Origin of the sequence: Streptomyces sp. OR43 (assembly GCF_008042275.1) — a bacterium.
In the GTDB taxonomy this organism is placed as follows: Bacteria; Actinomycetota; Actinomycetes; order Streptomycetales; family Streptomycetaceae; genus Streptomyces.
Window position 1 is genome coordinate 2,401,587 of sequence record NZ_RDBK01000043.1, and the last position, 54,730, is coordinate 2,456,316.

Consider the following 54,730-nt stretch of genomic DNA (forward strand, 5'->3'; position numbering starts at 1 on the left):
GTGTGGGGCCGTGTGGCGGCCTGGGCGTGGCCGGGGCATACCAGGGGTGGGCCCCGATGTCCTGTGCCGGACAGCATTTGTTTTGACCGGAGTCGATGAGGTAGGTACGCTCAGACCTTGTGCCTGGGGTGTGCCTGGGCTCGCGTGCGTGTCCTCAACCGCACGGCGAGTCCGTCTTTGGCCACCGCGATCTGTGCTTCCACTGCTCCAGGGGAGTGGCCCGCAGCATTCGACACACCCGACCGCGTGGGTCGGTGAGTGTTCCAGGTTAGTTTCACCGACGGCACACAGAAACCGGAGAAGTAGTGCCTACGATTCAGCAGCTGGTCCGGAAGGGCCGGCAGGACAAGGTCGAGAAGAACAAGACGCCCGCGCTCGAGGGTTCGCCCCAGCGCCGCGGCGTCTGCACGCGTGTGTTCACGACCACCCCGAAGAAGCCGAACTCCGCGCTCCGGAAGGTCGCACGTGTGCGTCTGACCTCCGGCATCGAGGTCACGGCCTACATCCCGGGTGAGGGACACAACCTGCAGGAGCACTCCATCGTGCTCGTGCGTGGTGGCCGTGTGAAGGACCTGCCGGGTGTTCGCTACAAGATCATCCGCGGCTCCCTTGACACCCAGGGTGTCAAGAACCGCAAGCAGGCCCGCAGCCGCTACGGCGCCAAGAAGGAGAAGTAAGAATGCCTCGTAAGGGCCCCGCCCCGAAGCGCCCGGTCATCATTGACCCGGTCTATGGTTCTCCTCTTGTCACCTCGCTGATCAACAAGATCCTGCTCAACGGCAAGCGCTCCACCGCCGAGCGGATCGTGTACGGCGCCATGGAAGGCCTCCGCGAGAAGACCGGCGCTGACCCGGTCATCACGCTGAAGCGCGCGCTTGAGAACGTCAAGCCCTCGCTCGAGGTCAAGTCCCGCCGTGTCGGTGGCGCCACCTACCAGGTGCCGATCGAGGTCAAGCCCGGTCGCGCTGCCACCCTCGCGCTGCGCTGGGTCGTCGGTTACTCCCGCGCCCGTCGCGAGAAGACGATGACCGAGCGGCTCATGAACGAGCTGCTCGACGCCTCCAACGGTCTTGGCGCTGCCGTCAAGAAGCGCGAGGACACCCACAAGATGGCCGAGTCGAACAAGGCCTTCGCGCACTACCGCTGGTAGTCGCTTACCCCATCGAGACCGAGAGAAGATTGAGCCTTATGGCCACCACTTCGCTTGACCTGGCCAAGGTCCGCAACATTGGGATCATGGCCCACATCGACGCGGGCAAGACGACCACCACTGAGCGGATCCTGTTCTACACCGGCGTCTCGTACAAGATCGGTGAAGTCCACGACGGCGCTGCCACGATGGACTGGATGGAGCAGGAGCAGGAGCGCGGCATCACGATCACGTCCGCCGCGACGACCTGTCACTGGCCGCTCAATGATGTTGACCACACCATCAACATCATCGACACCCCGGGTCACGTCGACTTCACCGTCGAGGTGGAGCGTTCGCTCCGCGTCCTCGACGGCGCCGTCACCGTGTTCGACGGTGTGGCCGGCGTCGAGCCGCAGTCCGAGACCGTGTGGCGTCAGGCGGACCGCTACGGCGTGCCGCGTATCTGCTTCGTCAACAAGCTCGACCGCACCGGTGCCGACTTCTTCCGTTGTGTCGACATGATCGTCGAGCGCCTCGGCGCTGTCCCGATCGTCATGCAGCTCCCCATTGGCGCCGAGGCGGACTTCACCGGCGTCGTCGACCTCGTGTCGATGAAGGCCTTCGTGTACCCCGAAGAGGCCGCCAAGGGCGAGATGTACAACGTCGTCGAGATCCCGGACAACCTGAAGGAGGCCGCCGAGGAATGGCGCGGCAAGCTCCTTGAGGCCGTCTCGGAGAACGACGACGCCATGATGGAGCTGTACCTGGAGGGCGAGGAGCCCACCCAGGAGCAGCTGCACGAGGCGATCCGTCGGATCACCCTCGCGTCGAAGGGCACCGCGGACTCCGTCACGGTCACCCCGGTGTTCTGTGGCACCGCGTTCAAGAACAAGGGCGTCCAGCCCCTGCTCGACGCGGTCGTCCGCTACCTGCCTTCGCCCCTGGACGTCGAGGCCATCGAGGGCCACGACGTCAAGGACCCGGAGAAGGTCATCTCGCGCAAGCCTTCGGACGACGAGCCGTTCTCCGGCCTGGCGTTCAAGATCGCGAGCGACCCGCACCTCGGCAAGCTCACCTTCGTCCGGATCTACTCCGGTCGCCTGGAGGCCGGCACCGCGGTGCTGAACTCCGTCAAGGGCAAGAAGGAGCGCATCGGCAAGATCTACCGCATGCACGCGAACAAGCGTGAGGAGATCGCGTCGGTGGGCGCCGGTGACATCATCGCCGTCATGGGCCTGAAGCAGACCACCACCGGTGAGACGCTGTGTGACGACAAGAACCCGGTCATCCTGGAGTCCATGGACTTCCCGGCGCCGGTCATTCAGGTCGCCATCGAGCCCAAGTCCAAGGGTGACCAGGAGAAGCTGGGTGTCGCCATCCAGCGCCTCTCCGAGGAGGACCCGTCCTTCCAGGTGCACTCCGACGAGGAGACCGGCCAGACCATCATCGGTGGTATGGGCGAGCTTCACCTCGAGGTGCTCGTCGACCGCATGAAGCGCGAGTTCCGCGTCGAGGCGAACGTCGGCAAGCCGCAGGTCGCGTACCGCGAGACGATCCGCAAGGCCGTCGAGCGCATCGACTACACGCACAAGAAGCAGACTGGTGGTACCGGCCAGTTCGCGAAGGTGCAGATCGCCATCGAGCCCATCGAGGGTGGCGACGCGTCCTACGAGTTCGTCAACAAGGTCACCGGTGGCCGCATCCCCCGTGAGTACATTCCCTCGGTGGACGCGGGTGCTCAGGAAGCCATGCAGTTCGGCATCCTGGCCGGTTACGAGATGGTCGGCGTCCGCGTCACCCTTCTCGACGGTGGTTACCACGAGGTCGACTCCTCGGAGCTCGCCTTCAAGATCGCCGGTTCGCAGGCGTTCAAGGAGGGTGCCCGCAAGGCGTCCCCCGTGCTCCTCGAGCCGATGATGGCCGTCGAGGTCACCACGCCCGAGGACTACATGGGCGATGTCATCGGCGACCTCAACTCCCGCCGTGGCCAGATCCAGGCCATGGAGGAGCGCAGCGGCGCTCGCGTCGTGAAGGGCCTCGTGCCCCTCTCGGAGATGTTCGGCTACGTCGGAGACCTCCGCAGCAAGACCTCGGGTCGCGCAAGCTACTCGATGCAGTTCGACTCCTACGCCGAGGTTCCGCGGAACGTCGCCGAGGAGATCATCGCGAAGGCCAAGGGCGAGTAACTCTCCCGAGTTGACGCTTTAGGCTTATCACCGGAGCCTGGTGGGGCATTTGACACGGCGCGCAAGCATTGTGTCGAATGCCCCCGGCCCCGGCATCCCAGCAAAGATCACCTGGCGCCGATGAAGCAAGGCGTACAGAACCACTCCGCAGGAGGACCCAGTGGCGAAGGCAAAGTTCGAGCGGACTAAGCCGCACGTCAACATCGGCACCATCGGTCACATCGACCACGGTAAGACGACCCTCACGGCCGCCATTACCAAGGTGCTGCACGACGCGTACCCGGACCTGAACGAGGCCTCGGCCTTCGACCAGATCGACAAGGCTCCCGAAGAGCGCCAGCGCGGTATCACCATCTCGATCGCGCACGTCGAGTACCAGACGGAGTCGCGTCACTACGCGCACGTCGACTGCCCGGGTCACGCCGACTACATCAAGAACATGATCACGGGTGCCGCGCAGATGGACGGCGCCATCCTCGTGGTCGCCGCCACCGACGGCCCGATGCCGCAGACGAAGGAGCACGTCCTCCTGGCCCGCCAGGTCGGCGTTCCCTACATCGTCGTCGCGCTGAACAAGGCCGACATGGTGGACGACGAGGAGATCCTGGAGCTCGTCGAGCTCGAGGTCCGTGAGCTCCTCTCCGAGTACGAGTTCCCGGGCGACGACCTTCCGGTCGTCAAGGTCTCGGCGCTCAAGGCTCTTGAGGGTGACAAGGAGTGGGGCCAGACCGTCCTCGACCTGATGAAGGCCGTCGACGAGTCCATCCCGCAGCCCGAGCGTGACGTCGAGAAGCCGTTCCTGATGCCGATCGAGGACGTCTTCACGATCACCGGTCGTGGCACCGTCGTCACCGGTCGTATCGAGCGTGGTGTCCTCAAGGTCAACGAGACCGTCGACATCGTCGGTATCAAGACCGAGAAGACCACCACCACGGTCACCGGCATCGAGATGTTCCGCAAGCTGCTCGACGAGGGCCAGGCCGGTGAGAACGTCGGTCTGCTCCTCCGTGGCATCAAGCGCGAGGATGTCGAGCGCGGCCAGGTCATCATCAAGCCGGGTTCGGTTACGCCGCACACCGACTTCCAGGCCCAGGCCTACATCCTGTCGAAGGACGAGGGTGGCCGTCACACCCCCTTCTTCAACAACTACCGCCCGCAGTTCTACTTCCGTACCACGGACGTGACGGGCGTTGTGACCCTTCCCGAGGGCACCGAGATGGTCATGCCGGGTGACAACACCCTCATGGACGTCGCGCTGATCCAGCCGGTCGCCATGGAAGAGGGCCTGAAGTTCGCCATCCGTGAGGGTGGCCGGACCGTGGGCGCCGGCCAGGTCACCAAGATCCTCAAGTAAGTACTTGAGCGTCTGACCTGGTAGCTCCGCACAAGAGCACCGAGAAGGGCCCCGTCCCATCGCGCAAGCGGTGGGGCGGGGCCCTTCTTCTTGTCTCAGGCAGTGGCTACGGGCGGCCGGCGCACCATGAACACGTCCACCGGGTCCTCGTGCTCCAGGACGAACCCGTGCCGCTCGTACAGCCGCCGGGCCGCGCTGCCCTGGAGCACGTCGAGGCGGACCGGCACGCCTTCGGTGTCCGTACGGGCCAGCAGCTCGCCCAGCACGGCCGAGCCGATGCCCCGCCCCTGGACCTTCTCGTCGACGAAGAAGCTCTCCAGACAGTGCCCGTCCTGGTGGGGGCGGAGGGTGACGCTGCCGGCGAAGCGGCCTTCGACGACGATCACCGAGGTGTGCTCGGGCACGTAGGACTCCCGCATCCGCCGGCGCACCCGGTCCTCGTCGAAGCGGCCGAGGCGGACCAGGTCCGGGCGCATCACGACGGCCCGGAGTTCGACTATGGCTTCGAGGTCCTCGGGGGTGGCGGGGCGCAGGGCCCAGTGGTGGGTGGTACGTGCATGCATGGCTGGAGTCTGTCAGAGGGCTGATGGTGGATGCGCGGACGGTAGCGCCCAGAAATGGCGCATAGCTCTCTAAAGTGGGCGCATGTGTCACTACTGCGGCTGCCGTGAGATCCCGCTGATCAAGGAGTTCATCGCGGAGCACGAGTCCGTCACCGACGCGGCGGGCGGTGCGCTGCGCGCCCTGGACGCCGGTGACCGGAACCTTGCCGCGGAGCTGGTGGTCCGGATGGGGCGGGAGCTGCGGGCCCATTGGCAGGGGGAGGAGCAGGGGCTCTTCGCGGTGATGAGCGGCGACGCGGAGTACGCCGGGTACATCGACGCGCTGGTGGCGGAGCACCGCGAACTCGCCGCCTTCCTCGACCGGGTCGACCTGAGCCGAGCCGAGGACGTCGTACGGCTGCGCGAGGCGGTCGATGAGCTGCACCACCACATCGCGAAGGAGGAGGACGGGCTGTTCCCGGCCTCGCTCACCGCGTTGTCCGGGGACGAGTGGGACGTGTCGATGGCGGCCTGGCGTACGGCACATCCGGACGCGCGCGGGAGCCTCTGACGGGATCAGCCGGCCTCCGGGACCGCGCGGGCCGCCGCGCACAGAGCCTCGTCGTCGCGGGAGGCGGTGGGCCGGCCGGTCAGGGCCCCTGCGACAGGTCTGACAGGCGCACGCCGTGCAGGACGCGCAGGCGCCGCAGCTGCCAGTAGGCCAGGAGGACCAGCGTCACCGGCCCGGTGAGGCCGAGGAGCAGGTGCACCGGCGTGGAGACCTGGTCGTACATCGGGTCGCCCATCGTGGGCAGGGTCAGGCAGAGCATGAAGGCCGTCGGCAGCAGGACCGGCAGGCAGTCGTTGACGTCTGCGCTACGTCCTCCGTTGAGGATGAGCAGCAGCATGCCGTACATGCCGAAGAGACCCAGCCACAGGCCACAGACCGCGGTCACGGGTGAGCGCGGCGGCCAGTCGGAGAGGCGGGTCTGGATGAAGACCATCCAGGACGCACAGGTGAGGACGTAGGCGAGGAGCGGGCCGCGCCACATCTTGGTCGCGGCCCACTTCCGGCCCTTGGGCGCCAGCGCGACCGCGATCCCGCAGACGTTGAAGATGATCAGCATGGCGCCGGCCGTGTAGGCGAAGCTCTGCCAGAACCGCCTGGGAATCTCGCTCGCGGGCACGAGCCCGAGGGCCAGCCAGGCGGCGACGGTCAGGGCGAGGCCGAGCGCACCACGCCAGATCTGCGCCCTGTCGATCGCGCGGTCCCTGACCCGGTCGGCGCGCGTCGGTGAGCACAGGCGGTGCGCGGTGATCACCGGCACCAGCCAGCCCATCCACCACAGGACGCCGCGCCGCGCCCGGGGCACGAGGCGGAGAACAGGCGCGGGGGCCCGGCGGGGCGGTGCTCCTGGTGGCGGCACAATCGGACGTCTCGTATCTGGCTCCGCCATCGCTGCCCCCCCGTGGCCGGTGTCGGCACAACTGTAGGGATGTGCGGACTGAGCGTCATCAGTGCGTACCGGTAGGGGAGTTGTGGGCGGCCATGGGCAAGCGGAAGCAGGGGGCCTTTCGCGGGGATCAGACGGCGTCCAGGACCGCGCGGGCCGCCGCGCACAGAGCCTCGTCATCGCGGACGGAACGCCAGTCGTCGTGGCGTACGGGGCGTTCGTCGGCGTCGAGGAGGGCGCGCAGGTGCGGTGCCATCTGCGCGGGGTCCGCGGGGAGCCGGCACAGCCTCCGGACGACGGCCATCGCGTCGGAGCGGTGGTCGTGCGGGATCTGTTCCCCCGCCGCCAAATCTTCGGGCAGTGAGGCGAGGAGTACGTCGCTGTGCGCGGCGAAGGGGGCGAGCGCCTCGGCGAGGCTGAGGTCGCTGCGGCTCCAGCGGCGGTCGATCGAACCCGTGGGGCGGTGGGCGAAGTCGCCGCGGGTGCGCAGCAGTTCGACGAGGTACGGTACGCAGCGCTCGTCGCCCATCCGGCTCAGCGCCCACGCGGCGTGCTCCCGTGTGGGCTCGTTGGGTTCCTCGGCCGGGCAGAGACGCGCGGCGACGAGGTCGGCCCACGGGTGCGCGGCGGCTCCGCACATGGCGAGGACCCGCAGGGCGAAGACACGGTTCTCCGGATGTGCGTCGCTCACCCGCTCGGCCACGGTCGGCAGGAGCGCGGGTACGGCGGAGCGCCAGCGGGAGATCAGGGCCGCGGCGATCCGGAGGCCACCCGCGCGCTCATCCCTGCGGTCGTGGCGCAGCAACGCGTGCGCCAGGGCGAGCCGTCCGGGGAGGTCGGCTCCGAGCCGCCGGTCGGCCTCGGTGATGTCGTCGATGCGCGAGGAGAAGCACTCCGCGGGCGGGTAGGCCGACGCGGCCGAGGAGGCGAGGAGTGCGGCGGTGGTGACGTGGGCGTAGAGGGGGTCGGCGTGCCCGGGCAGGGCGCGGCACAGGGCCTCCACGGCCTGGAGCCGGACGTCGTGGCGGATCTCCTCGTCCCAGGCGATCCAGGCGTCAAGGTCCTGGTCGATGTCGGGTTCCGCTCCCTTGCCCTCGACGGTCATGCGGTGCCGCAGCCACGCGAGGGCTTCTTCGCGTCGACCGGTGCCATGGCGGGCGAGCTCGCCGACGCCCAGCACGAGGCGCCCGGCCGACCAGAGGCCCGCCTCGACGTCGAAGCGCGCCCGGAAGTCGGCGATCAGCCAGTCCGCGTGGGCCGCGGACTGTGCGAGTGCGCGGACCGCGCCGGCCCGGATGAGGGAGTCGCTGTCGTCGAGCAGCGGCAGCAGCTCCTCGGCGGCCCGCTCCCAGGTGGCCGGCCACCTCGCGTCCACGGTGGGCCGCCACCTGCCTTCGAGGATGCGGTCGACCTTCGCGGTCGGGGCGGTGTTGCCCGTGCCGGCGATGTCGGCGATCGTCCGCAGGACCTCGAAGCGCACCGTCACGTCCGGATCCCGGGCCGCCTCCACGAGGAACGGCAGTATCTCGGCGGCCGCCCCGCTCACCGAGCTGCCGTCGCCGATGGCCGCGAAGCGCAGATTCGTACAGGTGTCGTCAGCCGTGATGCGGTCGGTCGCCCAGAGCTCTGCCAGTACGTCGGGGCCGTACCGTTCGCCGGTGTAGGCATCGGTCACCTTCGACCAGTCGGTCCGTGCGGCGAGCCGTGCCAGTTGCTCTGCTCGTGTCTCCTGCGCGGACATGCTGCCCCTCGTCAGCCCTTCGGGGCGAGGCCCAGCAGGGGCAGGACGAGGTCGCGATTGCCTCTGCGTCCGTCCCACGCCTCGTACACCAGGGCCTCCGGGCCGGTGATCCGCAGCCCGTCGCGCAGGCCGGTCACCGTCATCCCCGCCAGCCTGCGGTACGCGTCCGAGGGCGACGGCCAGGGCAGCTCGGCCCACCAGTTGTGGCCGTAGACGGTGTCCTCGGGCGGCTGCCAGCCCGCCTCGACGATCAGCCGGGAGCCCGCCTCTCCCGCGCGCAGTGCCGGGTCGAGACCGTGATCCCCGACCAGTTCGGCCTCCACCCCTTCGTCGCTCTGGAGGAACTGCGCGTACCGGCCGGTGCCTCCGCCCTCGCGAATGATCAGCACCGATCCGGCGCCCAGCAGGGTCAGCTGCTCGGCGAGCCTTTCCCCGAACCCGTCCCACCCCGTCACAGCAGCCCCTCCTCATCCATCCGCAGAAGTTCGTCATCGAGGGAGAGCCGCTTGTTGGTCACCAGCTCCAAGTGCACCGAGTCTCCCGTGTGTTCGAGCACCAAGGTGGTGTCGGCGCCGGCTGCCCAGTGAATCGAGGCAGGGGCGCCCGGCCTGCGGTCCGTCGGCGCGCCCCACGACGTGTGCAACGCGGCGGCCATCCTCGCGAACGCGTCCTGGGACAGGGCCCATTCAGCCGCGTAGTCGGTCAGACGCAGCCGTACGCGCTCGACCATCTCCTGGTCCTGCGCGCTCCTGCGGCGGGACGTGGCGCGGTCGGCTCGTTCGAACCCGGTGCGGAGGAGGTCCCAGCGCGGCCGGATCATCAACGCCTGACGTGTGAACTGCGCGGACCGTCTGGAGCTCGGCGTGGCCCCCAGCTCCCACGTGCATTCCAACGACCGCAGTCGTTCAGCGAGTTCGACAACTTCGGCATCACTCAACGCACGCCATTGCGTCATACGCTCCGGAGGCGCGGCACGACCTCACCGGCCCGCCCCCTCCTCCTCACCCTCGTACGGCCGACATTTCGCCGATCATGGCACGCTGCTCCGACACTCCACATCGACGCGGCACACGGATATGCGGTTGCCCGCCTGCGCGGACGGGGGATGCAATGTCCGGCATGGTGACTGAAGTCCGCCCGCCGCGACGCGACGAGATGGCCGCTTACTACCGGACCCTGCCGTTCGCGAACGGCATGCCGAGCTGGGAACCCGAGGACGCCGCCTGGCACGGCGGCCCCGAGCCCTGGCCTCCACAGCGCGCGCCTGCCAGTGCCGATCAGTTGGAGGAGTTGGCCGCTGCCGACAGCGCGGACGCGTCCTTCCATCCGGTCGCGGCATTCGTCGACGGCAGATGTGTCGGTGCGTCGGGGACGATCTCCTTCGTGGTCACGGTCCCCGGCGGGGGGACGGCCAGGATGGCCGGCGTCACTTCCACCGGGGTGATCGCGACACATCGCCGGCGTGGTTGCCTGCGACAGATGATGCAGGCCATGTTCGACGCGGCCCTGGAGCGGGGCGAGCCGTTGGCCATGCTCAGCGCGAGTGAGGGCGGCATCTACGGACGGTTCGGGTTCTCGCCCGCGACCTACCGCACCCGGTGGGAACTGGCGCGTCACGAAGCGGCCCTCCTTCCGGCGGAACCGGACCCCGGGTCGCTGGAGCTGGTCGCCGCCGCGGACGCGAGAGCGGCCTGGCCCCGGGTGCATGCGCACGTGCGTGCGCAGCGCGTCGGAGAACTCAGCCCGCTCCCCGGGCGGTGGGACGGGCTGTCCGACGAGGCGGACGGTACGAACGGCCCGTTGCGCTACCTCGTCCACCGCGACCGCCACGGCGACGTGGACGGGATCGCCCACTTCCGGCTGCCCTGGTCACCGACAGCGGACCGGGCGGGAACGCTCGTGGTGGAGGCCCTGGAGGCGATGAACCCGGCGGCCTACCGTGCTCTGTGGGGGCTGCTCATCGACTTCGACCTCACCAAGACCGTCGTGGCGCCCGCCCGTCCGCGCGACGAACCCCTGCGATGGATGCTGACGAACCCCCGGGCGATGCGCGTCACCCGCCAGACGGACAACCTCTGGGCGCGCCTGCTCGATGTTCCGCGCGCCCTGACGCAGCGCTCGTACCTCACGCCGGGCACGCTGCGATTCACCATCGACGACGACCGGATGTGTCCGGGGAACAACGGGACGTGGCAGCTGCGGGCAGACGAAGCCACGGTGACGTGCGTGCCGACCGACGAGCCGGCAGACCTGACCCTCACGCTCCCGGCGCTCAGCACGCTCTACTTCGGCGGCATGTCGGCGCACGACCTCGCGTACGCGGGCCACATCAGGCAGCACACCGGCGGCGCGACCGGCCGGCTCGGCCGGATGTTCCGGGCCGACCCCGAACCGCACAACACGTTCGGCTTCTGATGGCCTGGCCGCTCAGTGATCCTTGGGACCCTCGGGACCCTCGGCGAAGACTTCTTCGGCGGTGGTTGCGGTGGTGGCACGTTGGAGCCACTGGTGGAGGAGGTAAGCGTCGGTGCAGGCAGTGATCTTCTTGCGGGCCGCTTCGGTGAGCGCGATGCCGCGCACGTCCAGGACCAGCAGGAGGCTGTCGGCTCGGCCTTGGGCTCGGCCTTCGGCCCGGCCTTCGTCCCTGATTTCTTCGGACATGGAGGATGTGTAGAGAGAAATATCCAAGGCCTCAGACCTCTCAACGTCGTGCATCCGGGCGGTGGCTGTCGCTGTCCTGTGTGGGCAGCGACGCCTCCGGCTGGGCGGGGGGCTATTCCCCGGTGAAGACTTCCTCGGCCGTGGTGGCAGTGGCAGCGCGCTGGAGCCACTGGTTCAGCAGGTGGGAGTCGGCGCAGGTCGTGATCTTCTGTCGGAGCTCGTCGGTGAGGGCGATACCGCGTGCTTCGAGGATCAGCAGCAGACTCTGGGCGCGGCCTTGGGCCCGGATTTCTTCGGACATGAAGGACTTGTAGAAAGACGTATCCACGGCCACCAGGTTCCTCCATTGTTGTGCGGCCGGGCGGTTGCCCAGGCCCTGTGCGGTGAGTTCGGCGATGGGGTCGGCAATGGTTTCGGGTACGTCGCGGAGTGCGGCGGAGAGCGTTTTCAGTATGGCATCGACGTCCGGATTGTCGGCGTGTGTGATGGCGGCGAGAGTGGCGAGTGCGAGGTCTTTGCGCGCTTCGGCGACGTTCTTGATGACGGGCATGTTGTGGGGTCCGGCGACGAGTGGGTTGAGGGTGAGGGTGGGCCACTGAGGCAGGCCGATGGTGATGGGGGTGGCGGCCCATTGGGCGGTGGCGTGGTCCTGGCAGACGACCAGGAGCAGGACGGGCAGGGCGCCGTATCGGTTGTGGAGGTAGCTGACGTAGTAGGGCCAGCTGGTGGTCTTGCGGGGGTCTTTCTTGCCTTGCGCCTCGACGGCGAGGAGGAAGGGGCCGTCGTCCTGCGTCTCGATGCGGAGGAGGGTGTCTACGCGTCGTTCCACGGGGCTGTTCTCGGTGAGGTCGTTGGGCAGGACGGTCGCGGAGGTGGGCGGGGGGATGTCGATGCCGAGGACTTCGGAGACGCGGGAGAAGAGGCCGGGGTACTCCTGGAAGATGCGGTGCATTGCTTCGTGGGGTGAGCTGACCGTGCGTGCGGGTCCGTTCAGGGGGCGTGGATGGCGGAGTGGGCTTCGGTTCGGCAGTCGCGGCAGTGGCCGGGGTGGGTGGCGCGGAAGGCGCGGTCGCAGGTGTCGCAGTTCTGGAGCGGGATGAGGGTGGTGATGCGGTGGCGGATGAACCCACGCGGAGAGCCAGCTGCGGATCGAGGTCACCGACACCCGCGACGACCGCCTGCCCGTGGTCGCGGCCCCCGACCCACTTGCGGAGAGCGGGCGCGGCCTGCTCATCGTCGAGGCACTCGCCGACCGCTGGGGCATCGTCCCGGGCCCGGTCCCGCGCAAAACGGTGTGGGCGGGACGGTGGAGGGGTGGCCTTGGGTGCGGTGGCTCCGGGCTTGTTGTAGGAGACGGTGCGGGTGGTGACGCGGCCGTTGGGGAGACGTACGCGGCTGCGGTGGAGGTAGCCCTCGGCTTCGAGTTCGTGGAGGGCGGCGGTGATGCGGGCTTCACTCTCGGGGAAGCGGTCGGTGAGGACCTTGATGCCGACTTTGGCCCCGGCCGGCAGGGACTGGATGTGGACGGCGAGGCCGATCGCGATCAGGGAGAGGCCGTCGTGCTGGGCGAGGTGGTTGCCGATGATCACGAAGCCGGAGGTGTGGCGGGTGTTGACGTGGATGACGCCGGATGTCGGCGTGACGTCGGAAAGGGTGCCGGGGGAGCCGGACTGGGCGCACGGAGGCGCGATAACCTGCGGGGTAGCCATTCGGGAAGCCCTAACTTCCTCGTGGTCAGGCCCCCGGTTGAGATTGTCAGTCTCGGCGGGGGCCGTCGCGGTTCTGTGGTTGTCGCGGCGAGCATATGCCGACCAACCCGTCTCGAATCCAGCCCAGTTGCCCAGGTTCACTCGCGCGAGTGATGCAGGTCAGGGCGGGGGTTGGGTCGGGTTTGGTGGGGTTATTTCCCTGAGTTCTTTAAAGCCTTTAGACGTCGTGGGCAGCCGCGTCGCGGGCAACCGGGTCGTGGTCCCGTACGTCGTGGGTGCCCACGACCCGGTGGAGTCGGTCACGGTACGAGGTCGAGTTCCGCCCACACCGTTTTGCGCGGGACCGGGCCCGGGACGATGCCCCAGCGGTCGGCGAGTGCCTCGACGATGAGCAGGCCGCGCCCGCTCTCCGCAAGTGGGTCGGGGGCCGCGACCACGGGCAGGCGGTCGTCGCGGGTGTCGGTGACCTCGATCCGCAGCTGGCTCTCCGCGTGGACGCTCAGGCGCAGTTGGAAGTCCCGGCCCGATACCCGGCCGTGGACCGAGGCGTTGGTGGCGAGCTCCGCCACGATGTGCGCGGCCGACTCGGAGGGCAGGCCCCAGAGGTCGAGATGGGCCACGGCGAGGAGGCGGGCCAGTCGGGCGCCTCGGCGCGTGGGCGAGAGCAGCACGGTGAACGTGCGTTCGGTGGAGTGGAGTTGAGGGGTGGCGGTTTGTTGGTTCACGTCACTCAGCGTGTCCGGGTCTGCGTACCGTGCCCAGGGACACAGCCCTTGCGTACGGCGATTGTCCCGGGCTTGTCCAGCGCTGTCCCGGCTGTCCTGAGTGACGTGCGGGGAACAGAGCCGGTTGAGCAGGAACGGCACGCGCGTCGGAAGTGGGGCACGGATGAGTGTGGACGGGGTCGGTACGGAGCAGGGCGGCGGCGGGGCGGACGAGCCCGGCTGGGACGTCGATCCGGATGACGAGTCGGGCGTTGCGGTGGTTGCCGCCGTGGGGCGCCAGATCCGGGCATGGCGGGAGGCCGCCGGTATGCGGGCTTGCGAGTTCGGGGCCGCCATCGGATACGGGGAGGACCTCGTCCGCAAGGTGGAGGGCGGGCGGAGGATTCCCCGGCCGGAGTTCCTGGACCGGTCGGACGAGGTGCTGGGCGCGGGCGGCAAGATCGCCGCGATGAAGCGGGACGTGGCGGCGGTTCGGTACCCGAAGAAGGTGCGGGACCTGGCGAGCGTGGAGGCCAAGGCGGTTGAGCTTGCGGCCTATGTGGCGCACGGCTTGCATGGGCTGTTGCAGACCCCTGGCCATGCGCGGGCGTTGTTCGAGGCCCGGCAGCCTTCGTACTCGCAGGACGAGGTGGAACGTATGGTCGCCGCGCGCATGGGTCGGCAGTCGATCTACGAGCGGTTGCCTGCGCCTGCGCTCAGTTTCGTTCAGGAGGAGTCGGCGCTCAGGCGCCCCATCGGGGGGAGGCCGGAGTGGCGGCGCCAGCTCGAACGGCTGCTGGACATTGGGAAGTTGCGCAATGTGACCCTTCAGGTGATGCCTACGCATCGAGAGGCGCATCCCGGGATGGACGGCGACATCGACGTCCTGAAGTTCAAGGACGGTACGGCGGTGGGGCGTTCGCACGGGGCATTCAATGGGCGCCGGGTGACCGACGCGAAGCAACTCCGTATCCTCGAACTGCGGTATGGCGTCATCCGGGCCGAGGCTCTCACGCCCCGGGAGACTCTGGCCTTCATCGAGAAAGTGCTGGGAGAGACATGATGCGCAGGACCTCCACGCAGGCCGATTCCGAGCTGGCCTGGTTCAAGAGCAGCTACAGCAGCAACGGCAACGAAGGCGACTGCGTCGAGGTCGCCACAGCCCCCGGCGCCACGCACGTCCGCGACTCCAAGAACCTCCCCGGCCCGCAGCTCACCTTCGGCGACGACGCATGGGCCGGCTTCGTCCCGTACGCCGCCGGGCGCTGACCCCTATATACGTACCGGCGCCAACGACGCGTCCCGGATCCCCCGCAGCACCTCCGCCCCGATCTCCGCCAGTCGGTGAGCCGGTGGCGGGGTCGCGCCGAGCCCGATCGCGTACCCCGTGCGGCCGCCGACGCTGAGCGGGCGCGGCCAGATACGGCAGTCGGCGGCGCCCGCCTCGGCGAGGGCGGCGGTCAGGGCCAGCAGACGCCCGCGTAGCCGCCCCTCGTCCGGGCCGCCCGGGGGCACCGAGGCGAGGGCCCAGGACGGGTGCAGGTCAGCAAGGCGCGGCGGCGCGCACAGCAGCGCACGCGGGTCGGTGCCGTCCTCCGCGGTCTCCAGGACCTCCCAGGCCCGGTACAGCTCGGCGGCCAGGAGATCGCGGCCCGCGACGGAGACCTGCTGGGTGCAGGACCGCACCGGAGCCGTCGGCGTCAGCACCGTAACCGGGTCACCGGTTGCCGCAGCCCCGCCCACCGCCTCGTCCCAGTCCCACGCCGCCCAGGTCGCGAAGAAGTGCCGGAGCAGCGCGAGCGGCGGCAGGTCGCCCGCCTCGTGCGCGGTACGGGCGGCGAGTACCGCCCAGGCCAGACCCGGCAGCCCGCCGCACGGCGCGGAGTCGAGGCCCCTTGCCCCCGCCCACGCCTTGACGTCCCGGGCGAGAGCGGCGTAGGCGTCCCGGTGCGGGTCCGCTGCCGCGAGCACCGCCTCGGCATCGCTCACCGCGCTGAGCGCGACCTCCGCCGCGTCGCCCAGCTCACTGCGGCGGGCGACCGCCTCGTCGGGGGAGAGGGCCCCGGTCGCCACGGTGACCAGGTCGACCCGGAGGCCGTCGAGCTGCCAGCGCAGCCCGGGCACCCGGGCGCCGGACACCTCGCGCAGGCCGTGGGCCTCCGGGAAGGCATCCGCCAGCCGGGACCGCACCCTGGCCGGCTCGACGGCGCCGGGCAGGGCCGCGACCAGGTCCAGGTCCGCGCCGGGCAGCGCGCAGCCCATGCGCCGGGAGCCGACGACGTGGACCCGGGCGCCGGGAAGGGCGGCGGCGACCCGTTCCCTGACCCCGTCGGCGGCAGCGAGCGGCGGGCCCAGCTCCACCCGTACCCCGTAGTGGTCGGAGACGCACAGCCCCTCCGGGCCGGGCACCTCACCCGTCAGGGCCGCCGACCGGGCGCGCAGCCGTTCCGTACGCAGCAGCACCCTGTCCAGCCGGGAGACGCGGCCCGACAGAGAGGAGACGGCGGCCAGGGGGTTCACCGAAGGGTCGAAGGTGGGAGTGGCGTCGGCGGGCCCGTGGATCTCCGTCCACGCGTCCGTCATCGCCAGGCGGGTCTGCGGGTGGTCGCCGCCGTCGTTGAAGTCGCCCACCAGCAGCAGTTCGCCCTGGACCGAAGCCAACCCCGTTGCCAGGTCGGTCAGTTCGGCGTCGCGGCGGGTGGCGCCCTCGGGGGAGTGGTCGCTGCTGAGGTGGGTCACGGCCACGGTGACGGGGCCTGCGGCCGTCTCGACGACGGCCGCGGCCACCGCCTTGTGCGGGCCGAGCGCGTGCAGAGCCGCCTCGCTCACGGGCAGCCGGCTGAGCAGTAGCAGTCCGCAGTCCGGTACGTCATGGCCGGCCGGGTCGGTGGCGAGGACGTACGCGTCCCGTACCCAGTCGCTGGCCAGCAGCAGGTCCAGCAGCGCGGGCTCCGCCTCCTGGAGCGCGATCACGTCCGCGTCCGCCGCGCGCAGGGCGTCGAGGAGGAGCGGGCGGCGGCGGGCCGTGTCGATGCGGTCGCTGTCGTAGCGGTCCCAGAGGGTATTCCAGGTGAGCACCGTCAGCGGGCCGGGCGGACCGGACGGGCCGGACGGGCCGGGGAGCCGAGCCGGCGACGGCTCCCAGGCGCCCGTAGGAGGGGAGAAGGCGTGCGGGACGCGGGAGGTGAAGTAGGGGGAGGGCAGGCGGCGCGGGCTGCGGACCCGGCCCGCGTCCGTCGCGTCGATCCGGTCCGTGCCCGAGGAGCGGTCCCACACCACCTCGCCGTCCGCCTCGAAGAACAGCACCCGGTGCCAGGGGATGTCTCCGCCGGGCGTGAACCGCTCCAGCGGCACCCGCTTGGGGTCCCGGCCGCGCTGGGCGACACCCAGGACGAAGCGTGCCGGGTCGAAGCGGGCGTCCCAGCGGACCCGGTGGTAGATCTCCTCGCTCGTACGCATCAGGTCCGGTCCTCCACGGTTCCGCTCGTGCCGATGTACCAGGTGCGGTGGGCCTGGCCGGGGTACGGGGGTACGAAGCGGCGCAGCTGGGAGGCCAGGACCTCCGGGGGGACGGGGTGGCTGCGCCGGGTGTTGCGGGCGGTGAGTTCGTCCGCGCCGATCCAGGCCACGGCGTGGGTGATCAGGGCGTCCCGGCGGTGGGCGACCGCGTGGACCAGGGAGCGCTGGTGCGCGTTGAGCGAGGTGGCGTCCCAGACCACCGTCGCGCCGGGGACGAGGGCGGCGTCCAGGCGGTCCAGGCCCTCGCGCAGCACGTCCGCGTTGGCGCTCTGGTCGGCGCGCGATCCGCGGGCCTCGCGCAGGTCGTCGAGCGAGAGGTACGTGGCGACGCCCGGAAGCCCGCGGCCGAAGGTGCTCTTGCCGCTGCCGGAGGGGCCGACCAGGTGGATGAGGCGCGGGAAGTCACCGGACCGCCACCGCCACGTCGCGGCGACCGCCTCCGCCGCGGTGCCGATGCGGCCCCGCGCGTACGCCTCGCGGGCCTGCGCCAGGCAGCGGGCTGCGGCGTCCGGCTCCAGGTCCGCGAAGGACTCCCGCAGCCCGGCCGGTTCCGCCACCTCCGCCGCGTGCAGGGCCGACCACTCCACCTGCTCGCGTGCCTCGGGGCCGTCCGCCAGTACGCCCGCCAGCGCGTGCAGGACCGGCAGGTCGGCGGCGAGCGCCATCCGGGCCAGGCCCGCGTGGCGCTCGTCGTCCGGATAGGGGCGGTGCAGTGCGGGGTACAGGCCGACCAGGTCCGCGGTGCGGCGGGCGAGCGGCATGCCGAGCGGTCCGGCGAGCGCCGGGGCGAGTGCGGCCCGGCGGGTGCGGTGCAGCAGGGCGGCGAGCACCCCGGCCAGGCGGTCGTCGCCGGTGCGGCCCCGTGCGTCCAGGGCGTCGGCCGTCGCGAGGGCCGCGGCCGCGTCGCCGGGGGCGATGCCCGTGGCGAGCGCCGCCGGCTGCCCTGTGGTGCCCGCCGCCTCACCCACCCCGGTGCCCGTGCCGACATCGCCGAGCGCCCCCGGACGCCCCGTGCCGCCCGTCGCTCCGCCCGCCCCGGCGCCGACCGCGACCGCGAGCGCCGCCGGGTCCACCGGGGCGCCCGAGCGCACGGCCCACAGGGCGGCGGCCGGGCCCAGGCCGTTCTCCGTCACCGCCGCGTGCATCCAGTGCGTGTCCGTCGTCACGTGGCCCGGCCGCACCCACTTCGCCACGCGCCGCTTGAACGCCGCGGCCGGGAAGCTCTCGGCGGGGCGGACGACGTAACCCTCCTGGCGTAGCGTGTCCGGCCTCAGTGCGCGCAGCGCCTTCTCGGCCCGGGTGTCGAACACGCCTCGCCACAGGACCGGCGGGGTCGGGATGCCCAGGTCCCGCAGGAAGTCCACGGTCCGGTCCCAGTCCAGGCAGACCTCCCCGTCCCAGACGGAGAAGCCGTAGAAGTGGCTCGCCAGGTCCTCGTACGGGATCGAGTGGCGGGCGAACATGTTCTCGCCGCAGATCCGCCACCCCGCCGGGATGCGCGGGCCGATGCGGCCCTGGAGCGCCTTGACCCAGCCGCGGGAGGGGTGGTGCGCCGAGTCGAGGGAGCGGGCGTGCAGCCCGTCCGCGTACAGCGTGGTGTTCTCGCCGTCCAGCTTCTCGGTGACGACGACCTCGGAGCCGGTCAGCCCGGCGAGGTCGGCCAGGCGCACATCGTCCGAGGTGACCCCGGGTGACCAGGGAAGATGCGGCGTCCGTGGATAGTGCGTACGCATGTTCCGTGCCCCCGGTGAGTCGCCGTCCCGGCCGTTCACACTAGGGGCGGGGCCGTGCGGCACTCGACCGAATATCGAGGCGGGGAGCACGGGCCGGGTCTCACCGTTCGTGCCCGCGTTTGACCACGGCGGCGCGGGGGGTAAGATCCTCGGCCCGATTGGCCAGGCTCATGCGCCGTATGGCACACTGACCAGGTTGCTCGGTTGAGTGTCAATGCTGCGCGCCTCCCGCCGGGAGGACCGGAAGCGAGTCCCACAGTACTCGTCGGCCCTGTAAGGGCCGGACGTACGGGAATCTTTCGGGAAGCGTATGTGTGGCACCGGCCAGGCGCCCGGTGGGGTTCCTCCCCCGGCAGCGCGGTCTCAGGCCCGCACCCCCTTGGTTGGGATTTCCTTCGGGAGATTTTCGTAGAGGGGATGCGACACGCCCGACCGCGTGGGTCGGAGGCGGAGTTACCAGAACCTCGGGTTCCAGAGCGTTACGAGAGACAGGACTACTAGTAGCCATGGCGGGACAGAAGATCCGCATCCGGCTCAAGGCCTACGACCACGAGGTCATCGACTCCTCGGCGAAGAAGATCGTCGAGACGGTGACCCGCACTGGTGCGTCGGTCGCGGGCCCGGTGCCGCTGCCCACTGAGAAGAACGTGTACTGCGTCATCAAGTCGCCGCACAAGTACAAGGACTCTCGCGAGCACTTCGAGATGCGCACGCACAAGCGCCTCATCGACATTCTCGACCCCACGCCGAAGACGGTTGACTCGCTGATGCGCCTCGACCTGCCGGCTGGCGTCGACATCGAGATCAAGCTCTGAGGGGACGGGCCGAGATGAGCAAGAACATCAAGGGCGTCCTGGGCGAGAAGCTCGGTATGACCCAGGTCTGGGACGAGAACAACCGGGTTGTCCCGGTGACCGTCGTCAAGGCCGGTCCGTGCGTCGTGACGCAGGTGCGTACGAACGACAGCGACGGCTACGAGTCGGTCCAGATCGCCTTCGGCGAGATCGACCCGCGCAAGGTGAACAAGCCCCTCAAGGGTCACTTCGCCAAGGCCGACGTGACCCCGCGCCGCCACCTGGTGGAGCTCCGCACCCCTGACGCCAGCGAGTACACGCTGGGCCAGGAGATCACCGCCCAGGTGTTCGAGTCCGGCGTCAAGGTTGACGTCACGGGCAAGAGCAAGGGCAAGGGCTTCGCCGGTGTCATGAAGCGTCACAACTTCAAGGGCCTCGGCGCCGGTCACGGCGTCCAGCGCAAGCACCGTTCCCCCGGTTCGATCGGTGGCTGTGCCACCCCTGGGCGTGTCTTCAAGGGCATGCGCATGGCCGGTCGGATGGGTAACGAGCGCGTCACCACCCAGAACCTGACCATCCACGCGGTTGACGCGGAGAAGGGTCTGCTCCTCATCAAGGGCGCAGTCCCCGGTCCGAACGGCGGCCTCGTCCTGGTCCGTACCGCGGCCAAGGGGGCTTGAGGTAATGAGCACCATTGACATCCTTTCGCCGGCAGGCGACAAGGCCGGTACCGTCGAGCTCCCCGCGGAGATCTTCGACGCGAAGACCAGCGTTCCGCTGATCCACCAGGTCGTTGTCGCACAGCTGGCAGCTGCCCGTCAGGGCACGCACAAGACCAAGCGTCGCGGCGAAGTCCGTGGTGGTGGGCGCAAGCCTTACCGCCAGAAGGGCACCGGCCGCGCCCGCCAGGGTTCGACCCGCGCACCGCAGTTCGTCGGCGGTGGCGTCGTCCACGGCCCGCAGCCGCGTGACTACTCGCAGCGCACCCCCAAGAAGATGAAGGCCGCCGCCCTGCGCGGAGCCCTCTCCGACCGGGCGCGCCACTCCCGCATCCACGTCGTCACCGGCGTGGTCGAGGGTGCGGTTTCCACCAAGGCCGCGAAGTCGCTGCTCGGCAAGATCTCGGAGCGCAACAACGTGCTCCTGGTCGTCGACCGCAACGACGAGGCCGCGTGGCTCTCCGCGCGCAACCTGCCCCAGGTGCACATCCTGGACCCGGGCCAGCTGAACACGTACGACGTGATCGTCTCTGACGACGTGGTCTTCACCCAGGCCGCTTTCGAGTCCTTCGTGTCTGGCCCCCAGACCGCTGAGACCGAAGGGAGCGACGCCTGATGAGCGAGGCGACCGTTACCAGCAAGACCTACTCCGACCCGCGTGACGTTCTCGTCAAGCCGGTTGTTTCGGAGAAGAGCTACGCGCTGCTCGACGAGAACAAGTACACGTTCATCGTCGCGCCCGGCTCCAACAAGACCCAGATCAAGCAGGCCGTCGAAGCGGTCTTCTCGGTCAAGGTCACCGGGGTCAACACGATCAACCGTCAGGGTAAGCGCAAGCGCACCAAGACCGGTTTCGGCAAGCGCGCTGACACCAAGCGCGCCATCGTGACCCTCGCTGAGGGCGACCGAATCGACATCTTCGGCGGCCCGACCTCCTAACGGAGGTCGAGTCGTCCGGAATCGGACGAGGACTGAGAAATGGGTATCCGCAAGTACAAGCCGACGACCCCGGGCCGTCGTGGCTCCAGCGTCGCCGACTTTGTCGAGATCACGCGGTCCACGCCGGAGAAGTCGCTGGTCCGCCCCCTGCACAGCAAGGGCGGCCGTAACAACACCGGTCGTGTGACCGTTCGCCACCAGGGTGGTGGCCACAAGCGCGCCTACCGCGTGATCGACTTCCGTCGTCACGACAAGGACGGCGTGCCGGCCAAGGTCGCGCACATCGAGTACGACCCGAACCGCACCGCGCGCATCGCGCTCCTGCACTACGCGGACGGCGAGAAGCGCTACATCATCGCGCCGCGTGGCCTGGGTCAGGGCGACCGTGTCGAGAACGGCCCGGCCGCCGACATCAAGCCCGGCAACAACCTGGCGCTGCGCAACATCCCGGTCGGTACGACCATCCACGCCATCGAGCTGCGGCCCGGCGGCGGCGCGAAGTTCGCCCGTTCCGCGGGTGCCTCCGTGCAGCTGCTGGCGAAGGAGGGCACCATGGCCCACCTTCGTATGCCGTCGGGTGAGATCCGCCTGGTCGACGCCCGCTGCCGCGCCACGATCGGTGAGGTCGGCAACGCCGAGCAGTCGAACATCAACTGGGGCAAGGCCGGCCGCATGCGCTGGAAGGGCGTTCGCCCGTCCGTCCGCGGTGTCGCGATGAACCCGGTTGACCACCCGCACGGTGGTGGTGAAGGCAAGACCTCCGGTGGACGTCACCCGGTCTCGCCGTGGGGTCAGAAGGAGGGTCGTACTCGCTCGCCGAAGAAGGCATCGAGCAAGTACATCGTCCGCCGCCGCAAGACGAACAAGAAGCGCTAGGAGCGGGTTTAGATGCCGCGCAGTCTCAAGAAGGGGCCCTTCGTCGACGGCCACCTCGTCAAGAAGGTGGATGTCCAGAACGAAGCTGGCACCAAGAACGTCATCAAGACCTGGTCCCGTCGCTCGATGATCATCCCGGCCATGCTGGGTCACACCATCGCGGTGCACAACGGCAAGATCCACGTCCCGGTGTTCGTCACCGAGTCGATGGTCGGCCACAAGCTCGGCGAGTTCTCGCCGACTCGCACCTTCCGCGGCCACGTCAAGGACGACCGGAAGTCGAAGCGCCGCTAGCGCGGGGTGGAAACGACTATGACTCACACCGAAGGGACAACCATGGAAGCCAGGGCCCAGGCGCGGTACATCCGCGTCACGCCCATGAAGGCCCGCCGAGTGGTGGACCTCATCCGTGGCATGGATGCCACGGAGGCTCAGGCGGTCCTGCGTTTCGCCCCGCAGGCCGCGAGCGTGCCGGTTGGCAAGGTGCTTGACAGCGCCATCGCCAACGCTGCACACAACTACGACCACCCTGACGCCTCTTCGCTGGTCATCAGCGAGGCGTACGTGGACGAGGGCCCGACCCTGAAGCGGTTCCGTCCGCGTGCTCAGGGCCGTGCCTACCGGATCCGTAAGCGGACCAGCCACATCACCGTGGTCGTCAGCAGCAAGGAAGGAACCCGGTAATGGGCCAGAAGGTAAACCCGCACGGGTTCCGGCTCGGCATTACCACGGACTTCAAGTCCCGTTGGTACGCCGACAAGCTGTACAAGGACTACGTCAAGGAAGACGTCGCCATTCGTCGCATGATGACGAAGGGCATGGAGCGAGCCGGTATCTCGAAGGTTGAGATCGAGCGCACCCGCGACCGCGTCCGCGTTGACATCCACACCGCCCGCCCGGGCATCGTCATCGGCCGCCGCGGCGCCGAGGCCGACCGCATCCGTGGCGAGCTGGAGAAGCTGACCGGCAAGCAGGTCCAGCTGAACATCCTCGAGGTCAAGAACCCCGAGGTGGACGCTCAGCTGGTGGCCCAGGCCGTCGCCGAGCAGCTCTCCTCCCGCGTCTCCTTCCGTCGCGCCATGCGTAAGAGCATGCAGAGCTCGATGAAGGCCGGCGCCAAGGGCATCAAGATCCAGTGCGGCGGTCGCCTCGGCGGCGCCGAGATGTCCCGCTCGGAGTTCTACCGCGAGGGCCGCGTGCCCCTGCACACCCTCCGTGCGAACGTCGACTACGGCTTCTTCGAGGCCAAGACGACCTTCGGCCGTATCGGCGTGAAGGTCTGGATCTACAAGGGCGACGTCAAGAACATCGCCGAGGTCCGCGCCGAGAACGCTGCTGCCCGTGCGGGCAACCGCCCGGCCCGTGGCGGCGCTGACCGTCCGGCCGGCCGCGGTGGCCGTGGTGGCGAGCGTGGCGGTCGCGGCCGTAAGCCGCAGCAGTCGGCTCCGGCCGCCGAGGCCCCCAAGGCCGAGGCGTCCGCCGCTGCTCCGGCTGCTGAGAGCACCGGAACGGAGGCCTGACCGAAATGCTGATCCCCCGTAGGGTCAAGCACCGCAAGCAGCACCACCCGAAGCGCAGCGGTATGTCCAAGGGTGGCACGCAGGTTGCGTTCGGCGAGTACGGCATCCAGGCGCTGACCCCGGCGTACGTGACGAACCGTCAGATCGAGTCCGCTCGTATCGCGATGACCCGTCACATCAAGCGTGGCGGCAAGGTCTGGATCAACATCTACCCGGACCGTCCCCTGACGAAGAAGCCTGCCGAGACCCGCATGGGTTCCGGTAAGGGTTCTCCCGAGTGGTGGATCGCGAACGTCAAGCCGGGCCGGGTGATGTTCGAGCTGTCCTACCCGAACGAGAAGATTGCTCGTGAGGCGCTCACCCGCGCTGCTCACAAGCTTCCGATGAAGTGCCGGATTGTTCGGCGCGAGGCAGGTGAGTCGTGATGTCGGCCGGTACCAAGACGTCCGAGCTGCGCGAGCTGGGCAACGAGGAGCTCCTCAACAAGCTCCGCGAGGCCAAGGAAGAGCTGTTCAACCTCCGCTTCCAGGCGGCGACCGGACAGCTCGAGAACCACGGCCGGCTCAAGTCCGTCCGTAAGGACATCGCCCGGATCTACACCCTGATGCGTGAGCGCGAGCTCGGCATCGAGACGGTGGAGAGCGTCTGATGAGCGAGAGCACTGTGACTGAGACGAACACCGACCGCGGTTTCCGCAAGACCCGTGAGGGTCTGGTCGTCAGCGACAAGATGGACAAGACCGTCGTCGTCGCTGTCGAGGACCGCGTCAAGCACGCGCTGTACGGCAAGGTCATCCGCCGTACGAACAAGCTCAAGGCTCACGACGAGCAGAACGCCGCCGGCGTCGGCGACCGTGTCCTCCTCATGGAGACCCGGCCGCTGTCCGCCACGAAGCGGTGGCGCATCGTCGAGATCCTCGAGAAGGCCAAGTAATTCCTGAGGGGTTTCCCCTTCAGGCAGGTTCCGCCAGGCTCGGCGGGGGTCCGTTCCGGTAACGGAGCGGCCCCCGCCGGGAACCGGCAGACGATCAGGAGATAGACGTGATCCAGCAGGAGTCGCGACTGCGTGTCGCCGACAACACGGGTGCGAAGGAAATTCTCACCATCCGTGTTCTCGGTGGCTCGGGTCGCCGCTACGCGGGCATCGGTGACGTCATCGTCGCCACCGTCAAGGACGCGATCCCCGGTGGCAACGTGAAGAAGGGTGACGTCGTCAAGGCCGTCATCGTTCGCACCGTCAAGGAGCGTCGTCGTCAGGATGGCTCGTACATCCGCTTCGACGAGAACGCCGCTGTCATTCTCAAGAACGACGGCGACCCCCGCGGCACCCGTATCTTCGGCCCGGTGGGCCGTGAGCTGCGCGAGAAGAAGTTCATGAAGATCATCTCGCTCGCGCCGGAGGTGCTGTAAGCATGAAGATCAAGAAGGGCGACCTGGTTCAGGTCATCACCGGTAAGGACAAGGGCAAGCAGGGCAAGGTCATCGTTGCCTACCCTGCTCAGGACCGCGTCCTCGTCGAGGGTGTCAACCGGGTCAAGAAGCACACCAAGGCCGGTCAGACCGCTCGCGGTTCGCAGACCGGTGGCATTGTGACGACCGAGGCCCCCGTCCACGTCAGCAACGTGCAGCTGGTTGTTGAGAAGGACGGCAACAAGGTCGTTACTCGCGTCGGCTACCGCTTTGACGACGAGGGCAACAAGATCCGCGTTGCCAAGCGCACCGGTGAGGACATCTGATGACTACCACCACTGCGCCGCGTCTCAAGACGCGCTACCGCGAGGAAATCGCCGGCAAGCTGCGTGAGGAGTTCTCCTACGAGAACGTCATGCAGATTCCCGGTCTGGTCAAGATCGTGGTCAACATGGGTGTGGGCGACGCCGCCCGCGACTCCAAGCTGATCGATGGCGCCGTGCGCGACCTCACCACGATCACCGGTCAGAAGCCGGCCGTCACCAAGGCCCGCAAGTCGATCGCGCAGTTCAAGCTGCGCGAGGGGCAGCCGATCGGCTGCCACGTCACCCTCCGTGGTGACCGCATGTGGGAGTTCCTGGACCGTACGCTGTCGCTCGCGCTTCCGCGTATCCGTGACTTCCGTGGCCTGTCGCCGAAGCAGTTCGACGGCCGTGGCAACTACACCTTCGGTCTCACGGAGCAGGTCATGTTCCACGAGATCGACCAGGACAAGATCGACCGGGTCCGGGGCATGGACATCACCGTGGTCACCACGGCGACCAATGACGACGAGGGTCGTGCCCTCCTTCGTCACCTCGGCTTCCCGTTCAAGGAGAACTGACCGTGGCGAAGAAGGCTCTGATCGCTAAGGCCGCCCGCAAGCCGAAGTTCGGCGTCCGGGGTTACACCCGGTGCCAGCGCTGCGGCCGGCCCCACTCCGTCTACCGCAAGTTCGGCCTGTGCCGCGTGTGCCTTCGTGAGATGGCTCACCGTGGCGAGCTGCCGGGCGTGACCAAGAGCTCCTGGTAAATCTCCTTCGCCCTTTGGGCGTTGGGATTACCCGGAGACTCTCGGTAAGCATCTGGTCGGCAGGAGCCCGGCCTCACATGCCGTAGGCTTGTGGGGTTGGGCGCCTGCCGCCCAAGACCGACTTACTACGCCGTAGGTCCCCGCACCGCACCCGTCCCGCCTCTGAGTGGGGAGAGGGATGGCGCATACAGGAAACCCCGGCGAGAGAGGCCGAAGGCCAACTCATGACCATGACTGATCCCATCGCAGACATGCTCACGCGTCTGCGTAACGCGAACTCGGCGTATCACGACGACGTCACGATGCCGCACAGCAAGATCAAGTCGCACATCGCGGAGATCCTCCAGCAGGAGGGCTTCATCACGGGCTGGAAGGTCGAGGACGCCGAGGTTGGCAAGAACCTCGTCCTCGAGCTGAAGTTCGGCCCGAACCGCGAGCGCTCGATCGCCGGCATCAAGCGAATCTCGAAGCCGGGTCTGCGTGTATACGCAAAGTCCACCAACCTGCCGAAGGTTCTCGGCGGCCTGGGCGTGGCGATCATCTCCACGTCCCACGGTCTCCTGACCGGCCAGCAGGCCAGCAAGAAGGGCGTAGGTGGGGAAGTCCTCGCCTACGTCTGGTAGTCGGGAACGGAGGAATAGCTCATGTCGCGAATCGGCAAGCTCCCCATCCAGGTTCCCGCCGGTGTGGACGTCACCATCGATGGCCGCACGGTCGCGGTGAAGGGGCCCAAGGGCACCCTCTCGCACACCGTCGCGTCGCCGATCGAGGTCACCAAGGGTGAGGACGGCGTCCTGAACGTCGCCCGCCCGAACGACGAGCGTCAGAACAAGGCCCTTCACGGCCTGTCCCGCACGCTGGTGGCGAACATGATCACCGGCGTGACCACGGGATACATCAAGGCGCTCGAGATCAGTGGTGTCGGTTACCGCGTCCAGGCGAAGGGCTCCAACCTGGAGTTCGCCCTGGGCTACAGCCACCCGATCCTGATCGAGGCCCCGGAGGGCATCACCTTCAAGGTGGAGTCCCCCACGAAGTTCACCGTCGAGGGCATCGACAAGCAGAAGGTCGGCGAGACCGCGGCCAAGATCCGCAAGCTGCGGAAGCCTGACCCGTACAAGGCCAAGGGCGTCAAGTACGCCGGCGAGGTCATCCGCCGCAAGGTCGGAAAGGCTGGTAAGTAGCGATGGCATACGGCGTAAAGATCGCCAAGGGCGACGCGTACAAGCGTGCCGCTCTCAAGCGTCGCCACATCCGCGTCCGCAAGCACATCTCCGGTTCGCCGGAGCGTCCGCGCTTGGTTGTGACGCGTTCCAACCGCCACATGGTGGCTCAGGTCATCGACGACATCGCGGGCCACACGCTCGCGTCGGCGTCGACCCTGGACGTCTCCATCCGTGGTGGCGAGGGCGACAAGAGCAGCCAGGCCAAGCAGGTCGGCGCCCTGGTCGCCGAGCGTGCCAAGGCCGCAGGCGTCGAGGCCGTCGTGTTTGACCGCGGTGGTAACCAGTACGCCGGGCGGATTGCCGCTCTGGCTGACGCCGCCCGTGAAGCCGGGCTGAAGTTCTAAGCCCCGGTTCCTACGCACAGCGGACGTAACAGAGAGAGGTAAATCCAATGGCTGGACCCCAGCGCCGCGGAAGCGGTGCCGGTGGCGGCGAGCGGCGGGACCGGAAGGGCCGTGACGGCGGCGCTGCTGCCGCCGAGAAGACCGCGTACGTCGAGCGCGTCGTCGCGATCAACCGTGTCGCCAAGGTTGTGAAGGGTGGTCGTCGCTTCAGCTTCACCGCGCTGGTCGTGGTGGGCGATGGTGACGGCACCGTCGGTGTCGGTTACGGCAAGGCCAAGGAAGTTCCCGCGGCCATTGCCAAGGGCGTGGAAGAAGCCAAGAAGAACTTCTTCAAGGTTCCGCGTATCCAGGGCACCATCCCTCACCCGATCCAGGGCGAGAAGGCTGCGGGTGTCGTTCTGCTCAAGCCTGCTTCCCCCGGTACCGGTGTTATCGCCGGTGGCCCGGTGCGCGCCGTTCTGGAGTGCGCCGGCGTTCACGACATCCTGTCGAAGTCGCTCGGTTCTTCGAACCCGATCAACATCGTGCACGCGACCGTGGCGGCCCTCCAGGGCCTGCAGCGTCCCGAGGAGATCGCGGCTCGCCGTGGTCTGCCCCTCGAGGACGTCGCCCCCGCGGCTCTGCTCCGTGCTCGTGCGGGAGCGGGTGCGTAATGGCCCGTCTCAAGATCACGCAGACGAAGTCGTACATCGGCAGCAAGCAGAACCACCGCGACACCCTGCGTTCGCTCGGGCTCAAGCGCCTGAACGACTCGGTTGTCAAGGAGGACCGCCCCGAGTTCCGCGGAATGGTTCACACCGTCCGCCACCTCGTGACGGTTGAGGAGGTCGACTGACATGGCGGAGAACAAGCCGCTGAAGGCGCATGACCTCCGGCCTGCCCCGGGTGCCAAGACCGCCAAGACCCGTGTGGGTCGTGGTGAGGCATCCAAGGGTAAGACCGCTGGTCGTGGTACCAAGGGCACCAAGGCCCGTTACCAGGTTCCGGAGCGCTTCGAGGGTGGGCAGATGCCCCTCCACATGCGTCTCCCGAAGCTCAAGGGCTTCAAGAACCCGTTCCGCACCGAGTACCAGGTCGTGAACCTGGACAAGCTCGCGACGCTCTACCCCGAGGGTGGAGAGGTCACGGTGGCCGATCTGGTCGCCAAGGGCGCTGTGCGCAACAACCACCTCGTCAAGGTCCTCGGACAGGGCGAGATCTCCGTGGCACTGCAGGTTTCGGTTGACGCCGTCTCCGGCTCCGCCAAGGAGAAGATTGCCGCTGCCGGCGGCACCGTCACCGAGCTCGTCTGAGACAACTCGGACCATTCGGTGGCCTGAACATCCAACCGGGGATGCCTCTCATATGGGGCATCCCCGGTTGGTCGTTCCTAGGGGGGCATGTACGCCGGTAAGGTGGCCTCCGTTGCTGTGGTAAGCCCTGGGTGCAAGCGCCTTGGGCCCTTTGGCTATCACTTATTCATCGAACCTCAAGACCGTCACCTCTACGCATTGCGCGGGGGTCGCAGGAGGCACCGTGCTCACCGCGTTCGCCCGGGCGTTCAAGACGCCCGACCTGCGCAAGAAGCTGTTCTTCACGCTCGGCATCATCGTGCTCTACCGGCTCGGGGCGCACATCCCGGTACCGGGAGTGAGCTACGAGAACGTCCAGACCTGTGTTGATCAGGCAAGTAAGGGCAACAACAGCCTCTTCGGCCTGGTGAACATGTTCAGCGGTGGTGCACTGCTGCAGATCACGATCTTCGCGCTCGGCATCATGCCGTACATCACGGCCAGCATCATTCTTCAGCTGCTGACCGTGGTGATTCCCCGACTCGAGGCACTCAAGAAGGAAGGGCAGTCCGGCCAGGCGAAGATCACGCAGTACACGCGTTATCTGACGGTCGCGCTCGCCATCCTGCAGGGCACCGGCCTGGTGGCCACCGCACGCAGCGGTGCGCTCTTCAGCGGCTGCCCGGTCGCCGACCAGATCGTCCCGAACCAGTCGATGTTCACGACGGTCGTCATGGTCATCACGATGACCGCCGGTACGGCCGCCGTCATGTGGCTCGGTGAGCTCATCACCGACCGCGGCATCGGCAACGGCATGTCGATCCTGATGTTCATCTCGATCGCCGCCAGCTTCCCGGGCGCCATCTGGGCCATCAAGACGAGCGGCAAGCTCGCGGACGGCTGGATCGAGTTCGCCACCGTCATCCTGATCGGCTTCGTGATGGTCGGGCTCGTCGTCTTCGTCGAGCAGGCCCAGCGCCGCATCCCGGTCCAGTACGCGAAGCGCATGATCGGACGCCGGTCGTACGGTGGTACGTCCACCTACATCCCGCTGAAGGTGAACCAGGCGGGTGTGATTCCCGTCATCTTCGCTTCTTCGCTGCTCTACATCCCGGCCCTCATCGTCCAGTTCTCCAACTCCACCGCGGGCTGGGCGACCTGGATCCAGGACCACTTCGTCAAGGGCGACCACCCGTACTACATCGCGACGTACTTCCTGTTGATCGTGTTCTTCGCCTTCTTCTACGTGGCGATCTCGTTCAACCCCGAGGAAGTCGCCGACAACATGAAGAAGTATGGTGGCTTCATCCCGGGTATCCGGGCAGGTCGACCTACTGCCGAGTATCTGAGCTACGTGCTCAACAGGATCACTTGGCCGGGCTCGCTGTATCTGGGTCTGATCGCTCTTGTGCCGACGATGGCGTTGGCAGGCTTCGGTGGGGCCAACCAGAACTTCCCGTTCGGCGGGACGAGCATCCTCATCATCGTGGGTGTGGGTCTGGAAACCGTGAAGCAGATCGAGAGTCAGCTCCAGCAGCGCAATTACGAAGGGTTCCTCCGCTGATGCGAATCGTCCTCGTCGGCCCGCCGGGTGCCGGCAAGGGAACGCAGGCTGCGTACCTTGCCAAGAACCTGTCGATTCCGCACATCTCCACGGGCGACCTCTTCCGCGCCAACATCAGCCAGGGCACCGACCTTGGCAAGCAGGCCCGCGCCTACATGGACGCGGGGCAGCTGGTGCCGGACGAGGTCACGATCGGGATGGCCAAGGACCGCATGTCCCAGCCGGACGCGGTCAACGGCTTCCTGCTCGACGGCTTCCCGCGCAACGTGGGTCAGGCCGAGGCCCTCGATGTGATGCTCAAGGACGAGGGCGTAAAGCTGGACGCGGTACTCGACCTCGAAGTCCCCGAGGACGAGGTCGTGAAGCGCATCGCGGGCCGCCGGGTCTGCCGCAACGAGAGCGCGCACGTGTTCCACGTGACGTACAACCCGCCGAAGACCGAGGGTGTCTGCGACACCTGTGGCGGCGAGCTGTACCAGCGCGACGACGACAGCGAAGAGACGGTCCGCACCCGGCTCGAGGTCTACCACACGCAGACCGAGCCGATCATCGACTACTACAGGGCGCAGAACCTGGTGGTCACCATCTCCGCGCTCGGCAAGGTCACCGACGTGACCGAGCGGGCCATGGAGGCTCTGAAGTCCGACAAGGGCTGAGAGCACACCCTTCCGTACATGCAGTGCAGTCGGCCGCGGCGTCCTTGGGCGCCGCGGCCGACTGTTTGCGGCCGTATCGTTGACTACCCGTCCCCGCTCATGCAGAAAGGCGCCGCGCAATGGTGCAGATCAAGACCCCCGAGCAGATCGCGAAGATGCGTGAGGCGGGGCTGGTGGTCGCCGCCATTCACGCCGCCACCCGCGAGGCGGCGGTGCCCGGCGCCACCACGCACGACCTGGACCAGGTCGCCCGCAAGGTGATCGCCGACCACGGTGCGAAGTCGAACTTCCTCGGGTACGGCGGGTTCCCGGCGACGATCTGCACCTCGGTGAACGAGGTGGTCGTCCACGGCATCCCGGACGAGAAGACCGTCCTCAAGGACGGCGACATCATCTCCATCGACGCCGGCGCGATCATCGACGGCTGGCACGGCGACGCGGCCTACACGGCCTTCGTCGGCACCGGTCACGCGCCGGAGCTCATCGAGCTCTCCCGGGTGACCGAGGAGTCGATGTGGGCCGGCATCGCCGCGATGAAGGTGAACAACCGCCTGGTCGACATCTCGAAGGCGATCGAGTCCTACATCCGCCGCCAGCCCCGTCCGGCGACGGGCAAGTACGGGATCATCGAGGACTACGGCGGGCACGGCATCGGCACCGAGATGCACATGGACCCGCACCTGCTGAACTACGTCGCCCGCAAGCGCGGCAAGGGCATCAAGCTGGTCCCGGGCCTCTGCCTGGCCATCGAGCCGATGGTGTCCCTCGGCACGGCCCGTACCGAGGTCCTGGAGGACGAGTGGACCGTCATCACCACCGACGGCACCTGGTCCTCCCACTGGGAGCACTCCATCGCCCTCACGGAGCAGGGCCCGCTGGTCCTGACCGCGCCGGACTGCGGCCGCGAGAAGCTGGCGCAGTACGGAGTCGAGGCGGCGCCCGACCCGCTGGGCTGAGCCACGTACGGCGGGCGGAGCCCGGCGCAGCGGGCCGAAGCCTGTGAGGCGCCCCGGCGCCGAGCCCGCGAGGGCTGCGTGGAGGAGGGGCCGGAGTCGAGGCGGCGCCCGACCCGCTGGGGTGAGCCACGTGCGGCGGGCGGAGCCCGGCGCAGCGGGCCGAAGCCTGTGAGGCGCCCCGGCGCCGAGCCCGCGAGGGCTGCGTGGAGGAGGGGCCGGAGTCGAGGCGGCGCCCGACCCGCTGGGGTGAGCCACGTRCGGCGGGCGGAGCCCGGCGCAGCGGGCCGAAGCCTGTGAGGCGCCCCGGCGCCGAGCCCGCGAGGGCTGCGTGGAGGAGGGGCCGGAGTCGAGGCGGCGCCCGACCCGCTGGGGTGAGCGTGACGGGGGCGGAGCCCGGCGCAGCGGGCCGAAGCCTGTGAGGCGCCCCGGCGCCGAGCCCGCGAGGGCTGCGTGGAGGAGGGGCCGGAGTCGAGGCGGCGCCCGACCCGCTGGGGTGAGCGTGACGGGGGGCGCGGCGGTGCCGGGCCTCTCGCGGGATTGACGGCCACCGCGAGGTCTAAGGATCTCCCGCGGTGGGCAAACTTGACGGATTCGTCTTTTGGAGTCCGCTGACGTAGACTGACTCGTCGGCTCTCGTGCATCCGTGTGTCCGCATACGAGTGACCGAAGTCGATCAAGGTAGCCGATTCGAAAGGCGAAGCGTGGCCAAGAAGCAAGGTGCCATCGAAATTGAGGGCACCGTGATCGAGTCCCTCCCGAACGCCATGTTCAAGGTGGAACTCCAGAACGGTCACAAGGTCCTCGCGCACATCTCCGGCAAGATGCGGATGCACTACATCCGTATCCTCCCGGACGACCGGGTCGTGGTGGAGCTCTCCCCGTACGACCTGACGCGTGGCCGGATCGTCTACCGCTACAAGTAGATCTTGCCCGCATCCCGCTTCGGCGGGGTGATGGCACTGACCCGGAGAACCTGACATCCCATGAAGGTCAAGCCGAGCGTCAAGAAGATCTGCGACAAGTGCAAGGTGATCCGCCGTCACGGTCGGGTCATGGTCATCTGCGACAACCTGCGCCACAAGCAGCGCCAGGGCTGACGCACGACCCCCTCGCATCTCGCAGTACTTCGCGCGACGCACGTAAACGTACATACGCAGTGCCCGTCCAAGCCACGGCTGACGACACCTCCGGCGGGGGCCGGGGACCCGGGCGTACCACCTCTCTCCGAGAGGTCGGCGGTCGGGAGTGGCGCTGCGGAAGACCCCCGAAATAACAACTGGAGCCATTGAATGGCACGCGTTTCAGGTGTTGACATCCCGCGCGAAAAGCGCGTGGAGGTTGCCCTCACCTACGTCTTCGGTATCGGGCGCACCCGGTCCAAGGAGATCCTCGCCACCACCGGCGTGAACCCGAACACCCGCGTTCGTGACCTGGCCGAAGAGGACCTGGTCAAGATCCGCGAGTACGTGGACGCCAACCTCCGCACCGAGGGTGACCTTCGCCGCGAGATCCAGGGCGACATCCGCCGCAAGATCGAGATCGGCTGCTACCAGGGCATCCGCCACCGTCGCGGTCTCCCGGTCCACGGCCAGCGCACCAGCACGAACGCTCGTACCCGCAAGGGCCCGCGTCGCGCGATCGCCGGTAAGAAGAAGCCGGGCAAGAAGTAGTCCTCAGCGGACGCACCGCGAACGTCCGGATCCCCGGGCACCGCGGTATCCAGCGGTCTTCGCTGTAGGACCGATCACCTCCCCTCTCCATCTGGAGTCAAGACATGCCCCCCAAGGGTCGTCAGGGCGCAGCCAAGAAGGTGCGTCGCAAGGAAAAGAAGAACGTCGCTCACGGGCACGCCCACATCAAGAGCACGTTCAACAACACCATCGTCTCGATCACGGACCCCTCGGGCAACGTGATCTCCTGGGCCTCCGCCGGCCACGTCGGCTTCAAGGGCTCGCGCAAGTCCACCCCCTTCGCCGCGCAGATGGCCGCCGAGTCGGCCGCCCGCCGCGCGCAGGAGCACGGCATGCGCAAGGTTGACGTCTTCGTCAAGGGTCCGGGCTCCGGCCGCGAGACCGCGATCCGCTCCCTGCAGGCCACGGGCCTGGAGGTCGGTTCGATCCAGGACGTCACCCCGACGCCGCACAACGGCTGCCGTCCGCCGAAGCGTCGCCGCGTCTGATGCGTAACGGCCGGTAACGGCCGTGCGTGATCAATAGCGTGGATCCGGGCGGTATGTCCCTTCGGGGGCGTGCCGCCCGTATCCTTGTTTCATCTGTCGGGCGTCAAATAGTGGGCGCCCACGACTGAAGGATTCACACATGCTTATCGCTCAGCGTCCGTCGCTGACCGAAGAGGTCGTTGACGAGTTCCGCTCGCGGTTCGTCATCGAGCCGCTGGAGCCGGGCTTCGGCTACACGCTCGGCAACTCCCTGCGTCGCACGCTCCTCTCCTCGATCCCGGGTGCCGCTGTCACCAGCATCCGCATCGACGGTGTCCTGCACGAGTTCACCACCGTGCCGGGCGTCAAGGAGGACGTGACCGACCTCATCCTCAACATCAAGCAGCTGGTCGTCTCCTCGGAGCACGACGAGCCGGTCGTGATGTACCTGCGCAAGCAGGGTCCCGGCCTGGTCACCGCTGCTGACATCGCCCCGCCGGCCGGTGTCGAGGTCCACAACCCGGACCTCGTCCTGGCCACGCTGAACGGCAAGGGCAAGCTGGAGATGGAGCTGACCGTCGAGCGCGGTCGCGGCTACGTCTCCGCCGTCCAGAACAAGCAGGTGGGCCAGGAGATCGGCCGGATCCCGGTCGACTCCATCTACTCGCCGGTGCTCAAGGTCACGTACAAGGTCGAGGCGACCCGTGTCGAGCAGCGCACCGACTTCGACAAGCTGATCGTCGACGTCGAGACCAAGCAGGCCATGCGTCCCCGTGACGCCATGGCGTCGGCCGGCAAGACCCTGGTCGAGCTGTTCGGTCTGGCGCGCGAGCTCAACATCGACGCCGAGGGCATCGACATGGGCCCCTCGCCCACGGACGCCGCTCTCGCCGCCGATCTGGCGCTGCCGATCGAGGAGCTGGAGCTCACGGTCCGCTCGTACAACTGCCTCAAGCGCGAGGGCATCCACTCGGTGGGCGAGCTCGTGGCCCGCTCCGAGGCGGACCTGCTCGACATCCGCAACTTCGGTGCGAAGTCGATCGACGAGGTCAAGGCGAAGCTGGCCGGTATGGGCCTGGCGCTGAAGGACTCGCCTCCCGGCTTCGACCCGACCGCCGCTGCCGACGCGTTCGGTGCGGACGACGACGCGGACGCCGGTTTCGTGGAGACCGAGCAGTACTAGTACGCCTCCGGCTGGGGTGCGTGTCCTTGACGGGCGCCCCGGACCGGGCGGGGGCTTTTGTCCTCAATCGCCGGACGGGCTTGGTTTTGGCTGATGTCAGAATTCGAGTGCGGCTGGCAGACATGACTTCCGTGTGGCGACCGCCTCACGGGAACTGACACCGGTACCTGATACGGCCGGTGCAGCACACAAGGAGAAAACCATGCCTCAGCCCGCCAAGGGTGCCCGTCTGGGCGGCAGCGCTGCGCACGAGAAGCTTCTTCTCAACAACCTCGCGAAGTCGCTGTTCGAGCACGGCCGCATCACCACGACCGAGGCCAAGGCCCGCCGCCTGCGTCCGGTCGCCGAGCGTTTCATCACCAAGGCGAAGAAGGGCGACATCCACAACCGTCGCCTGGTGCTGCAGTCGATCACGGACAAGGGCATCGTGCACACGCTCTTCACCGAGATCGCCCCGCGGTACGAGAACCGCCCCGGTGGTTACACCCGTATCACCAAGATCGGCAACCGTCGTGGCGACAACGCCCCGATGGCCGTCATCGAGCTGGTCGAGGCCCTGACCGTGGCGCAGGCCGCCACCGGTGAGGCCGAGGCCGCCACGAAGCGTGCGGTCAAGGAAGACGCCCTCAAGAAGGACGAGACCCCGGTCGAGTCCGTCGAGGACGCCAAGCCGGCCGAGGCCGACGAGGAGTCCAAGGACGCCTGAGCGTTCTGAGACCTCTGGGACGGGCCCGCATCACCCTTCGGGGCGGTGCGGGCCCGTTTCGCTGTGTACGGATCTTGAGAGGATCGCTGGTGTGAGTGACGTGGTGGAGCCCGGCTTCGTCCGGGTGCGGCTGGACCTGGCCTACGACGGCAAGGACTTCTCGGGCTGGGCGAAGCAGACCGGCCGACGGACCGTGCAGGGGGAGATCGAGGATGCGCTGCGGACCGTGACCCGCTCCTCGCGGACCTACGACCTGACCGTGGCCGGTCGTACCGATGCCGGTGTGCACGCCCGGGGCCAGGTCGCGCATGTGGACCTGCCGGGCGAGGTGTGGGCCGAGCACGCGCCGATGCTGCTGCGGCGGATGGCCGGCCGGATGGCGCCCGATGTGCGGATCCGGCGGATCGCGGAGGCGCCGGCCGGGTTCAACGCCCGCTTCTCGGCCCTGTGGCGCCGGTACGCGTACCGGGTGTCGGACGCGCCCGGGGGCGTCGATCCGCTGGTGCGGGGTCATGTGCTGTGGCACGACCGGGAGTTGGACCTCGACGCGATGAACGCGGCGGCGGCGCGCCTGACGGGGGAGCACGACTTCGCCGCGTACTGCAAGAAGCGCGAGGGTGCGACGACCATCAGGACGCTCCAGAAGCTGAGTTGGGTACGTGACGAGGCGTCCGGGATCATCACCGGGACCGTGCAGGCCGACGCCTTCTGCCACAACATGGTGCGGGCGCTGGTCGGCGCGATGCTGTTCGTGGGGGACGGGCGCCGCCCCTCTCCGTGGCCGGCCGAGGTCCTCGCCGCCCGGGTGCGCGACCCGGGCGTGCACGTGGTGCGGCCGCACGGGCTGACTCTGGAGGAAGTCGCCTATCCGGCGGACGAGTTGCTCGCCGCCAGGGCGGTGGAGGCGCGGAACGTGCGGACGCTTCCGGGGGCCGGCTGCTGCTGACGGCAGGTCAGGATGCCGTACGCCCGCGCCGGCGCAGCGCGGAGACGAGGGAGCCCGCCAGATACAGCGCCGCGCCGCTCAGCAGCGAGGCGCGGAACCAGCCGATGCGCGGGCTCCACCAGGCGAGGACCGCGCCCGTGCCCACGAGCGCCAGTGCGGCGGTACGCGTCAGCCACCAGCGGGCCGTCCGCGTGGCTCCGTCCTCGGGCGCGGGCGGGTGGCTGCCCGTGCGCGTCGTCATCGTGTCGCGCATCCCCGCCAGGATCGAGCGGCGGACCTGGACCCGGGCGCCCGGGATCCCGTCGAGGATCTCGGTGTCGCCGCCGAAGCCGGGCGGGACGGGCGGCAGACCGAGCGCGGTCACCAGATCGGCCTGGTGGCGGACCGGGTCGCCGGTGGCGCGCAGGATGTGGGCCAGCGGGCGCGGGTCCGCCAGCCGGTACAGACGGGCGAGGTCCCCGGCGGTCGCCTGCACATCGGCGTGGTCGGGGGCGGGGGACTCGGCGTCCCAGGTGTGCGTCGCGAGCTGCCGGCCCTGGTGGAGGGCGGTGACGGTGCAGCGCTCGGGGGTGCGGTGCAGCACCAGGGCCGGCCAGGTCTCACCCGTCGTGAAGGTTTCCGCCGCGGCGGTCAGCGGCTCCTCCGGGAGCAGCGCGGCCCGTCGTCCGCGGGTGGCCTCGGGGACCACCTCGACATAGCTGCAGCCCTCGCCCGCCGGAGCCGTACGCAGCGAGAAGCCGCAGATCAGAGCCGCCTGGGCGACAGCGGCCGGGGGAGCGGGGACGATCGCGACGGCGCGCGGGGTGAGGGCCGCCCAGTCGCGGGCGACGGCGGGCGGATCGGGCGGGCGGCCGAAGAACGGGATCTGGGAGGCGAGGTCCAGCCGGACGTCGGACCGGGCTTCGAGGAACTCGGCGCGGGGGTCGCCGAGCCGGTTCCACGGGTACTCGGTGGCGTGGACGCCGATGGCCCGGAACACGTCGAGGGCCTCGGCCGGGCGGTCCGACATGATCAGCAGGAGGGCCAGTTCGTTGCGGAATCCGGCGGCCTCGCGGTCGCCCGCCCCGTCGTAGGTGTCGGAGAGGGCCAGGGCGCGGGTGAGGGCCGCCTCGACCTTCGGCCCGTACGGCTCGGGGCCCTCGGGCTCGTCCGCCGCGGACAGCCGGTACTCCAGCGCCGCCTGGAGCGGCAGCGCGTGCAGCCGGGAGCCGGGCGGGGCGGAGGCGGCCACCCGCTCCGCGTACCGGAACATCTCCTCGTGCGAGCCGTACCACTTGGCGCACAGGTACTGGAGTGCCTGCGCGTGGCAGCCGAAGTGGTGCGGGTCGCGGGCCTCGGCCTCGGCGAGGTACGTGTCGAAGACCTCGCGCGGGGCCTGGATGCCGCGGGCGTGCGTGAGCGCGATGCGCCAGGGGACCGGGTCCGCGGGGTTGAGCTCGGCCGCGGCGCCGATCGCCGGCACGGCGTCCTCCAGGAGCGCGAAGAAGGCCTGGAACTGGTCCCGTTCGACATCCTTCGCGCGGGCGCTCGTCCGTACCTTCCACGCCTGGTGGAGGTGGAGGTCGGCGACGACGAGGAGCGCGTCGGGATCCTCGGGGGACTCCGCCAGCCAGGCGTCCAGCCAGCCGTCGTGGTGCAACGCGGTCCGGGCCAGCCGGCTCACGTACGCGTCCCTGCGCTCCCACTGGGCGTGCGCCCGGGTCGAGGCGAGGAGCTCTTGCGCCGGGACGTGGTCGCCGGCCGTCGCCGCGGTGAGGGCGGCGCGCAGCGGGGCGTCCGGCGGGTCCAGGACCACCGCCTCGTCGGGCGCCAGGTCGACACCGACGGCGTCGCGGTGGCGCAGGATGCGCAGGAAGGAGACCAGGAAGACGAGACGCACAGCAGCGGTTCTCCGCATCCGGGAGGGTGACTGAACCGAAGGACGGCCGGTCAGGGGGCGGCGGTGGCGGCGGCCGAGGCCTGCACCTCACCGCGGTGCCGGATCTGCCGGAACGTGAAGTCCGTCAGGTCGTCGCCGACGGCGAACACGTTCTTGTCGCTCTTGGTGACGTTCTTGCCGTTGGTGAAGCCGCCCACCGTGAAGTAGGCGTACCGGCCGTAGGAGTTGGCCGTGCGACGGCAGACGGCGCCGCCGCGGCAGAACGTCGGCACCCCCGCCCCGCTCAGCGACGCCAGGCCCCCGCTGGCCTGCTGGGCGGCCTTCTTGGCCTGGGCCTCGGTCCCGAAGACCGCGAGGCCGATGGTCACGGCCACGCCGCTGCGGCTGTACGTGGCCCGGACGACCTGGTCGCAGCCGTTGTTCGTGAGGATCGTGCCGAGTGCGCCCTGGGTGGTCGTGGCGCACTTCGTGGTGCGGTGCGTCGCGCCCTTGGTGTAGACGCGGTCACCCATCGTCAGCTTCTTGCCGGGGAAGAAGGCGTCCACGGTGACGGGCGCCCGGTCCTTCCGCACGTCGGATATGTAGTCCTTGGGATCGGGCGGGGGCGCGGGGGCCACCGACGAGAACGACGGCTCCGGCTGCGTCGACTGGCTGGGCAGATCGGTCGCCGACGGCAGCTCGCTCGCGTTCTTGCCGGACGAGCCGCCGGAGTCGTCCTTGTTGGCCGAGATGACCGCGGTCGCCACGATCGCGGCGACCGCGGCGGTGGCCAGGGCGCCCCCGCCGATCATCAGCCACCTCTTGCGCCTGGCGCGTGCGGCCGAGGCCTCGGCCAGTGCCGCCCAGTCCGGTGTACCCGTGCCCCCGGGCCCCCAGGAGGGCCCCCCTTGCCCAAAGCTCATGGGCCGAATCCTAAACCGGTTGGGCCAGGGCTTCGCCGCCCGTGACAATGCTGTGCATGGGACATCTTGAAGCAGGCCATCTCGAGTACTACCTACCGGACGGGCGGGTACTGCTCGGCGATGCCTCGTTCCGTGTCGCGGACGGTGCCGTCGTCGCCCTCGTCGGGGCGAACGGCGCCGGGAAGACCACGCTGCTCCGGCTGCTCGCCGGGGAGCTCCAGCCGCACGGCGGCTCGGTTTCGGTGAGCGGCGGGCTCGGCGTGATGCAGCAGTTCGTGGGCTCGGTGCGCGACGAGCGCACGGTGCGGGACCTGCTGGTGTCCGTCGCCCAGCCCCGGATCCGTGAGGCCGCGCAGGCGGTCGACCGGGCCGAGGAACTGATCCTCACCACCGACGACGAGGCCGCGCAGATGACGTACGCGCAGGCGCTGAGCGACTGGGCGGAGGCGCGCGGGTACGAGTCCGAGACGGTCTGGGACATGTGCACCATGGCCGCCCTCGGCGTCCCGTACGAGAAGGCGCAGTGGCGCGAGGTGCGCACCCTGTCCGGCGGCGAGCAGAAGCGGCTGGTGCTGGAGGCGCTGCTGCGCGGGCCCGACGAGGTGCTGCTGCTCGACGAACCGGACAACTATCTGGACGTCCCCGGCAAGCGCTGGCTGGAGGAGAAGCTGAAGGAGACCCGTAAGACGGTCCTCTTCGTCTCCCACGACCGGGAGCTGCTCTCCCGTGCCGCCGAGAAGATCGTCAGCGTGGAGCCCAGCCCGGCCGGCAGCGACGTCTGGGTGCACGGCGGCGGCTTCGCCACGTACCACCAGGCCCGCAAGGAGCGCTTCGCGCGCTTCGAGGAACTGCTGCGCCGCTGGGAGGAGGAGCACGCCCGGCTGAAGGCGCTCGTGCTGCGGATGCGGCAGCAGGCGGCGAACAGCCCCGACATGGCGAACCGCTACCACGCGATGCAGACCCGCTTCAAGAAGTTCGAGGAGGCCGGCCCGCCGCCGGAGCCGCCGCGCGAGCAGGACATCAAGATGCGGCTGCGCGGCGGCCGGACCGGCGTGCGGGCGGTGACCTGCACGAACCTGGAGCTGACCGGCCTGATGAAGCCGTTCGACCTGGAGATCTACTACGGGGAGCGGGTCGCCGTCCTCGGCTCCAACGGGTCGGGCAAGTCGCACTTCCTGCGCCTGCTGGCGGGCGAGCCGGTGGCGCACACGGGGGAGTGGAAGCTCGGGGCGAGGGTGGTGCCCGGACACTTCGCGCAGACCCACGCCCATCCGGAACTGCTGGGCAAGACGCTCGTCGAGATCCTGTGGACGGAGCAGGCCAAGGACCGGGGCGGCGCCATGTCCGTACTGCGGCGCTACGAGCTGGAGCGGCAGGGGGACCAGCCGTTCGAGAAGCTGTCCGGCGGTCAGCAGGCCCGCTTCCAGATCCTGCTTCTGGAGCTGGCCGGCACGACGGCCCTGCTCCTGGACGAGCCGACCGACAACCTGGACCTGGAGTCGGCGGAGGCCCTCCAGGACGGCCTGGAGGTGTACGACGGCACCGTCATGGCGGTCACGCACGACCGGTGGTTCGCGAAGTCCTTCGACCGCTATCTGGTGTTCGGTTCGGACGGGGTCGTACGGGAGACGACGGAGCCGGTGTGGGACGAACGGCGGGTGGAGCGGGCGCGGTGACCTTGCCTCTTTCCGGGGCGGAACCCCCGCCCCGGGAGGGGTAAGCGCGCGCATCCGGGGACCCGTTTTGACCCGTCCGGGGCCGGGCGGGTACTGTCGGGGATTGTTATACGTATTGGCTTCGTCGTTCTCACGCGAAGGGCCTTACGTAGGTTCCCTGGAGCAGTTACCAGTGGTTCGCATACGGGCAGCGTCCCCGGCACTGTGAACCCCAGCTGCATATCGCTTCAGAGGTGCCGTGTGTCTGGACCCCATCCACTGAAGAAGCGAAGGCTACGAAGTGCGTACGTACAGCCCCAAGCCCGGCGATGTCACTCGCCAGTGGCACATCATTGACGCGGAGGACATCGTCCTCGGCCGTCTGGCCACCACGGCCGCGAACCTCCTCCGAGGCAAGCACAAGGCGATCTACGCCCCCCACATGGACATGGGCGACTTCGTCATCATCATCAACGCCGACAAGGTTCACCTGTCGGGCAACAAGAAGACCCAGAAGATGGCGTACCGCCACTCCGGCTTCCCGGGCGGTCTTCGCTCCGTTCGTTACGACGAGCTCCTCGCGAAGAACCCCGAGAAGGCCGTCGAGAAGGCCATCAAGGGCATGATCCCCAAGAACACCCTGGGCCGTCAGATGATCTCGAAGCTGAAGGTCTACGCGGGCGACCAGCACCCGCACGCTGCGCAGCAGCCGGTCCCGTTCGAGATCACCCAGGTCGCGCAGTAGTTCCGGCCACCCCCAAAAGACGTAAAGAAAGATCTGAGGAGAATCGTGGCCGAGACCACTGCAGAGACGCCCGTCGAGGGCACCGAGGGCGAAGAGACCTTCGCCGAGGTGACCACCTTCGAGTCCGAGGTCCCCGTCGAGGGTGAGTACACCTCGGAGTCGCTCGCGGGCCGCTTCGGCGACCCGCAGCCCGCGGCCGGCCTTGGCCGTCGCAAGAACGCCATCGCCCGCGTCCGGATCATCCCGGGCACCGGCAAGTGGAAGATCAACGGTCGCACCCTTGAGGACTACTTCCCCAACAAGGTGCACCAGCAGGAAGTCAACGAGCCCTTCAAGGTTCTCGAGCTCGACGGTCGCTACGACGTCGTGGCCCGCATCTCGGGTGGCGGTGTCTCCGGTCAGGCCGGTGCCCTGCGCCTCGGTGTGGCCCGCTCGCTGAACGAGGCGGACGTGGACAACAACCGCGCCACGCTGAAGAAGGCCGGCTTCCTCTCCCGCGACGACCGTGCGGTCGAGCGCAAGAAGGCCGGTCTCAAGAAGGCCCGTAAGGCCCCGCAGTACAGCAAGCGCTAAACCGCCTGCTCAAACGCGTTACACGTTCGCCCCGGCGGCACTCTTCGTGCTGCCGGGGCGTTCGTTTATTGACACCCTCGGGCATATAACGGCATAAGGCGTTCATAGGCTTGATGTGCTTGTTGCTTACTTAGTCTGATTTTTGCGTTTCGGAGCACCTTCGGAGGACACCAGTGGGACGACTCTTCGGCACGGACGGCGTGCGCGGCGTCGCCAATGCGGACCTGACGGCCGAGCTCGCGCTCGGTCTCTCGGTCGCGGCGGCACACGTACTGGCCGAGGCAGGCACCTTCGAGGGCCATCGGCCGACGGCCGTGGTCGGCCGCGACCCGCGCGCCTCCGGAGAGTTCCTGGAGGCCGCCGTGGTGGCGGGTCTGGCCAGCGCGGGCGTCGACGTCCTGCGCGTCGGCGTGCTGCCGACCCCGGCCGTGGCCTACCTCACCGGCGCTCTGGGCGCGGACATCGGCGTGATGCTCTCCGCCAGCCACAACGCCATGCCGGACAACGGTGTCAAGTTCTTCGCCCGCGGCGGCCACAAGCTCGCCGACGAGCTGGAGGACCGCATCGAGACGGTCTACGAGCAGCACCGCACCGGCGAGCCGTGGGCCCGTCCCACCGGCGCCGGAGTCGGCCGCGTCAGCGACTACGCCGAGGGCTTCGACCGGTACGTCGCCCACCTCATCGGGGTGCTCCCCAACCGCCTCGACGGCCTCAAGGTCGTCCTGGACGAGGCGCACGGCGCCGCAGCCCACGTCTCGCCCGAGGCGTTCGCACGGGCCGGTGCCGAGGTCGTCACGATCGGCGCCGAGCCGGACGGCCTGAACATCAACGAGGGCTGCGGCTCGACCCACCTGTCGCTGCTCCGCGCCGCCGTCGTCGAGCACGGGGCCGACCTCGGCATCGCGCACGACGGCGACGCCGACCGCTGCCTGGCCGTGGACGGTGCGGGCGAGGAGATCGACGGCGACCAGATCCTCGCCGTGCTGGCCCTCGCCATGCGCGAGGCCGGGCAGCTGCGCAAGGACACCGTGGTCGGCACCGTGATGTCGAACCTCGGCTTCAAGATCGCCATGGAGCGCGAGGGCATCCAGCTCGTCCAGACCGCCGTCGGCGACCGGTACGTCCTGGAGTCGATGAAGGCCGAGGGCTACGCCCTGGGCGGCGAGCAGTCCGGCCACGTCATCGTCCTGGACCACGCCACGACCGGCGACGGCACGCTGACCGGCCTGATGCTGGCGGCCCGCGTCGCCGCCACCGGCCGCTCGCTCGCCGACCTCGCCGGGGTCATGGAGCGCCTGCCGCAGGTCCTCGTCAACGTCCCGGACGTCGACAAGTCCCGCGTGTCCACCTCCCCGGAGCTGGCCACGGCCGTCGCCGAGGCCGAACGCGAGCTGGGCGCCACCGGCCGCGTGCTGCTGCGCCAGTCGGGTACGGAACCGCTGGTACGGGTCATGGTCGAGGCGGCCGACATCGAGCAGGCACGCGCGGTGGCCGGCCGGCTGGCCGACGTCGTGAAGTCCGCGCTGGGCTGACCCGCGCCCGACTCCTGGAAGGGCCCGGCCTCACGGCCGGGCCCTTCCGGCGTTCCGGCCCCCGCCCGTGGGCAGGTGCGCGCGCCCGTCCCTGTTACGCGTCAGCCGCCGCCGACGGCTTCGGGTGGGCCGCGTACCACCGCAGGGCCGCCATCCACAGTGCCTTCTGCGCCAGCAGTGTCAGGGTTCCCGCCAGCACGATCCCGCCGAGGTTCGCCAGCAGCTGCTGGATGGATCCCGTCATCTGGTTGTAGTCGCTGTAGCTGAACGCCACCGCCGCATTGGCGGCGGCCGGCACCGTCGTCACCGAGATCGCGACTCCGATGAGGGCGCCGGACTTCGCCGAGGTGAGCGAGAGCGTGCCGGCGATGCCCGCGAGAAGGGCCACCACGAAGGACATCCAGTCCGGCTGCCAGACGAACGCCGTGTTCGGCCGGGGTGCCTCGATCATCGCCTCGTTGAACAGCCCGAAGACGTCCATCAGCCAGGCGAAGCCGGCCGTCAGCACCATGGCCGCGGCGAAACCGCCGACCAGCGCCCACAGGGACCGCCACACCAGGCGCGGGGCGCGCTGCACCAGCGCCGTGGAGATCCCCGCGAGCGGCCCGAACTCCGGGCCCACCGCCATCGCGCCCACGATCAGGATCGCGTTGTCGAGCATCACACCGCAGGCGGCGAGCATCGTCGCGACCGAGAGGAACGCCACATAGGTGATGGAGAACGTCGACTCCTCGTGGGTGATGTCCGTGAGCTCCTCCCACACCACCGCGTCCGCGCCCTCGCCCGGCGCCTCCTCCTCGGCCCGGTCGGCGCTGGCGGAGAGCGTCAGGTCCATCCTCTCGACCGTGATCGCCCCGTACTCGGCGACCCCGAGCTCCCGCAGCGCCCCGATCAGCTCGTCGCCCGCCTCGCGCGCCACGTCGCACAGCACCACGTCACCGACCGGGTCGCGCGCGACCCCCGGCAGCACCGCGAGGTGGGCGGTGCCGATGGTCTTCTCCAGCAGGTCCGTCACCTCGCCCGTCCGGTCGGCCGGGACGATCAGGCGTAGATGCAGCACGGTGCACCCTTTCCGGGATCAGAGCTTGCGCAGGGACAGCCGCTGGACCTTGTGGTCGGGGCCCTTGCGGAGCACCAGCGTGGCACGGCCGCGGGTCGGCGCCACGTTCTCCACCAGATTGGGCTTGTTGATGGTCCGCCACATCGTCGCCGCGTACTCCATCGCCTCCGCCTCGGAGACCTGGGTGTACTTGCGGAAGTACGAGGACGGGTCCTGGAACGCCGTGGCGCGCAGCTTGCGGAAGCGGTTGAGGTACCAGGTCTCGATGTCCTCGGGCCGCGCGTCCACGTACACGCTGAAGTCGAAGTAGTCCGCGAGCCCGACCCTGGTCCGGCCGTCCTTGCCGGGCAGGGCGGGCTGCAGCACGTTCAGCCCTTCGACGATGAGGATGTCCGGGCGCCGCACGGTGAGGCGCTCGCCCGGCACGATGTCGTAGATCAGGTGCGAGTAGACGGGGGCGGTCACCTCGTCCTTGCCCGCCTTGATGTCGGCGACGAAACGGGTCAGGGCGCGCCGGTCGTACGACTCCGGGAAGCCCTTGCGCGACATCAGGCCGCGCGCGTGGAGCTCCTTCATCGGCAGCAGGAACCCGTCCGTGGTGACCAGCTCGACCCGCGGGTGCTCCGGCCAGCGGGCCAGCAGCGCCTGGAGGATACGGGCGCTGGTGGACTTGCCCACCGCGACACTGCCCGCGACGCCTATGACGAACGGCGTGCCGCGCTGCGCCCCGTGCCCGTTGCCCGCGTCCCCGAGGAAGGTGTTCAGCGCGCCGCGCAGGCCGGACGTGGCCTGGACGTACAGATTGAGGAGGCGCGAGAGCGGCAGGTAGACGTCCCGCACCTCGTCGAGGTCGATGACGTCCCCGAGCCCGCGCAGCCGCTCCACCTCGTCGGCGGTCAGCGGCAGCGGCGTCTTGTCGCGCAGCGCGCTCCACTCCGCCCGGGAGAGGTCGACGTACGGCGTCGCGGCGGGCTCGGCGCGTCGGTTCGTGCTCCGTGTCGGCGAGGTGATCACGGGTTCATTGTTGCGGGAGTTCGACGGGAGTTCGAACGGGGTGGGGGGTGGGCTCGGTCACGTGGCGGACGGAGCCCACCGGCCTTCGCACCGTCTACACGTGCTCCTCGGTGGCGTGCGAGTCGGTGAGGGTCAGGGCGCCGCCCGCCGTGACCAGGCCGACGACGACCGCCAGTACGGCGTAGGTGATCCGCTCGCCGTGGAAGAACGACGCCACCAGGCTGTCGCTCCAGGTGCCCGCGGGCAGGTGTGTGGTGACCAGTACGGCGATCAGCGTCCCGACCACGGCGGTGCCGATGCTGGTTCCGACCTCCTGGGCGGTGTCGTTGAGTGCCGTGCCGATGGAGGTGCGGTTCTCCGGCATCGCGCCGACGAGCGCGATGGCGCAGATCGTCATGACGGTGCGCAGGCCGACGGTCATCAGGACCATGCAGGCCGCGATGACGCCGTACCCGTGGTCGACGCCCCAGGACAGGCCGGCCAGCGAACCGGCCAGACAGGCCGCGCCGACCAGGCAGGCGATGCGGTGGCCGAACCGCTTCGCGAGCCACTCGGACAGCGGGGTCGCGACGATCATGGTCACGATGAGCGGCAGGTTCGCCAGGCCGGCCCGGACGGGGCTCCACCCGTAGGCGTACTGGAAGTGGAGGATCAGCCCGAACATCACGGCGGCCATCGCGATGGCCGTGCCGATCTGTGCGATAGCGGCGCCGCGGACGGTGCCGCCGGCGAAGAGGCGGAGGTCCAGCATGGGCGAGGGGCTGCGGCGCTCGTGCAGGACGAACGCGATGCCTGCGGCGAGGGCGCCGAGGAACGAGCCGAGCGTGGTCGCGGAGAGCCAGCCGTGCTCGACGCCGCTGGTCAGCGCGTAGCAGGCGAGACCGATGGTGGTGACGCTCAGCGCGGCGCCCGGCAGATCGAGCTTGTCGCGGGTCAGGTCCTGAGGGCGGTCGGCCGGAACACCGAGCCGGACGCCGATGGCCGCGATCAGGGCGATCGGGGCGTTGACGATCAGCAGCCACTGCCACGACACGTGGGCCAGGGCGGTGCCGCCCAGCAGCGGGCCGAGGATGAAGCCGGACATGCCGACGATGATCATCAGGGTCATCGCGCGCATCCGCAGCGCCTGGTCGTCGAACAGCCGGAAGACCAGCGAGTTGGTGATGGGGGCCATCGCCGCCGCGGCGATGCCGAGGCCGGCCCGCAGGGTGATGAGCTCGCCCGCGGAGCTGACGGCGACGACGCCCAGGCTCAGCAGGCCGAACACCGCCAGGCCGGCCAGCAGCACCCGTCGGCGTCCGAGCCGGTCGGCCATCGATCCTGCCGTCAGCAGCAGCCCGCCGAACGTCAGTGAGTACGCGCCGGTGACCCACTGCAGCGAGGTCGTGCTGCTGTCGAGGTCCCGGCCGATCGTGGGCAGGGCGATCGAGAGCAGCGTGTTGTCCACCATCTCGACGAAGAAGGCCAGGCAGAGCGCGGCCAGGGGAATCCATGCGGCGCGCAGGGACGGATAGGTACGCGATGCATCGGGCTCGGTGGAAGACGTGGTCGTGGTCATGGCGGGCCTCCTCTCGGGACGTTGCCGAACATAGAACTGCGTTCGACAATAGAACGGTGTTCGTTAGTGGAACGAGGTTCGACTGTAGAACACAGTTCGATAAACGTGCAAGCTGTGATTGGATGAGTGCCATGACAGGCCCGCGCCCACGACCCGCCGACCGCCCTTCCCGGGGGCGCCGACGTGCCTCGCACTCCATCGAGGCCGTGCTCACCGCGGCCGTGGCCCTGCTCGACGAGGAGGGTGCGTCGGCGCTGACCCTCCGCGCCCTCGCGGCCCGGCTCGGTACCGGCGTCGGCAGCATCTACTGGTACGTCTCGGGCAAGGAGGAGTTGCTCGACCGCGCCATCGATCATGTGCTCGGCGGGGTGCTGACCGCGGTCGAGGGCCAGGCGAGGACCGACGACCCGATCGACGACCTGCGCCTGATGGCCGTCACGCTGTTCGACGCGATCGTGGACCGGCCGTGGCTGGGTGCGCACTTCATGCGCAACATCGCCGAGCGGGGCAACTCGTTGCGGCTCTACGAGCAGCTGGGCCGGCCGACGCTGCGGCTCGACCTCACTCAGCGGCAGCGGTTCCACGCGGTGTCGGCGGTCGTCGGTGTGGTGGTCGGCAGCGCCATCGACCTGGGGCAGGAGCCGCCCCGGGAGGTGCTCGACGGCTCGGTGGACCGCGACGAGTTCCTCGGCCGCTACGCCGAGATGTGGCGTGAGCTCGACCCCGAGGAGTTCCCGTTCATGCGCGACATCGCCGACGAGTTCGACGGACACGACGACAGGGAACAGTTCCTCGCCGGGCTGGAGCTGACGCTGGCGGGCCTGCGCCTCCAGGTCGGGGCCAGGGCCTGAACCCGCCCCATAGCGCGGGCAGTCGAACGATCACCCGGCCTTCGGCGCGCGTCCGGGCCGTTGGTACGCTGCCGCCCCGCCGGCCGGGCTTCGACGTCCGGGACGGCGGACTCACCTTTCCTTGAGCAGCAATGAGGCGCGCATGAAGGCAGCAGGCAGAACCGGCGCCGTGATCACCCTCGCGGGGGCCCTGGCCCTCGTACCGATCACGGCGCCGACGGCGCAGGCCGCGGACACCGGCATCACGGTGTCCCGGATCGTCATCAACGGCGGCAAGCCCGTGGTGGTGGGTACGCACGACGTGCAGGAGCCACCGCTCACCTTCCGGATCACGCTTCCGGCCGGATACAGCACCGCCGACCCCTTCGCGTACCGCGCGGAGCCGTTCCTCTACCACGACACCACTCCCGCGAAGGGCGCGGACGACGGTGGTCTCTATCCGGGCGGCTACACCTGCTACGAGACGAGTGCCCGGATCGCGGACTGCGAGGGCACCGTGCGCATCGACCCGTACTACCGCCTGGACTCGAACAACGACGCGACGACCTGGAAGGTCGCCGTCCTGGCGCAGCTCTGGAAGACGAACGGGCAGCTCAAGACCCAGGAGCTGGTGGCCACCTCCGGCCGCGTCCAGGTCAAGCGCTGGGCCAAGGCCACGGTCAACGCCTCGCCGGAGCCGGTGAAGAAGGGCGGGACGCTCACCGTGACCGGCAGCCTCACGCGGGCCGACTGGGTGAAGCACAAGTACACCGGCGTCGCGGCGGGGCTCGCCAGGCTGCAGTTCTGCAAGAAGGGCAGCACCGTCTACACCACGGTGAAGTCCGTACGGTCGAGCTCCACGGGCGCGCTGAAGACGACCGTCAAGGCGTCCGTCGACGGCTACTGGCGCTGGACCTTCGGCGGGTGGGACACCACCGGGAGCGCCACGTCGTCCGGCGACTACCTCGACGTGCGCTGAGCCGGTAGCCGGTAGTCGGCAGCGCATAACGAAAAGGCCGGCCCGGCGCACAGCGCGCCGGGCCGGCCTTCCGCTTGCCCTACCTAGTCCGTGCCGGACTCCATCGCGGCGCGGTCCAGCATCTCGTCGGCCTCGGAGACCTCGCCGCGGGAGGCGATGGCCTGGGCGCCGCCCTCGGGCAGGGAGCCGATCAGGCCGGTCGCGGCGGCCTGGGCCGCGCCGATGGCCGGGTTGGCGGTGCCGATCAGGCCGAGGCCCGCGTACTGCTCCAGCTTGGCGCGGGAGTCGGCGATGTCGAGGTTGCGCATCGTGAGCTGGCCGATCCGGTCGACCGGGCCGAACGCGGAGTCCTCGGTGCGCTCCATGGACAGCTTGTCCGGGTGGTAGCTGAACGCCGGGCCCGTGGTGTCGAGGATCGAGTAGTCCTCGCCGCGCCGCAGCCGCAGGGTGACCTCGCCGGTGACGGCGGTGCCGACCCAGCGCTGGATCGACTCACGGACCATGAGCGCCTGCGGGTCCAGCCAGCGGCCCTCGTACATCAGACGGCCCAGGCGCCGGCCCTCGTTGTGGTACTGGGCGAGGGTGTCCTCGTTGTGGATCGCGTTGACCAGTCGCTCGTACGCGGCGTGCAGCAGGGCCATGCCCGGGGCCTCGTAGATGCCCCGGCTCTTGGCCTCGATGATCCGGTTCTCGATCTGGTCCGACATGCCCATGCCGTGGCGGCCACCGATGGTGTTGGCCTTCATCACGAGGTCGACGGCGGAGTCGAACTTCTCGCCGTTGATCGTGACCGGGCGGCCCTGGTCGAAGCCGATCGTGACGTCCTCGGTCTCGATCTCGACCGACGGGTCCCAGAACTTGACGCCCATGATCGGGTCGACGGTCTCGACCCCGGTGTTCAGGTGCTCCAGGGTCTTGGCCTCGTGGGTGGCGCCCCAGATGTTGGCGTCGGTGGAGTACGCCTTCTCCGTGCTGTCGCGGTAGGGCAGGTCATGGGCGACCAGCCACTCCGACATCTCCTTGCGGCCGCCGAGCTCGGTCACGAAGTCCGCGTCGAGCCAGGGCTTGTAGATCCGCAGGTGCGGGTTGGCGAGGAGGCCGTAGCGGTAGAACCGCTCGATGTCGTTGCCCTTGTACGTGGAGCCGTCGCCCCAGATCTGCACGTCGTCCTCGAGCATCGCCCGCACCAGGAGCGTGCCGGTGACGGCGCGGCCGAGCGGCGTGGTGTTGAAGTACGCCCGCCCGCCCGAGCGGATGTGGAACGCGCCGCACGTGAGCGCGGCCAGCCCCTCCTCCACGAGCGCCGCACGGCAGTCGACCAGCCGCGCGAGCTCGGCGCCGTAGGCATTGGCGCGGCCGGGCACGGAGGCGATGTCGGGCTCGTCGTACTGGCCGATGTCGGCGGTGTAGGTGCACGGGACAGCGCCCTTGTCGCGCATCCACGCGACCGCGACCGAGGTGTCGAGGCCGCCCGAGAAGGCGATGCCGACGCGCTCGCCGGTGGGCAGGGAGGTGAGGACCTTAGACATAGGAAGATTATGCATCATCTCGCATGATCATGCAAAGTCGGTCCTCCTCGCGCTCCTCCCGCCCCTGTCAGCCGGCGTGGAGGTCCGATGCCGAGGACAGGGTGCCCCCCACGGTCACCGTGCCGACGATGATGCGGTGATCCGAGCAGGCCGTGACGCCTGTGCAGGACGTCGAGATGGCGAGCGAATCCTCGCTGTACGGTCCGGCCAGTGCGCTCTCACGGGCGAAGATGAGATCGATCTTCGCCTTGCCCCCACAGGGCGGTACCGCGCCCGGGGTGCCGTCCGATGTCCACTCCCCATAGCCGAGGCAGTTGCCCGTGTCGTTGTCGTCCAGCTCCCGGTACGCCCCGGTGTTGTTGCCGTTGGCGGGCACGTCGAGGCTCGGCGCGTAGAACGAGTTCAGTCGGCCGTAGTGCGGCTGGGCGTTGAAATCGCCCGCGATCAGGGCGATCTCACCGGCGGTGTGGTATTCCTCCAGCTTCCGCCGCACAGACTCCAGCTGGGCCACGTTGAACGACTGGCTCGTGGTGATGTGCGTCGTGCAGAACCGGGTTCCGCTGCCGTCGGTCAGCGGCGCGCACAACAGCTTTCGCTTCTCGGCCGTGCCGTCGTCCGGCAGGGTGATCCGGTCCGCCGAGCCCAGCGGCAGGCGGCTGAACAACCCGTTCCCGAACGCCTCGCCGTGACACACGGAGGCATTGCCGGCCTGGCGGCTCGGTTCGAAGCGGGCGAAGTTCTGCGGGTCCGCCGGCCAGCCCTTGGCGCGCAACCTGCTCACAAGGGCGTCGTACTGTCCCTCGCACAGCTCGTTGAATCCGGCGAAGTCCGCCTCACGGTTCACGAGGGACGCGGCCGCCTGATCGACCATGCCATCGGTCGTGGAGCCGCCGTGGATGGTGTTCCCCGCCACGTTCCACTGCCACACCTTGTACGTACGAGCCGCCGCCGCCTGGGCCGGTGCAGTCGTCACCGGCAACAACACCCCGGCCACCACCCCCGCCAGCACGAGCCGGACCCCACGTCGTCGGATGCCAAGAAGTCGCATCGCTACCCCCCCGTTACCGGCCGCTCGGCCGCCGCACTCCGCCAGTGCGGTGACGATCTTAGACACGGAGACCGGGTGCGGCCAGGGTCTTCGTCCTTGCGCCTCACCCCGCCGTCAGCGCCTCCTTCCCCATCCGTCACAGGGGTTTCAGGCGTCGGCGATTCGGCCATCTTCGGAGGCCTCTCGGCTGCCCCAGCGCACGGAACGGGCCCGCGAACCCTTGTCGTTGCTGAGGTCCCACGCGTCCGGAATCGAGCGCGTTCGATTCTCCGTGGGCGTCGTTATGCCGTGCACCGCCGAGCCATCCAGGTGCGGCACCGAGTCCCAGGAGGGACGCAGGTGACTGTGACTGACGCCTTGACCGCACACTCGGACACCCCGCCGCCACCACCCCCGGCCGTCCTCGACTTCCACGGCAAGCACGGCAAGAACCCGCTGGCCGAAGCCGGTTTCCGCGCCATGTGCGGGCGCCTTCCCGCCGTCCTGAAGCACACACTCCGACGCGCCTGGGCGGTGGACCGGACCGCCGTTCTGCTCCTCCTGCTCGGCCAGCTCCTCACCGGCACCGCGGCCGCCCTCACGCTCGCCTTCACCGCGAAGGCGATGACGTACCTGCTCGCCACGGGTCCCGTCTCCGAACGTCTGCACGGAGCCCTGCCCGCGCTCGTCGTGGTGACCGTCGCCGCCGGTGCGGGCCGCATCGCCATGGCGCTCGCGTCCTACGCCGAACGTCGCGTCACGCCGCTGCTGATGACCGAGGCCGACGTGGCGCTGGTCGCGGCCGTGTGCCGGGTCGAAGTGGCGGCGTACGGCGAGGACGGTTTCGCGGACCGGCAGGAAGCCGCCGAAGTGGGCGTCACCCGCACCACGACCCTGGTCAACGACGCACAGCGGTTCATGGCCGCCGGCGTCCGGATGGCCGCCGCGGGCGGCGTCATCACCGTCCTGCACTGGGCCATGCTTCCCGCCCTGCTGCTCGCCGTGCTCCCGGCCGGGTTCGGTGCGATCCTCCGGGCCCGGGTGGACTACGAGACCCACTACCTCAACGTCGGTGACCGCAACGTGCGCGGCATGACGCGCTGGTGGGCCACCTCCGCCCGGTACGGCGACGAGGTCCGCGCCAACGGCATGACCGGCTACATCCTGTACTGGTACCGGGCGCTGTCCGAGCGCATCGACCGGCGCACCCTGGCCGCCGCGCCACGACAGCTGCGCATCGACGTGTCCACCAGCGCCGTGAGCGGCGTCTTCCTGACGGGCACCTGGGCCCTCCTCGCCTGGCTCGCCATCACGGGCGCGGTCCCGCTGCCGGTCGCCGCGACCGCCGTCCTCGCCGTGCAGACCACCCTCGCCGCGCTCTCCCAGCTCGTGATCCAGGGTGCCGCGCTGTTCCACACCTCGCTCTACCTCGCCGACATGCGCGCGTTCCTCGACATGGCCGGCGCACGGGCCCCGCAGCGCGGCGCGCTGACGATTGCGGAGCAGGTGGACGAGATCCGGCTCGACGAGGTGGTCTACCGGTATCCGGGGAAGGAACAGCCCGCGGTGAACGGCGTCTCCCTGAGCCTGCGCCGGGGCGAGATCCTGGCCGTGGTCGGCGAGAACGGCTCAGGCAAGTCCACGCTCACCAAGCTCATCACCGGCCTCCTCCTCGCCGACAAGGGCCGTGTGCTGTGGGACGGCACCGACCTCGCGCGGGCCGACGCCGAAGCCGTCTGGAAGCGGACCGCGCTCGTCCCGCAGAACTTCGCCACCTGGCCGCTGCGCGCCCGCGAGAACATCACGCTCGGCCAGCCCAAGGCGTGGGACGACGAGCTGGTGTGGAAGGCCGTCGACGCCGTCGGCATGCGGGAGGCCGTGGAAGAACTGCCGAACCGGCTCGACACCCTCCTGGCCCGTGAACTGTTCGGCGGAGCGGAACTCTCCGGAGGGCAGTGGCAGCGGCTCGCCTGCGGCCGGGCGCTGTACCGGCGGACGCCGCTGCTGATCCTGGACGAGCCGACCTCGCAGATGGACGCACGCGGGGAGCACCAGATCTTCCTGGAGATCAAGCGGCTGGCCGCCGAGTGCATGACGATCGTCGTGACGCATCAGCTGGAGAACACCCGCCTGGCCGACCGGATCATCGTCATGGAGCACGGCCGGGTGACCGAGGACGGTACGTACGACGACCTGATCCACGCCGGGGGCCTGTTCGCCGAACTCGTCGCCCTGGCCAAGGACCGCTGAGGGCCGGCCCGGTCCGGTGACGGGGCCGGCCCCGAGGGCCTGCCGCGCGCATATCCGCGCCGCAGGCCCTCGGCGGGTGACGTGCCGGGACCGCAGGACCATCTGACGCCGTCCTCCCTGACAC

63 protein-coding genes and 1 pseudogene are annotated in these 54,730 nt (G+C 69.1%); 47 read left to right on the top strand and 17 right to left on the bottom strand.

The features are described from left to right. Positions 1–305 precede the first annotated feature (305 nt). The 4 genes from rpsL (at position 306) to tuf (ending at position 4,672) form a co-directional block, all read left to right on the top strand. On the top strand, positions 306–677 hold the full coding sequence (gene rpsL, locus EAO72_RS29735) for a 30S ribosomal protein S12 (protein ID WP_003948652.1): 372 nt from the start codon (positions 306–308) through the stop codon (positions 675–677). A 2-nt stretch (positions 678–679) separates the two neighbouring features. Continuing rightward, a complete protein-coding gene (rpsG, locus tag EAO72_RS29740) occupies positions 680–1,150 on the top strand; it encodes a 30S ribosomal protein S7 (protein ID WP_014047773.1) in 471 nt (156 codons plus the stop codon). A 38-nt stretch (positions 1,151–1,188) separates the two neighbouring features. Beyond that, positions 1,189–3,318 carry an elongation factor G gene (gene fusA / locus EAO72_RS29745; protein ID WP_148020218.1) on the top strand — a complete coding sequence of 710 codons (2,130 nt, stop codon included), beginning with the start codon at positions 1,189–1,191 and terminating at the stop codon, positions 3,316–3,318. A 160-nt stretch (positions 3,319–3,478) separates the two neighbouring features. Beyond that, positions 3,479–4,672: an elongation factor Tu gene (tuf, locus tag EAO72_RS29750; RefSeq protein WP_148020219.1), complete on the top strand. Its 1,194-nt coding sequence runs from the start codon at positions 3,479–3,481 to the stop codon at positions 4,670–4,672. A gap of 95 nt (positions 4,673–4,767) precedes the next feature. Here the strand turns inward: tuf and EAO72_RS29755 are convergent, their stop codons facing one another. After that, positions 4,768–5,235: a GNAT family N-acetyltransferase gene (locus tag EAO72_RS29755; protein ID WP_148020220.1), complete on the bottom strand. Its 468-nt coding sequence runs from the start codon at positions 5,233–5,235 to the stop codon at positions 4,768–4,770. Positions 5,236–5,317: 82 nt separating this feature from the next. On the opposite strand from EAO72_RS29755, the gene EAO72_RS29760 reads away from it, so the two are divergent. Beyond that, a complete protein-coding gene (locus EAO72_RS29760; protein ID WP_148020221.1) occupies positions 5,318–5,785 on the top strand; it encodes a hemerythrin domain-containing protein in 468 nt (155 codons plus the stop codon). Between the two features lie 79 nt (positions 5,786–5,864). Here EAO72_RS29760 and EAO72_RS29765 read toward each other — a convergent pair whose 3' ends face one another. The 4 genes from EAO72_RS29765 to EAO72_RS29780 form a co-directional block, all read right to left on the bottom strand. Continuing rightward, the gene (locus EAO72_RS29765) at positions 5,865–6,587 is read right to left on the bottom strand and encodes a hypothetical protein (RefSeq protein WP_148020222.1); all 723 of its coding nucleotides are present in this window, start codon (positions 6,585–6,587) and stop codon (positions 5,865–5,867) included. A 211-nt stretch (positions 6,588–6,798) separates the two neighbouring features. Further along, a complete protein-coding gene (locus EAO72_RS29770) occupies positions 6,799–8,409 on the bottom strand; it encodes a HEAT repeat domain-containing protein (protein ID WP_222724130.1) in 1,611 nt (536 codons plus the stop codon). Positions 8,410–8,420: 11 nt separating this feature from the next. Further along, positions 8,421–8,864 carry a TY-Chap domain-containing protein gene (locus EAO72_RS29775; protein ID WP_148020223.1) on the bottom strand — a complete coding sequence of 148 codons (444 nt, stop codon included), beginning with the start codon at positions 8,862–8,864 and terminating at the stop codon, positions 8,421–8,423. Then, positions 8,861–9,364: a DUF6301 family protein gene (locus EAO72_RS29780; protein ID WP_148020224.1), complete on the bottom strand. Its 504-nt coding sequence runs from the start codon at positions 9,362–9,364 to the stop codon at positions 8,861–8,863. Before EAO72_RS29780 ends, EAO72_RS29775 begins: the two co-directional genes overlap by 4 nt. A 164-nt stretch (positions 9,365–9,528) precedes the next feature. Here EAO72_RS29780 and EAO72_RS29785 point away from each other — a divergent pair, with 164 nt between their 5' ends. Continuing rightward, on the top strand, positions 9,529–10,824 hold the full coding sequence (locus EAO72_RS29785; protein ID WP_187285274.1) for a GNAT family N-acetyltransferase: 1,296 nt from the start codon (positions 9,529–9,531) through the stop codon (positions 10,822–10,824). Positions 10,825–10,836: 12 nt separating this feature from the next. On the opposite strand, the gene EAO72_RS29790 is transcribed toward EAO72_RS29785, so the two are convergent. Together EAO72_RS29790 and EAO72_RS29795 are read right to left on the bottom strand one after the other, a co-directional pair. Continuing rightward, on the bottom strand, positions 10,837–11,070 hold the full coding sequence (locus EAO72_RS29790; protein ID WP_261991666.1) for a hypothetical protein: 234 nt from the start codon (positions 11,068–11,070) through the stop codon (positions 10,837–10,839). A 112-nt stretch (positions 11,071–11,182) separates the two neighbouring features. Beyond that, a complete protein-coding gene (locus EAO72_RS29795; protein ID WP_148020227.1) occupies positions 11,183–12,022 on the bottom strand; it encodes a hypothetical protein in 840 nt (279 codons plus the stop codon). A gap of 190 nt (positions 12,023–12,212) precedes the next feature. Here EAO72_RS29795 and EAO72_RS43855 point away from each other — a divergent pair. Further along, positions 12,213–12,371, top strand: a pseudogene (locus EAO72_RS43855) (ATP-binding protein); the annotation flags it as partial. 707 nt (positions 12,372–13,078) lie between these two features. Here the strand turns inward: EAO72_RS43855 and EAO72_RS29810 are convergent. Further along, on the bottom strand, positions 13,079–13,504 hold the full coding sequence (locus EAO72_RS29810; RefSeq protein ID WP_187285275.1) for an ATP-binding protein: 426 nt from the start codon (positions 13,502–13,504) through the stop codon (positions 13,079–13,081). A 163-nt stretch (positions 13,505–13,667) separates the two neighbouring features. On the opposite strand from EAO72_RS29810, the gene EAO72_RS29815 reads away from it, so the two are divergent. Next, positions 13,668–14,546, top strand: a complete 879-nt coding sequence (locus EAO72_RS29815; RefSeq protein ID WP_148020228.1) for a helix-turn-helix domain-containing protein — start codon at positions 13,668–13,670, stop codon at positions 14,544–14,546. Then, positions 14,543–14,752, top strand: coding sequence for a DUF397 domain-containing protein (locus tag EAO72_RS29820; protein WP_148020229.1), 210 nt, complete (start codon positions 14,543–14,545; stop codon positions 14,750–14,752). Before EAO72_RS29815 ends, EAO72_RS29820 begins: the two co-directional genes overlap by 4 nt. Positions 14,753–14,755: 3 nt before the next feature. Here the strand turns inward: EAO72_RS29820 and EAO72_RS29825 are convergent, their stop codons facing one another. Both EAO72_RS29825 and EAO72_RS29830 read right to left on the bottom strand, forming a co-directional pair. Then, complete coding sequence (locus EAO72_RS29825) at positions 14,756–16,942, bottom strand: poly(A) polymerase (protein ID WP_148020230.1); 2,187 nt, start codon at positions 16,940–16,942, stop codon at positions 14,756–14,758. Then, positions 16,942–18,735, bottom strand: a complete 1,794-nt coding sequence (locus tag EAO72_RS29830; protein ID WP_148020231.1) for an RNA ligase family protein — start codon at positions 18,733–18,735, stop codon at positions 16,942–16,944. Before EAO72_RS29830 ends, EAO72_RS29825 begins: the two co-directional genes overlap by 1 nt. Before the next feature lie 506 nt (positions 18,736–19,241). Between EAO72_RS29830 and rpsJ the strand changes: the two genes are divergently transcribed. The 31 genes from rpsJ (at position 19,242) to truA (ending at position 37,073) form a co-directional block, all read left to right on the top strand. Then, positions 19,242–19,550 carry a 30S ribosomal protein S10 gene (gene rpsJ / locus EAO72_RS29835; RefSeq protein WP_003948644.1) on the top strand — a complete coding sequence of 103 codons (309 nt, stop codon included), beginning with the start codon at positions 19,242–19,244 and terminating at the stop codon, positions 19,548–19,550. A 14-nt stretch (positions 19,551–19,564) separates the two neighbouring features. Then, the gene (gene rplC, locus EAO72_RS29840; protein WP_136328436.1) at positions 19,565–20,209 is read left to right on the top strand and encodes a 50S ribosomal protein L3; all 645 of its coding nucleotides are present in this window, start codon (positions 19,565–19,567) and stop codon (positions 20,207–20,209) included. Between the two features lie 4 nt (positions 20,210–20,213). Next, positions 20,214–20,864: a 50S ribosomal protein L4 gene (gene rplD / locus EAO72_RS29845; RefSeq protein ID WP_148020232.1), complete on the top strand. Its 651-nt coding sequence runs from the start codon at positions 20,214–20,216 to the stop codon at positions 20,862–20,864. Next, entirely contained in the window at positions 20,864–21,187 is a 324-nt protein-coding gene (gene rplW, locus EAO72_RS29850) for a 50S ribosomal protein L23 (RefSeq protein ID WP_014154589.1), read from the top strand. Before rplD ends, rplW begins: the two co-directional genes overlap by 1 nt. Before the next feature lie 39 nt (positions 21,188–21,226). Next, positions 21,227–22,063, top strand: a complete 837-nt coding sequence (gene rplB, locus EAO72_RS29855; RefSeq protein WP_024494973.1) for a 50S ribosomal protein L2 — start codon at positions 21,227–21,229, stop codon at positions 22,061–22,063. 12 nt (positions 22,064–22,075) lie between these two features. Next, entirely contained in the window at positions 22,076–22,357 is a 282-nt protein-coding gene (gene rpsS, locus EAO72_RS29860; protein WP_015610726.1) for a 30S ribosomal protein S19, read from the top strand. 42 nt (positions 22,358–22,399) lie between these two features. Beyond that, entirely contained in the window at positions 22,400–22,747 is a 348-nt protein-coding gene (rplV, locus tag EAO72_RS29865; protein WP_026290933.1) for a 50S ribosomal protein L22, read from the top strand. Beyond that, complete coding sequence (gene rpsC / locus EAO72_RS29870) at positions 22,747–23,583, top strand: 30S ribosomal protein S3 (protein WP_148020233.1); 837 nt, start codon at positions 22,747–22,749, stop codon at positions 23,581–23,583. The genes rplV and rpsC overlap by 1 nt, the downstream gene beginning before the upstream one ends. Before the next feature lie 5 nt (positions 23,584–23,588). Next, entirely contained in the window at positions 23,589–24,008 is a 420-nt protein-coding gene (gene rplP / locus EAO72_RS29875) for a 50S ribosomal protein L16 (RefSeq protein ID WP_003966953.1), read from the top strand. Further along, a complete protein-coding gene (rpmC, locus tag EAO72_RS29880; protein WP_024494976.1) occupies positions 24,008–24,232 on the top strand; it encodes a 50S ribosomal protein L29 in 225 nt (74 codons plus the stop codon). The genes rplP and rpmC overlap by 1 nt, the downstream gene beginning before the upstream one ends. Next, the gene (gene rpsQ / locus EAO72_RS29885) at positions 24,232–24,516 is read left to right on the top strand and encodes a 30S ribosomal protein S17 (RefSeq protein WP_148020234.1); all 285 of its coding nucleotides are present in this window, start codon (positions 24,232–24,234) and stop codon (positions 24,514–24,516) included. Before rpmC ends, rpsQ begins: the two co-directional genes overlap by 1 nt. 107 nt (positions 24,517–24,623) lie before the next feature. Next, positions 24,624–24,992, top strand: a complete 369-nt coding sequence (gene rplN / locus EAO72_RS29890) for a 50S ribosomal protein L14 (RefSeq protein WP_003966950.1) — start codon at positions 24,624–24,626, stop codon at positions 24,990–24,992. A 2-nt stretch (positions 24,993–24,994) separates the two neighbouring features. Next, a complete protein-coding gene (rplX, locus tag EAO72_RS29895; RefSeq protein ID WP_018550616.1) occupies positions 24,995–25,318 on the top strand; it encodes a 50S ribosomal protein L24 in 324 nt (107 codons plus the stop codon). Then, positions 25,318–25,875 (top strand): 50S ribosomal protein L5, encoded by a 558-nt coding sequence (gene rplE / locus EAO72_RS29900; protein WP_018550615.1) that lies wholly within the window; start codon positions 25,318–25,320, stop codon positions 25,873–25,875. The genes rplX and rplE overlap by 1 nt, the downstream gene beginning before the upstream one ends. A 2-nt stretch (positions 25,876–25,877) precedes the next feature. Next, entirely contained in the window at positions 25,878–26,063 is a 186-nt protein-coding gene (locus EAO72_RS29905; RefSeq protein ID WP_003948630.1) for a type Z 30S ribosomal protein S14, read from the top strand. A gap of 224 nt (positions 26,064–26,287) precedes the next feature. Beyond that, positions 26,288–26,686 (top strand): 30S ribosomal protein S8, encoded by a 399-nt coding sequence (gene rpsH / locus EAO72_RS29915; RefSeq protein ID WP_018519291.1) that lies wholly within the window; start codon positions 26,288–26,290, stop codon positions 26,684–26,686. Positions 26,687–26,707: 21 nt separating this feature from the next. Beyond that, positions 26,708–27,247, top strand: coding sequence for a 50S ribosomal protein L6 (gene rplF / locus EAO72_RS29920; protein WP_148020235.1), 540 nt, complete (start codon positions 26,708–26,710; stop codon positions 27,245–27,247). Between the two features lie 2 nt (positions 27,248–27,249). Further along, on the top strand, positions 27,250–27,633 hold the full coding sequence (gene rplR, locus EAO72_RS29925; RefSeq protein ID WP_018550612.1) for a 50S ribosomal protein L18: 384 nt from the start codon (positions 27,250–27,252) through the stop codon (positions 27,631–27,633). A 47-nt stretch (positions 27,634–27,680) separates the two neighbouring features. Then, positions 27,681–28,286, top strand: coding sequence for a 30S ribosomal protein S5 (gene rpsE / locus EAO72_RS29930; RefSeq protein WP_018101216.1), 606 nt, complete (start codon positions 27,681–27,683; stop codon positions 28,284–28,286). Then, positions 28,286–28,468, top strand: a complete 183-nt coding sequence (gene rpmD / locus EAO72_RS29935) for a 50S ribosomal protein L30 (protein WP_003966943.1) — start codon at positions 28,286–28,288, stop codon at positions 28,466–28,468. Before rpsE ends, rpmD begins: the two co-directional genes overlap by 1 nt. A gap of 1 nt (position 28,469) precedes the next feature. Beyond that, positions 28,470–28,925, top strand: a complete 456-nt coding sequence (gene rplO / locus EAO72_RS29940; protein WP_018550610.1) for a 50S ribosomal protein L15 — start codon at positions 28,470–28,472, stop codon at positions 28,923–28,925. A gap of 223 nt (positions 28,926–29,148) precedes the next feature. After that, complete coding sequence (gene secY, locus EAO72_RS29945) at positions 29,149–30,468, top strand: preprotein translocase subunit SecY (RefSeq protein WP_148020236.1); 1,320 nt, start codon at positions 29,149–29,151, stop codon at positions 30,466–30,468. Then, positions 30,468–31,124: an adenylate kinase gene (locus EAO72_RS29950; RefSeq protein ID WP_148020237.1), complete on the top strand. Its 657-nt coding sequence runs from the start codon at positions 30,468–30,470 to the stop codon at positions 31,122–31,124. Before secY ends, EAO72_RS29950 begins: the two co-directional genes overlap by 1 nt. Positions 31,125–31,243: 119 nt before the next feature. Further along, entirely contained in the window at positions 31,244–32,080 is an 837-nt protein-coding gene (map, locus tag EAO72_RS29955) for a type I methionyl aminopeptidase (protein WP_148020238.1), read from the top strand. A gap of 701 nt (positions 32,081–32,781) precedes the next feature. Next, positions 32,782–33,003, top strand: coding sequence for a translation initiation factor IF-1 (gene infA / locus EAO72_RS29960; protein WP_003956442.1), 222 nt, complete (start codon positions 32,782–32,784; stop codon positions 33,001–33,003). 60 nt (positions 33,004–33,063) lie between these two features. Next, entirely contained in the window at positions 33,064–33,177 is a 114-nt protein-coding gene (rpmJ, locus tag EAO72_RS29965; RefSeq protein ID WP_003956441.1) for a 50S ribosomal protein L36, read from the top strand. A 192-nt stretch (positions 33,178–33,369) separates the two neighbouring features. Further along, positions 33,370–33,750: a 30S ribosomal protein S13 gene (gene rpsM / locus EAO72_RS29970; RefSeq protein WP_014047799.1), complete on the top strand. Its 381-nt coding sequence runs from the start codon at positions 33,370–33,372 to the stop codon at positions 33,748–33,750. Between the two features lie 104 nt (positions 33,751–33,854). Next, entirely contained in the window at positions 33,855–34,259 is a 405-nt protein-coding gene (gene rpsK, locus EAO72_RS29975; protein WP_003956432.1) for a 30S ribosomal protein S11, read from the top strand. Between the two features lie 139 nt (positions 34,260–34,398). Further along, positions 34,399–35,421: a DNA-directed RNA polymerase subunit alpha gene (locus EAO72_RS29980; protein ID WP_003966937.1), complete on the top strand. Its 1,023-nt coding sequence runs from the start codon at positions 34,399–34,401 to the stop codon at positions 35,419–35,421. Positions 35,422–35,623: 202 nt separating this feature from the next. Then, a complete protein-coding gene (gene rplQ, locus EAO72_RS29985; RefSeq protein WP_136328425.1) occupies positions 35,624–36,127 on the top strand; it encodes a 50S ribosomal protein L17 in 504 nt (167 codons plus the stop codon). Positions 36,128–36,218: 91 nt separating this feature from the next. Further along, complete coding sequence (gene truA, locus EAO72_RS29990; protein WP_148020239.1) at positions 36,219–37,073, top strand: tRNA pseudouridine(38-40) synthase TruA; 855 nt, start codon at positions 36,219–36,221, stop codon at positions 37,071–37,073. A 7-nt stretch (positions 37,074–37,080) separates the two neighbouring features. Here the strand turns inward: truA and EAO72_RS29995 are convergent, their stop codons facing one another. Both EAO72_RS29995 and EAO72_RS30000 read right to left on the bottom strand, forming a co-directional pair. Further along, positions 37,081–38,952 carry a DUF4034 domain-containing protein gene (locus tag EAO72_RS29995; protein ID WP_148020240.1) on the bottom strand — a complete coding sequence of 624 codons (1,872 nt, stop codon included), beginning with the start codon at positions 38,950–38,952 and terminating at the stop codon, positions 37,081–37,083. 50 nt (positions 38,953–39,002) lie between these two features. Further along, positions 39,003–39,854: a hypothetical protein gene (locus EAO72_RS30000; RefSeq protein ID WP_148020241.1), complete on the bottom strand. Its 852-nt coding sequence runs from the start codon at positions 39,852–39,854 to the stop codon at positions 39,003–39,005. A gap of 56 nt (positions 39,855–39,910) precedes the next feature. Between EAO72_RS30000 and EAO72_RS30005 the strand changes: the two genes are divergently transcribed. From EAO72_RS30005 to glmM, 4 genes are all read left to right on the top strand, one after another. Beyond that, on the top strand, positions 39,911–41,530 hold the full coding sequence (locus EAO72_RS30005) for an ABC-F family ATP-binding cassette domain-containing protein (RefSeq protein ID WP_148020242.1): 1,620 nt from the start codon (positions 39,911–39,913) through the stop codon (positions 41,528–41,530). A gap of 280 nt (positions 41,531–41,810) precedes the next feature. After that, positions 41,811–42,254: a 50S ribosomal protein L13 gene (gene rplM, locus EAO72_RS30010; RefSeq protein WP_136328420.1), complete on the top strand. Its 444-nt coding sequence runs from the start codon at positions 41,811–41,813 to the stop codon at positions 42,252–42,254. A gap of 45 nt (positions 42,255–42,299) precedes the next feature. Then, entirely contained in the window at positions 42,300–42,827 is a 528-nt protein-coding gene (rpsI, locus tag EAO72_RS30015; protein ID WP_136328419.1) for a 30S ribosomal protein S9, read from the top strand. 173 nt (positions 42,828–43,000) lie between these two features. Then, complete coding sequence (glmM, locus tag EAO72_RS30020; protein ID WP_148020243.1) at positions 43,001–44,359, top strand: phosphoglucosamine mutase; 1,359 nt, start codon at positions 43,001–43,003, stop codon at positions 44,357–44,359. A 94-nt stretch (positions 44,360–44,453) separates the two neighbouring features. Here the strand turns inward: glmM and EAO72_RS30025 are convergent, their stop codons facing one another. The 3 genes from EAO72_RS30025 to EAO72_RS30035 all read right to left on the bottom strand — a co-directional run bounded on the left by EAO72_RS30025 (position 44,454) and on the right by EAO72_RS30035 (position 47,991). Next, positions 44,454–45,419, bottom strand: coding sequence for a DUF389 domain-containing protein (locus EAO72_RS30025; RefSeq protein ID WP_148020244.1), 966 nt, complete (start codon positions 45,417–45,419; stop codon positions 44,454–44,456). Positions 45,420–45,437: 18 nt separating this feature from the next. Beyond that, positions 45,438–46,433 carry a type I pantothenate kinase gene (gene coaA, locus EAO72_RS30030; protein ID WP_148020245.1) on the bottom strand — a complete coding sequence of 332 codons (996 nt, stop codon included), beginning with the start codon at positions 46,431–46,433 and terminating at the stop codon, positions 45,438–45,440. A gap of 94 nt (positions 46,434–46,527) precedes the next feature. Continuing rightward, complete coding sequence (locus EAO72_RS30035; protein WP_148020246.1) at positions 46,528–47,991, bottom strand: MFS transporter; 1,464 nt, start codon at positions 47,989–47,991, stop codon at positions 46,528–46,530. 197 nt (positions 47,992–48,188) lie between these two features. Between EAO72_RS30035 and EAO72_RS30040 the strand changes: the two genes are divergently transcribed. Both EAO72_RS30040 and EAO72_RS30045 read left to right on the top strand, forming a co-directional pair. Next, positions 48,189–48,842, top strand: coding sequence for a TetR/AcrR family transcriptional regulator (locus tag EAO72_RS30040; RefSeq protein WP_148022119.1), 654 nt, complete (start codon positions 48,189–48,191; stop codon positions 48,840–48,842). 142 nt (positions 48,843–48,984) lie between these two features. Beyond that, positions 48,985–49,800 (top strand): hypothetical protein, encoded by an 816-nt coding sequence (locus tag EAO72_RS30045; protein ID WP_187285276.1) that lies wholly within the window; start codon positions 48,985–48,987, stop codon positions 49,798–49,800. 83 nt (positions 49,801–49,883) lie between these two features. On the opposite strand, the gene argG is transcribed toward EAO72_RS30045, so the two are convergent. Both argG and EAO72_RS30055 read right to left on the bottom strand, forming a co-directional pair. After that, complete coding sequence (gene argG / locus EAO72_RS30050) at positions 49,884–51,329, bottom strand: argininosuccinate synthase (RefSeq protein ID WP_148020247.1); 1,446 nt, start codon at positions 51,327–51,329, stop codon at positions 49,884–49,886. A 67-nt stretch (positions 51,330–51,396) separates the two neighbouring features. Further along, complete coding sequence (locus EAO72_RS30055; RefSeq protein WP_261991667.1) at positions 51,397–52,302, bottom strand: endonuclease/exonuclease/phosphatase family protein; 906 nt, start codon at positions 52,300–52,302, stop codon at positions 51,397–51,399. Positions 52,303–52,722: 420 nt separating this feature from the next. Between EAO72_RS30055 and EAO72_RS30060 the strand changes: the two genes are divergently transcribed. Continuing rightward, complete coding sequence (locus tag EAO72_RS30060) at positions 52,723–54,606, top strand: ATP-binding cassette domain-containing protein (RefSeq protein WP_410090549.1); 1,884 nt, start codon at positions 52,723–52,725, stop codon at positions 54,604–54,606. Positions 54,607–54,730: the final 124 nt, after the last annotated feature.

What these genes read in the sequence shown, in the direction of transcription:
- rpsG (WP_014047773.1), top strand. Translation starts at nt 680, where the DNA reads ATGCCTCGTAAGGGCCCCGCCCCGAAGCGCCCGGTCATCATTGACCCG.
- fusA (WP_148020218.1), top strand. Translation starts at nt 1,189, where the DNA reads ATGGCCACCACTTCGCTTGACCTGGCCAAGGTCCGCAACATTGGGATC.
- EAO72_RS29755 (WP_148020220.1), bottom strand. Translation starts at nt 5,235, where the DNA reads ATGCATGCACGTACCACCCACCACTGGGCCCTGCGCCCCGCCACCCCC.
- EAO72_RS29760 (WP_148020221.1), top strand. Translation starts at nt 5,318, where the DNA reads ATGTGTCACTACTGCGGCTGCCGTGAGATCCCGCTGATCAAGGAGTTC.
- EAO72_RS29770 (WP_222724130.1), bottom strand. Translation starts at nt 8,409, where the DNA reads ATGTCCGCGCAGGAGACACGAGCAGAGCAACTGGCACGGCTCGCCGCA.
- EAO72_RS29780 (WP_148020224.1), bottom strand. Translation starts at nt 9,364, where the DNA reads ATGACGCAATGGCGTGCGTTGAGTGATGCCGAAGTTGTCGAACTCGCT.
- EAO72_RS29785 (WP_187285274.1), top strand. Translation starts at nt 9,529, where the DNA reads ATGGTGACTGAAGTCCGCCCGCCGCGACGCGACGAGATGGCCGCTTAC.
- EAO72_RS29790 (WP_261991666.1), bottom strand. Translation starts at nt 11,070, where the DNA reads ATGTCCGAAGAAATCAGGGACGAAGGCCGGGCCGAAGGCCGAGCCCAA.
- EAO72_RS29795 (WP_148020227.1), bottom strand. Translation starts at nt 12,022, where the DNA reads ATGCACCGCATCTTCCAGGAGTACCCCGGCCTCTTCTCCCGCGTCTCC.
- EAO72_RS29815 (WP_148020228.1), top strand. Translation starts at nt 13,668, where the DNA reads ATGAGTGTGGACGGGGTCGGTACGGAGCAGGGCGGCGGCGGGGCGGAC.
- EAO72_RS29820 (WP_148020229.1), top strand. Translation starts at nt 14,543, where the DNA reads ATGATGCGCAGGACCTCCACGCAGGCCGATTCCGAGCTGGCCTGGTTC.
- EAO72_RS29825 (WP_148020230.1), bottom strand. Translation starts at nt 16,942, where the DNA reads ATGCGTACGAGCGAGGAGATCTACCACCGGGTCCGCTGGGACGCCCGC.
- EAO72_RS29830 (WP_148020231.1), bottom strand. Translation starts at nt 18,735, where the DNA reads ATGCGTACGCACTATCCACGGACGCCGCATCTTCCCTGGTCACCCGGG.
- rpsJ (WP_003948644.1), top strand. Translation starts at nt 19,242, where the DNA reads ATGGCGGGACAGAAGATCCGCATCCGGCTCAAGGCCTACGACCACGAG.
- rplC (WP_136328436.1), top strand. Translation starts at nt 19,565, where the DNA reads ATGAGCAAGAACATCAAGGGCGTCCTGGGCGAGAAGCTCGGTATGACC.
- rplD (WP_148020232.1), top strand. Translation starts at nt 20,214, where the DNA reads ATGAGCACCATTGACATCCTTTCGCCGGCAGGCGACAAGGCCGGTACC.
- rplW (WP_014154589.1), top strand. Translation starts at nt 20,864, where the DNA reads ATGAGCGAGGCGACCGTTACCAGCAAGACCTACTCCGACCCGCGTGAC.
- rplB (WP_024494973.1), top strand. Translation starts at nt 21,227, where the DNA reads ATGGGTATCCGCAAGTACAAGCCGACGACCCCGGGCCGTCGTGGCTCC.
- rpsS (WP_015610726.1), top strand. Translation starts at nt 22,076, where the DNA reads ATGCCGCGCAGTCTCAAGAAGGGGCCCTTCGTCGACGGCCACCTCGTC.
- rplV (WP_026290933.1), top strand. Translation starts at nt 22,400, where the DNA reads ATGGAAGCCAGGGCCCAGGCGCGGTACATCCGCGTCACGCCCATGAAG.
- rpsC (WP_148020233.1), top strand. Translation starts at nt 22,747, where the DNA reads ATGGGCCAGAAGGTAAACCCGCACGGGTTCCGGCTCGGCATTACCACG.
- rplP (WP_003966953.1), top strand. Translation starts at nt 23,589, where the DNA reads ATGCTGATCCCCCGTAGGGTCAAGCACCGCAAGCAGCACCACCCGAAG.
- rpmC (WP_024494976.1), top strand. Translation starts at nt 24,008, where the DNA reads ATGTCGGCCGGTACCAAGACGTCCGAGCTGCGCGAGCTGGGCAACGAG.
- rpsQ (WP_148020234.1), top strand. Translation starts at nt 24,232, where the DNA reads ATGAGCGAGAGCACTGTGACTGAGACGAACACCGACCGCGGTTTCCGC.
- rplX (WP_018550616.1), top strand. Translation starts at nt 24,995, where the DNA reads ATGAAGATCAAGAAGGGCGACCTGGTTCAGGTCATCACCGGTAAGGAC.
- rplE (WP_018550615.1), top strand. Translation starts at nt 25,318, where the DNA reads ATGACTACCACCACTGCGCCGCGTCTCAAGACGCGCTACCGCGAGGAA.
- rpsH (WP_018519291.1), top strand. Translation starts at nt 26,288, where the DNA reads ATGACCATGACTGATCCCATCGCAGACATGCTCACGCGTCTGCGTAAC.
- rplF (WP_148020235.1), top strand. Translation starts at nt 26,708, where the DNA reads ATGTCGCGAATCGGCAAGCTCCCCATCCAGGTTCCCGCCGGTGTGGAC.
- rplR (WP_018550612.1), top strand. Translation starts at nt 27,250, where the DNA reads ATGGCATACGGCGTAAAGATCGCCAAGGGCGACGCGTACAAGCGTGCC.
- rpsE (WP_018101216.1), top strand. Translation starts at nt 27,681, where the DNA reads ATGGCTGGACCCCAGCGCCGCGGAAGCGGTGCCGGTGGCGGCGAGCGG.
- rpmD (WP_003966943.1), top strand. Translation starts at nt 28,286, where the DNA reads ATGGCCCGTCTCAAGATCACGCAGACGAAGTCGTACATCGGCAGCAAG.
- rplO (WP_018550610.1), top strand. Translation starts at nt 28,470, where the DNA reads ATGGCGGAGAACAAGCCGCTGAAGGCGCATGACCTCCGGCCTGCCCCG.
- EAO72_RS29950 (WP_148020237.1), top strand. Translation starts at nt 30,468, where the DNA reads ATGCGAATCGTCCTCGTCGGCCCGCCGGGTGCCGGCAAGGGAACGCAG.
- map (WP_148020238.1), top strand. Translation starts at nt 31,244, where the DNA reads ATGGTGCAGATCAAGACCCCCGAGCAGATCGCGAAGATGCGTGAGGCG.
- rpmJ (WP_003956441.1), top strand. Translation starts at nt 33,064, where the DNA reads ATGAAGGTCAAGCCGAGCGTCAAGAAGATCTGCGACAAGTGCAAGGTG.
- rpsM (WP_014047799.1), top strand. Translation starts at nt 33,370, where the DNA reads ATGGCACGCGTTTCAGGTGTTGACATCCCGCGCGAAAAGCGCGTGGAG.
- rpsK (WP_003956432.1), top strand. Translation starts at nt 33,855, where the DNA reads ATGCCCCCCAAGGGTCGTCAGGGCGCAGCCAAGAAGGTGCGTCGCAAG.
- EAO72_RS29980 (WP_003966937.1), top strand. Translation starts at nt 34,399, where the DNA reads ATGCTTATCGCTCAGCGTCCGTCGCTGACCGAAGAGGTCGTTGACGAG.
- rplQ (WP_136328425.1), top strand. Translation starts at nt 35,624, where the DNA reads ATGCCTCAGCCCGCCAAGGGTGCCCGTCTGGGCGGCAGCGCTGCGCAC.
- EAO72_RS30000 (WP_148020241.1), bottom strand. Translation starts at nt 39,854, where the DNA reads ATGAGCTTTGGGCAAGGGGGGCCCTCCTGGGGGCCCGGGGGCACGGGT.
- EAO72_RS30005 (WP_148020242.1), top strand. Translation starts at nt 39,911, where the DNA reads ATGGGACATCTTGAAGCAGGCCATCTCGAGTACTACCTACCGGACGGG.
- EAO72_RS30035 (WP_148020246.1), bottom strand. Translation starts at nt 47,991, where the DNA reads ATGACCACGACCACGTCTTCCACCGAGCCCGATGCATCGCGTACCTAT.
- EAO72_RS30045 (WP_187285276.1), top strand. Translation starts at nt 48,985, where the DNA reads ATGAAGGCAGCAGGCAGAACCGGCGCCGTGATCACCCTCGCGGGGGCC.
- argG (WP_148020247.1), bottom strand. Translation starts at nt 51,329, where the DNA reads ATGTCTAAGGTCCTCACCTCCCTGCCCACCGGCGAGCGCGTCGGCATC.